This is a genomic window from Ensifer sp. Root954 (assembly GCF_001429005.1).
Classification (GTDB): Bacteria; Pseudomonadota; Alphaproteobacteria; order Rhizobiales; family Rhizobiaceae; genus Ensifer; species Ensifer adhaerens.
Genome location: NZ_LMJM01000048.1, coordinates 1 through 55931 on the forward strand (window position 1 = coordinate 1; position 55931 = coordinate 55931).

A 55931-nucleotide genomic window follows, 5' to 3' on the forward strand; every position below is an offset into this window, starting at 1 on the left:
CTCGCCGGCGAAGAAGTCGAAGATCTGGCCGGCGCGCACCGTCTCGCCGATGCCTTCGGCCAATGTCTTGCCTTCCTCACGCGACAAGAGCTTCCCGAGTTCGTCCTTGCGCGCAAGGATCTCGTCGGCGGTCTTCCTCAGGATCGCGTGGCGCTCGAGGATACCGGAGCGCGACCAGGCCGGAAACGCCGCCTTGGCGGCAGCGATCGCTGCGCGCGCATCGTCCGCCGACGCACGGGCATATTCGCCGACCACGTCGTTGGTGTTGGACGGGTTGATGTTGGCAACGCCGTCACCGCCGACCCATTCGCCGGCTATCAGGTTCTGGTGCAAAGTCATGGTCGGTTCCATTCAGATCAACTGACGCGCCGCAAGATTGCGCATCAAGTGCGATGCACCAAAAGTCCAGGGACTGCACTCGGTCAACAATCGCACCGTGTTGACCAGTGATCCCAGCTGGGCATTTGAGATTGTCACGACATCACCGAGCTTGTGAGTAAAGCCCTGGCCCGGGACGTCCCGATCTTCGACGGGAGCAAACAGCGTGCCCATGAACAACATGAAGCCATCGGGGTATTGGTGATGGGCGCCGATGGTCTGACGTACCAGATCGAGTGGATCGCGACTGATCTCTTTCATCGAGCTCCTGCCCATCAGCACATAGCCATCCTCGCCTTCTATCCGCAGATCGAGGTCGGCATTGCGCACATCGTCGATCGAATAGCTCTCATCAAACAGCCGAATGAACGGCCCGAGCGCGCAGGAGGCATTATTGTCCTTGGCTTTACCAAGCAAAAGCGCCGAACGTCCTTCAACGTCGCGCAAGTTCACATCGTTGCCGAGCGTCGCTCCCTTTACCCAGCCCTTGCTATCCACGGCGAGGACGACCTCAGGTTCCGGGTTGTTCCACCTCGATATCGGGTGTAGCCCTACCTCATCACCATACCCAACTGCCGACATAATCTGCCCTTTGGTGAAGACTTCGGCGTCAGGACCGATTCCGACTTCGAGGTACTGCGACCAGACGCCCTCCTCGATCAAGGCTTCCTTGACCTTGGCCGCTTCCGGCGAACCAGCCTTGAGGTTGCGCAGACTGTCCCCGACAAGCACCGTCACGCGTTCGCGGATTTTGGAGGCGAGGTCGGGGTTTCCTGCGGCCCGCTCCTCGATCATCCGTTCGAGCATCGAGCGGGCGAATGTCACGCCGCAGGCTTTGATTGCCTGAAGATCGCATGGCGCGAGTAGCCGGGGCGCCTCGGAGACCCTCGGAGCTGCCCCGAGAACCTCGGCCAGCTCGCAGATCGCCCTTCCCTCTCGTGCCCGGGCGAACCCGACAGGATCATCCATCTCCAAGAGATCACGCATCGTTGGCGCTTCTTTTGTCGTGATGTCGAACACCACGCCGGCCCTGACTGTCACCAGGACCGGCCCCTTCTCCTCCGACAACCACACACGACCGACGAAGGCGCCGCTCCTATCGAGTTCCATTTGTCTCTTCCCATTCCAAATTCATTGAACCAGTCAGCTCCTGGCCGTCTTCAAGTATCTTCAGGCCTGGCCGGCCCCCGAGGTTATGTGCGTCTACTGGGTGGGAAACCGGCTCAAAACAAAAGAAGTCCGCCTTGGCGTCCGGCGAATAGATCAGCGCATAAGCAAGATTGTCGGAGGCCGAGATCCTAACGGAGACCGCTCCCTCTCCTTGCATGATGACCGCCTCTCCAGCCCACCCGCCGAAGGCATTGTTGATCCACTGGTCAGGTAACACCCGCCCTTGGTCGAAATTCCAATCTGGGGCTTCGCAAAGCTTTCGCCGACCTGTCGGCAAGTGTTCCCTGTCTTCCAGCCATACCTCCGTGGCGCGAAATTGCAGCCGAGTGCCCGCATTTCGCGGAAACCAGGGATGGAACCCGATGCCGAAGGGTAGTGGTTGGCCTGACAAGTTTTGAACCGTGAGCTTTATTTCCAGCTTTTCGGGCCCAAGAGTGAAGACTTGCCTTGCCCGATAGCGAAATGGACCGATCTCCCCATCGCATTCGAGTTCGACGGTTTCGCAGCTGCGAGCAAGCAATCGCCAGCGCCGCTGGAAGCCGTCCCCGTGGATGGGGAATGGCTCGCCGACAAGGTTGGCTGGAATGGGATGAAACACACCTTCATATTCGAAACCGCCTCTTGAGATGCGGTTCGAGAATGGAACAAGCACATTACACCCTAGTTCGAACGGACCATCTTCCATTCGGCCATTCCACGGCCTGAACACAGGAAGCCATGCGCCGGACGGATGCCGTACATCAAGATGTGCGATACCACCGCCAAGCGTCGGGATTAGCTGCAAGTGCGCCTTGCTGTTTTCGACATTGATCCGCTCGACAATCATCTACCAACCGCCGTCGATGGCGAAGTTCTGTCCGGTAATCATGTCCGAAGCCGGTGAGACAAGGAAATAGACGAGCTCCGCGACGTCCTCAGGCTTAACACGTGTTTTGAGGCATTGCCGCTCGAGGACCCAGTCGTTGTATTCCTGAAGCCGGTTGGCAAATACCCGGTTCTCTGCTTCAGAAACCACCGCTCCCGGTGAAATCGCGTTGACGTTGATCCCGAACGGTCCAAGTTCGCGGGCCAACGATTTCGTCAGCCCGATCATTGCGCCCTTCGATGCGACATAGGGCACATAGCCGTCCCATTGGCCATTGAGCGTAATGGAAGCAAAGTTGAGGATCTTGCCGCGGCCTTTGCGTTTCATTAGGTCGGCACAGGCTCGAACCGCTGCAAACGCAGCCGACGAGTTGACGCGGATCTGGTCCTCGTACTCCGCCAAGCTGAACTCCTGGAACGGCTTATTGATTATGAGGGCGGCATTGTTGATCAGAATGTCGATGCCGCCTGAGGCTTCGGCCTCCAACCGGATGAGATCCTCGGTTTTCGCGAGGTCGTTCAGATCGCATCCGAGAAAGCGCGCGTTTTCGCCGAGATTTTCCGTGAGATCTACCTGGAGGCCAGGACGGTCGAGCACGATGACAGTGGCGCCTTCCGCTGTGAGCTTGCGGACCTGCGCTCGACCGAGTGTGCCAAGGCCGCCCGTGACAAGCGCCACTTTTCCCTGAAGTGGTTTCATCTGCGTTCCCCTCAAAGTACGGACTGGACTTCGTCGATCGACGTCTCGCTGACACGCTTGTCGAGCACAATCTGCCCACGCGCCATGGCGACCACCCGGTCACAGGATTCGAAGACGTGATGCATGTTATGACTGATGAAGATGCCGGTAACATTCTGTTCCTTCAACGAACGAACGAAACCGATGACCTTGTTCGTTTCCTTGACCGACAAGTGGTTCGTCGGTTCGTCGAGGATCATCACCTTCGACTTGAAATGCATGGCACGGGCGATCGCGACCCCCTGTCGTTGCCCGCCTGAGAGTTCGCCGACCAAGGCGTCAGGTGAGCGCAGATGAAGATCGACGTCTGCGATGGCCTGGACGCTTTCCTCGCGCATCTTGCGCAAATCCAGAACCCCGAGGCCGAAGAGCGAATATTTCACCGGCTCGCGACCAATAAACAGGTTGCGCGCGATAGACATGGTCGGGACCATGGAGTTGTACTGATAGATGGTCTCGATCCCGAGCCGCATGGAGTCGCGCGGGCTCGATATCGCAGCCTCTTTTCCCTCGACGAAGATACTGCCCTCGTCCTGTTTCTGGACGCCGGAAAGGATGTTGATGAGTGTGGACTTGCCGGCGCCGTTGTCGCCGATCAGTCCAACGGCCTCATTGCGTGCGAATTCGACTGAGACGCCTCTCAGAGCATGAACGCCTGAGTACCATTTGTGCAGGTTCCGGACGGATACGATAGGACCGTTCATGGCTCAGACCTCCACCTTGATCGATTTTGCCCGCTTGCGAAGCCAGGAGTTGGCGACGACCGCGAAGATCGTCAGCGAGCCGATCGCAAATTTGAACCAATTGGCGTCGACCTGACTGAGGATGAGACCGTTGTCGATCACGCGAATGAGAATGACGCCAATGATGCCGCCGAAGACGGCCCCAACACCACCATTGAGCGCGGTACCACCAATGACAGCCGCGGCAACCGCTTGGAGTTCCATGCCCTCGCCGATCGAAGGCAGTGGCGACCCGAGGCGAAGCACCTGAATGAGCCCGGCAAAGCCGCTCAGCACCGAGCAAAGAATGAAGCAAGCTATTTTGACGCGCGCAGTCGGGATCCCAAGGGCATCGGCTGCCGGTAGGAAACCGCCGGTCGCTCTGATCCAGTTGCCGAAATTTGTCCGGCTAAGGAGCAGCGACACCAGAACGGCAATGACCAGGAACCAGATGAACGACATACGAAACAATTGGCCCGGCCCAACAAAACTGGTGAAGAGCCACGTGGGAAGATCGGCCGGCAAGAGCGGCGGAAAGCCCCCCGAGATGACGACCGTAAGCGATCTGGCCACAAACATCATGCCAAGCGTGGTAATAAAGCTTGGGATCGCAAAACGGATGGTCAAATAGCCGTTGAGCAGTCCTATCGCTACACAAACGAGAAGGCCCGCGACTAGTGCCATCGGGAACGAGATCCCACTGGCCATCAAGACAGCCATCGTCATCGGCATCAGCGCGAAAACGGCGCCGACAGAAAGATCGAATTCTCCGCAGATCATCAAAATAGTGACACCGATGGCAACCAGCGCCATCTCCGGGAGGATCCCAAAGAAGCCTCGCAGGTTTTCAAAGCTCAAGAAGACGCCTCCAGACCGGATCTGGAAGAGAACTACGAGCAGAAAGAGGAGAAGGAGCGCCGCGAGTTCCGGCTTCTCCATGTAGATTTTCAGCATTCTTTTCATCGCATGCTCCCGTGCGGCAGGGCAGCGCATCTCGCGGGCCTGCCGGCCAAATTCATTGCTTTGCGCGCCGTGTTCGACGCGCAAAGCACATGCTTCCATCAACAGGCTCTTTCTGCGAAAACCCTCCGATTTTCGCAGAAACGCGTCTACCGCAGGCCCTGTGCTGAAAGGTCCATGATGTTGTCGGCATCAGCCGGGCGGACGATCCCTTGCCCCGTATCGATGTCAGCCGGGGCGAGGCCAAAATTCTTGGCGAGATAGACCTGCATTACAGGCATGAAGCCTTGCATGTATGGCTGCTGATCGACCTGGACCTGAACATAGCCCGTCTGCATTTGCTGGACGACTTCGGGCACCAGATCGAAGCCACCCAGAAGCACCTGACCCGGCGCGACCCCACGATCCTTCAGAACTCTTGCCACTGCGGCATGCCAGAATCCGGTATCGAAATAGGCGGTGGTGTCGGGGTGCGCATTGAGATAGGCGCCGACACGATCTGATGTCACGGCAAGGTCCGTGCCACTGTCGATCCGTTCCCAGGACACTTCTCGACCGGGGTTCGCGGCCTTGAGTTCCGTAAGGAAATCCATGACGCCCTGCCCGCGGGCCTCCGACCAGTTCTGGCCGGGCGCGGAAATTCCGACCAACACTTTGATCGGTCCCTCCTTCGGAAAATTCTCGGACATGGCCTTCCCAAGGGAGTATCCGGCGCGCCGGAAACCCTGTCCGACGAAAGCAACCCGCGCGTTTCCTTTCGCCCCCTCGCTGTCGTCGACGTTGACGCCGATGACCTCCACGCCGTCCTTGGCGGCCCGAGCGATGACGTCGTCAAACGCCTTGTCATCGACGATGGAGGTCAGAAGGGCGTCAGGCTTGCTCGCCAACGCAGCTTCCATATTGGAGAGTTGCTGCTCAACCGAACCCTCGGTCTGGGTAAACACCATCTGGCAATTTGCGCCGATCTTCTCGCATGCGTCATCGTAACCTTTTTTGACCGCTTGCCAGAATGTGTTTGAAGCCGACGAGTGATGCGTGAAGACGATCTTCAACGGTTCTGCCGACGCGCCGAGCGCGGTCGAACCAAAAAGCGCCAACCCCAATGCACTCCCAATCAATACTGTTCGCATGCTTGCTCCTCCTTAAGCTGCAAAATTGCGAAAGAACCCGGTCTTAGCCCCCGCTCGAAGTTCGACGGGACACCGTAAATGCCTTTTCGAGCTCGGGATTAAGCTCCATGCCGAGACCGGCCCCTGGCGGAACCGTGATCATCCCGTTTCGAACTTCCGGAAGCGCCGTAACGAGGTCGCGATACCAAGTCTTGTAGAAGGCCCGCACGCTCTCCTGGACCAACGCGTTGGGTGCGTTGAGCGACAGATGCGTCGATGCGCAAAGAACGACCGGCCCGGTGCAGTCATGCGGTGCCACGGGGAGATGCCACGCTTCCGCCATCGCCGCGATCTTGCGCGCCTCCGACAAGCCGCCACACCAGCTGATATCCAGCATGACCACGCCAGCAGCGTCGGTCTCCAGGAGGTCTCGGAAAGCCCACCTCGAACCCAATGTTTCCGATGCAGAGATCGGCGCAGGCGAGACGGCTGCATAACGCTTGAGGCTGGAGAGGCTGTCCATCTTGATGGGATCCTCGTGCCAGAACGTCTGGTACGGTGCGAGCGCCTTGGCAATCTGCATTGCCGGCAAGAGCTGCCACATCGAGTGGAACTCCACCATGATGTCCATGCGATCGCCAACGGCGTCGCGGATCTTCTGGAACGGCACCAGCGCCGATTTCAGGTCGGGCATCGAAATATACTGACCACGCGACTTTTCCGCCGCGATATCAAACGGCCAAATCTTCATCGCCGTAATGCCCTCTTCCAAGAGGGACAGTGCCAGTTCGTCGGCGCGATGCAGGAAGCCGTTGAGGTCGTCGTAGTTGCGGGCGCCGGCGGACGACAGATCGTAGTTTGCGGTCGTCTGACCGGTTGCCTTCTTGATGTACTCCGTGCCCGCACAGGTGTTGTAGGTGCGGATTTCATTGCGGCTGAAGCCGCCGAGCAACTGTGCTATCGGCTGGCCCGTCGCCTTTCCGAAGATATCCCAGAGCGCAATGTCGAATGCCGAATTTCCACGCACCTCGGCGCCGGAAGAGCGAAACCCGAGATAACCGACCAGATCAGATGCGAGAAGATCGATCTGCAGCGGGTTTCGCCCGATGACACGAGGGGCGACGTACTCGTGGATGTAGGTCTCGACGGTTTCTGCGCCGAAGAAGGTTTCTCCGAGCCCCGTCAACCCCTCGTCGGTATGGACCAGCAGCCAAAGCAGGTTCGGCCGTTCCGCGATGCGGACCGTCTCAAGTCTCGTAATTTTCATCAGGTTTTCCCCTATGCGATTCCAGCCGCGAGCAGTGCTTTTGCGCTTTCGTCGAAATGGCGGGCCATGAGCTGGCTGGCGGCTTGGGGGTCGCCAGCCAGAATTGCTCCGGCCAAGTCGATATGTATCTGGTTCATGGCGTGCCGGTCGGCGTCGGACGCGCGGCTGCGCCACCCGATCGGCCAGGTCTGGCGGGAGACCCCCTGGAATGCGCCGACAATGATCGAGAAGATCGGGTTCTTGGAGGCGCGAGCAATCTCCAGGTGAAAGGCGAGATCACTCTCCATAACCTTGTCCGCATCCGCGAAATTTGTCTCCATCGCTCTTGCATGGGCAAGGATGGTGTGGGCTTCCGCGTCGCTTCGACGAAGCGCAGCCAGCGTCGATGTCCGCATTTCTATGGTTCGGCGTACATCATAGACCTGGTTGATGTTGATCTGGGCCGTATGCACGCCATGCTCGATCATCAAGGACATTGCGCCGTGGTCGAGTTGAGCCACCGTGGCACGCTTCCCGACATTGAGATCAATCAGCCGCATGGTCGCAAGCGACCTGAAAGCCTCACGCACCACCGAGCGGGACACGCTGAGTTCCTTAGACAGGGTGGCCTCGCTCGGCAGTCGATCGCCCGGACCAAGTTCGTTCTCCCGAATGTGCTGGGTGATAGCGCCGATCGCGGTGCTGACGAGATTGCCTCCTGCAAACTGTTCTTCGTCGACTGGAGTTAAACTCATTTTCGTCTCCCAGTTTTATAAAACCTGTCGGACAGGTTGAGTTGAACCGAGTCATAGTTTATGGACAAGCTGTGTGTCAAGAACCAATTTGAGAACAGCTCGGAGGGCTTATGAAAATCGAGCGAAGGCGCGTGGCAAGCTCCCGGGAAACCCGGGCTTGCGAGAACGGCCACCGGATGCCATCAAATCAGTCTCAAAAGCACGCGCAAAGCGTTATCTCGACGAGCTCATTGCATCCGCGCAAACTTGGCTGTCGATGGTGCGGCAACTGCGGCCTCACCACAGTTGGGACAACGTCGTGCGGGTGCTTAATCGCCGCGGTCACGACTGGACCGTCGAGCGCGCTTGGTGCGCGACAAGCTCGCGGAAAAAGACCTCCTGGCCCGGTCCCCTCGCCGTGCGCCCGAAGACCATCTGATGAAGCTGGTAGCGGCGATCGCCATTGCCGATACCAATCTGTCGCTCCGCGACATTGCCGCCAATTTGGATCGGATGGGAGAACGGCCTGTGCGCGGCGGCAAGAAATGGCAGCCTTCCTCCGCGACCTGCTGGACGAAGCCCACCGATATGGCCTCATCCGCCATTGAAGGCGCGGCTCATCAGGCGACCGATCGCGTGCTTCCTCTGCCGACAGGGTCTTCCAAGCTATTGACGATCTGCGCCGCCGGCCGACGGTAATTGCCGCCGTCTCGCAGTTTCAGCCAAGCGCCTGCATCCTCATCCGCCGCGGTGGGTTCTTTTGGCACCGGCTCCCCCCCCTCCATGCCGATCCGGCCACGGTGTTTAAGAAGGTTGGCACTTTGGTGCCAGAATTTTTGATTGGCCGCCGTATCACCTTCGGCGCCGGAAACGCCGCTTGGACCATAGAAACAATGACCAACCCCCAGCGGTCGAAATACTCGAAAGCTTCACCGGCTTTTCAGACGACGATGGGCATTTGGACGATGCTGCCCTGATTGCCGAGCATGTGCTGGACAATCGTTGTCCCGGCTCGTGGGTGGTCACCGGCGGCGACGCCGGGATCAAGGTGAGCAGAACCGTGGCGAAACTGAATGAGGCGTTCCAGGTTGTCGGCATCGGCGTAGCGGCGATTCGCGCAAAACCAACAGCGAGGTGCTGACCCTAACACCGGGTTAGCGCTGACGGTCACTCTATGCGCTGGGCGCAAATCAGCGTTGCCGGGGGGTCGAGAAAGTTGCCGGCCGACAATTTTCCAGTTTTATTATTTTTTTTCAATTACGTAGATAACGTCGGCACGACGACAGCGGGGCCATCTTGCTCATCAGGCGCTAAAGCGAGCTTCCACGATGGTTACCGTCTGGGGGCCTTTTTCTTTTGAGCGTTCAGTCTTCCTTCCCGTCATTCGCCGCCAGGAATTCGGAATAGAGCCGATCCAGGTTTTCAGCGAGATACTGCCCGAAGCGACCGGCGTTCTTCGATTTCATTGAAAGTTCGAAGGCCTTGCCGGAGTTCGAATACTGAGCCGAGACTGCCTTGTCGCTTGTCTGCCAGCTTTCCTTGGATTTCAGTGACATCTTTTTGACGGGTCGCCCCGACGTATCCAGTGCCTTGAATAGCGTGTTGAACCGCTCGTCGCTTGAAAGCGATTGGAAGCTCGGATCGCCGGCGATGTCGTTCACCTTTTCCGCATTGGCGGCCTTGCCTACCAGAAGCGAAAGCTCGAGCCAGCGGTCGCGCCCAGTCGAGGGCGCCGCACCGATTTGCTCGATGACTACCAACGGCACCCGTTCAGTCACGCTCATCATCTTCGAAACCGCCGTCTTGTCCGCAGCAAGAGCTGATGCGATCACTCCACGGTCGTAACCAAGCGCCTCCAAGCGTGAAGCAAAGCTGGCACGTTCGATGAACGAGAGGTTGGCGCGGGCTGAGTTTTCCTGGCCCTGAGCGATAACGTGTGTCCGGTCATCGATTGCTTTGACAACTGCCTTGACCTTACGGCCGAGTTCGCGCGCTACACGCACACGGCGATGTCCAAAGACGATCTGATAGCGTCCGGATGCAGACGGGTGAGGGCGCACGAGGATCGGCGTGTCCTGGCCGCGTTCGGCAATTGCCGCCTTCAATTCTTCAAACTGCTCGCTATCGTCCGTCAAACGATCAAGCACAAAGGACCCATCCACCGTATCCGGATCGAGCTCGACGACGGCTTCACCTTCGAGGAACTTGTCGGCCTGCTTAGAGAGTTCGTCGAGAGAACGCACCATGCTCTTTGACGCACCACGCATGGGATAGGCTGGCGCGGTATCCGCCTGCGGGATCTCCGCTGCGTCTACCAGTCCCGCCAGCAGATTTTTTCTCGCCATGTGCCTGCTCCGTTCTACCTAACCGACTGAGTGTGAAGGTTGATGTGATCAGCGTGCAGCCTTACGTCCCCAGGACGCATGCACGAGTTCAGCGATTTCGGCATTGACCGCATTCAAGGATCCAATCGCTCGTTCATAGGTCGAGCGCGTCATCTGGGCCTTGTCGACCTCATAAAGTGTCTGCTTTGTAATTCCAGCGTCAGAGATCGCTGTCGACTTCAGCATCTGGTTCTTCAAAACGAACTGGTGAAACAGCGTCTGCATGAACCCTACCATCTGCGCCTGTGGCCCGTCCGTTGGCTCGTAGCGCGTGATGACGTAGCGGTACCATTCGAGATTGACGGCGGCACCAGCTTCGCGGATCGGCTTCAAGATGCCGCCCAGCATTAGCAAGAACTGTCCCATCGACATGACATCAAGCATCTGGGGGTGGATAGTGACAAGTACGCTTGTCGCCGCGGTCAGGGCGGTGATCGTCAGGTAGCCGAGTTGAGGTGGGCAGTCGATGACAACCACGTCGTAGCGATCTTCGACCTCGACAAGCGCGCGCGAAATGCGCGTGAAGAAGGTCTTGCCATCGTTCGAGCTCTTGTTCGTCATCGCGAGGGGCGTATCGTACTCGAATTCCTGCAGCTCAAGGTTGGCGGGTACGATGTCGAGGCCGGGGAAGGTGGTCGGCAGGATGATATCCGTGATCGATCGCCGTTGCTCGTCGTAGCGGATCGCTTCGTAAAGGGAAGGCGTCATGTCGAGCTCGGGCTGGAAGCCGTGAAGCGAAGACAGCGAGGCCTGCGGGTCGAGGTCGACGGCGAGCACTCTGTGACCTGTCAGTGCCATGTACTGCGCCAGGTGAGCGGCAGTGGTAGTCTTGCCCGATCCACCCTTGAAGTTGACGACCGCAATGATCTGGAGCTTCTCGCCAGCGCGCCGGCGTGGCACGTACTTGCGCGCTTCGGAGCGACCATGCTGGTCGAGGTACTGGCGGAGTTCCTCCATCTGCTCGGCGCTGTAGGAACGGCGGCCCGACGAAGACGTCTGGGGGAGGGGGCCTTTGCTCTCAAGGTGGAGCTTCTTCAACGTGCTTTGGGACACCCCGAGGAAATCAGCGACCTCCGAGAGCGAGAATTGGCGCAGCAGTTTCTTGGCATTCGGCGGGAACTGCTGCATGCTCAACAGGTGCAGCTTCTTTGAAATCAAATCGCCCTGTTCGAGGATCAAATCCTCAAAGTGCATCGGCTGTGCGGGAGCCATCGACAGCGAATTAGCGTTCATTGCAAGGAAGCTCTCAAATAACGGTTTTTCATGCAGGAACTCATCCTAACCGTTATTATGTGCGGTTCCTTTCGTCTGACAAGGAATATAGAGTTAACAAAGGGTTAACTCAGAGCGGATCGACAGCAGCACATGAAGTCAATAGAGCGCATTTTCCCACTGTTTTTCAATAGCTTACCTGCATACTCTCCGCATTAGGGCCGCCGCAGGTTTTGCACCGGAGAACCTCTTATGCCCTTCCGGCTTTCGGGGCTCGACATGTGCACAGGCACTATTTCGTCTCCGACTCACACCGCCCGACCGAATCGCCGCCCTTAGACGCCGCTATGTTCGATTCTGCGCTGACCGTTAACCGTCCAGCACTACCACTGAGAAGGGCCGTCAAACTTGTTCGTAAAATCATTGCACAATGCCACCCATGGCATACGAAAATTTGCAGAAACTTGTTCCGTTCTTTTGCCGCCGTTCGTTGAGTGAAAAGTGATCTATGCCACCTTTAGGCGCAACAACCGCTCTTGATGGAGGCAAGGATGCTCACGGATTTCGTGGCCGGAACCGATCAGACTGTCCGAAGGAACACTGCCGCGCTTATTCAGTCGTCCGATGAGTGTTTCCGGGCGGCACAGGCGGCCGGCCTGATCGGGGTCTCCGCATACCCAAATCGGGGGCGGGGCGTTGAACTCCAATCAGCAAACGATGCAGGCCGTAACATCGTGGATTTTGTTCGATGCTCGTATCTCGGGCTGGACAACCACCCGCGGATAGTCGCCGGAGCAATCGAAGCGCTCGAACAATATGGAAACCTGCACTGGTCATGCGCGAGAACACGCCTCAATTTCAAGATCGCATTCGATCTTGAAGACGCTCTGTCAAAGCTATTTTCCGCTCGGGTTATCGTTTATACGACTGTCCTCGCTGCAAACATGGGCGCCTTGCCGCTTCTTGCCTCCGGCCATCTGACCAACGGAGAGAAACCCGTTGTCGTGTTCGACAAATTCGCGCACGCGACTCTGGCGTTTCATAAGGCGACGGTCGCTCTTGAGACAGAAGTCCTGACGATAGCGCACAACGACATCGAAGCACTCGAGCGCGTGTGTCGAACGGGCAAAAAGGTCGCCTATGTCTGCGATGGCGTCTATTCCATGGGCGGCGCAGCGCCAATCCGAAACCTCCAAGAGCTGCAGAGCCGATATGGCATGTTCCTCTACATCGATGACGCGCATGGCATTTCGATCTTTGGCGATAAAGGACAAGGCTTTGCCCGCTCCCAGCTTGAGGGCCCGCTTGGGGACAGCACAATTATCGCGGCTTCGCTCGGAAAGGGGTTCGGCGCATCCGGCGGTTTGCTGATGCTCGGAACGGAGCGGCAAGAGGAGCTTTTTCGCAGATACGCGATCGCTCACGCGTTCTCCGCCTCTCCCAACGTTGCCGCTCTTGGAGCAGCGATCGCCTCCGTAGCGATTCATGAGAGCCCCGAACTGGCGATCAGGCAACGGGACCTGGGTGAGAAACTCGCTTTGTTCGACCTCCTGACGCCAACCGAACATCGTGGCACCACGTTACCTATAAGGACTTTAACGATCGGCGACCACGTCGAAGCCATCGCGACTGCGCGCTCCCTGCTGGACATGGGATTTTACACCTCGGTGATCTTTTTCCCGACCGTAGCGCGAGGGAAGGCCGGGATCCGTGTGTGCCCAACCGCCGGCCATACCATAGATGAGGTCAACGGCCTCGCAAACGCTGTCGCCAAGTTAATGCGCTGAGCAACCAAGGGCTCTCAGATGTCGTATCGAGGGGCAAGAGAGGCGTGCCTGGAAACGTCGCGCCTTTACATGCGTCCCACCACGAACGCCGATGGTGACGGCCTCTATCATGTCCACCGGGATGTCGCCGTGTCGCTGCTTCTGGCCAATGTGGATCAAATGAGCAGGAGTTGCTCGGATCATCTGCTTCAAGGATATGTTCAACACTGGCGATCCTTCGGCTGCGGGTTTTATCTCGTCTTTGATAGAAAAGAGGCAGCGAGCCCTCCAATTGGCAGATGTGGTCTTCGGATCACCCCCGACAAAGAAGCCGAGCTCGGCTACTGTTTCTTAGCCGCAGCCACCGGCCGTGGTGTGGCGACAGAGGCGGCGGCGGCCGTCGTTGACCGCGCGTTCCAGACAATGTCGATCAATCAGATCGTCGCCTTCGTTCGGCCGGAAAACCATCAGTCCATGCGCGTTCTCACAAAACTCGGGTTTCAAGACCTGGGCTTCGTAGAGCAGGGAAGAGCCCACAACCGGTTCATACTCAATCGATCCGTTCGGCATGGCTTGAACCAGCGATCGGCCCCCGTACCATGGTCGTGACCGGGGAGGAGGCCTGCGCGTGCTCTGGCCAAAAGCGGGCGCGTTTGTAGTTGAAGACACCCTTTTCATAGTAGCCGACGCCCGGGCTACGCACGAGCAGAGGTTCTCCGTAGTCAGCAAAATTGAGCTTGAAATGGTAGCCGGACTTCACAACGATAAAGTCCTTGCTGCTTAGCCCGACACCTTGGCTGGTAAAGACAGCCGGGTCATGGCTGAAGGCTGGATGAGTGGTCAGCAACACCGAAAGTCGCCCGTCAATTTCGAGCACAGCCGTATCGCCCATCGTGCACGCCTGTCCCCCTTGAAACGGGCCGGCAAGAACGCAGTGTCCGTCGCCAAGATGTCTGACGACGGCCTTCACAGGATACGGTAGAAAACCCGGGGTCACGCGCCCGCCGATCAGAATTTCGAGTGACGCTCCTTGTCCGGCGGTGTGCGCTGCGATCACTGCTTGGGGATCGGTCAGTGACATAGCACCCCGCAGGCCGGGATACCTTTCCATAGCGGCCTGCAGGATGGCTGTACTGTCGCCGGGCGCCCCTGCAAGAATGCGGTCACCCATGTCCGCGAAGATGTAGCGCTCGCCGTGGCTAGCGGCACACTTCGTCAGCGCCTCGTCGATGGACAAAAGGTCATCGATAAACTCGTCTCTCCGGATCCAGAACGCCTCAGCAAGATTCCTTGCTATGGTTATCGGGTCGGCTTTGCCATTTGTGGTAACCACAACTGCTTGTCCGATATCGTGATCATCCGAGTAACGAAACACGTTGAACAGCGATATGTCCCATATACCCGGATCAGAACTGACGTAATCGCGCGCCATCTCGTGCAGGTCATAAAGGGGGCCCGTCGCAGTCTCTCCAGCTCCAGGCAGGATCATTGGAACCTTTGCCATTGTCGTGACAGGTTTCAATCGACCATCCAGCATCGCCAGTATGCAGTCGGCAACCTTGTGGCCACATTCGACGACATCGGAATGAGGGTTCTCCTTGCAAGCGATGCAGATGTCGACCGCTTCGATCATATCCACAGTGACGTTGGCGTGGAGGTCGAGGCCGATGGCGATTGGTACGTCAGGACCGACGAGCGTTCTGAGTCCCGTAAGGAGCTCCCCTTCGGCATCGGGGCATCTGGTCGTCGCCATGGCCCCATGCAGTTCCAACGCGATGGCATCCGGCCGATGAGCCGCAACATCACCGAGCAATTGGTCCCGCAGTTCCACATAGAACTCATGCTCGACAAGTCCGCTCGGAGGGGCGGAGGCAGACAAACTTCCGACGATTTCGACATCGGCTTCGGTTAGCCGGCAAATGATACCGCCGATCGTCGAACCACTCTTCCGAGCTTTCTCGAGGAAATCCTTGCCTGCCATGATCTCGAAGGCGTCCCGCCCGGTGACCCGAGGATTAAAACCGTTCGACTCGTGCCAGATTCGAGCGACAAGGACGGTTTTTCTTGGTGAGTTGAAGTCAGTGCTCATCTTGATCCTTACCTGATCCACGCATTCCAGCGTTCGAGCAGCCGCGGGGCGTTCGCGTTGATCCACTCGGCATCGGGCACGATGATGTGCTCTTCAATGTCGACAGGCGAGGGCATGCTGGCCCGCACTTCAGCCGACATCATTTCGATCGCAAGGTTGCTAGGCGGTGTGCATGAAAGCAGCTCACAGGCTCGCGCCTGGGCCTTCGGATTGTTGAGCCAATAGGCCATGAGCTTGAGAGCGTTTTCTCGATTGGGAGCATCCTTGAGCAGGGCGACGCGGTCTCCGACAAGAAAGGCGGCCTTGTAGGACCAGCCGATCGGGTGGCCCTCGGCTTTCAGCGCCGTTGCTCTGGTCAACCAGATTTGACCGAGACCGTAGTCCTTGTTTCTGAAACCCTGCACGCTTTGGTCGCCCGTCTTCCACCACACCGATACGGACGGGCGGATTTCATCAAGCTTCGCAAACGCCCGATCAACGTCGAGAGGAAAGAGCTTGTCGCGCGGCACCCCATCGGCAAGCAGTGCCGCTGCCATCACGCGCCAGGGGTCATCAAAGTTGGGAAAGGCTCTGCCGCCGGGGAACCGCTTCGTGTCCCACATGTCCGCCCACGTCTCGGGAACCGGCGCGGACGCGTTGCTGCGGTCATAGACGAGCAGCGTTGCGGTGGACTGGAGCCGGATTCCGCCCGGTCTGCAGGCGTCCGCAACCAGGTCTTCACGCCCGTCGAGGTTTCTGCAGAAGTCACTGATATCCGCAGCAGTCTCGAGGTGTTGCGGGGACATCGCCTGTATTTCGCCCTGCATGAAGAGATCCCAGGACACGTTGCCGGTCTTGACCATCGCAGTGGCCTTGGCCCGCATTTCCGCATTGGTTGCCGCGACGGTTTTCACGGTGATGCCCGTTTCCTTTGTGAAAGGGTCGAACCACGCTTCGCGCAAGGCCTTGTCGTAGGCCCCGCCGGTTGAGGCAATGATGACCTCTTCGTTGGCGCTTGCATGGCCGCTCGCGCCCAACACAAGTGCGAAAGCTGCAACGATGAAGGTGCACGGCCGCTGTATGAGATACTTGGCTGCTGTCATTGGATTTTCCTCCCGGGAATAAAAATGTTGGCGTTTGTTTCAGCGTTTCTTTGCGAAGGTCTGGACGGATGCCATCAGCAAAAGCGAAACACCGACGAGCAGCGTTGATGCGGCTGCGATGACGGGCGTGAGATTGAAATCGATGTCCTCGAACATCTTGCGGCTGATCGTCTTGCCGCCCGTGTCGGAGATGAAGAACGCCACCGTTGCCTCGTCGAAAGAAGCAAGGAACGCGAAGACGGAAGAAGCGGCGATCGCCGGGGCAATATTCGGCAGAACGACGGAAAAGAAGGCACGCGGTCTGCTGGCCCCGCAGCTAAGTGCAGCAAGTTCGAGGACCGGATCGAGACGTTGAAGGGCCGCACTCACGGTGATGACCACATAAGGTATCGAAAGCACGGTGTGAGCGATCAGAAAGCCGAGAAAGTTGCCCGTCAACTGAAGCGGTGCAAACACGAGATAGAGCGCAACGCCGAGAACGATATGCGGAACGATCATCGGCCCGATCGAAAGCGCTTGAATAATCGGCTTCCCCGCAATCTGACCCCGCACGAGGGCGATAGAGGCCAGGGTCCCGACGACCGTTGCGGCAACTGTCGTTGAAAGGGCAATTCTCAGGCTGAAGAGCGTGGCAGAGAGCCACTCTGGATCGGCGAAGAACTCCCCATACCAGCGTAAACTCAGACCACGCGGCGGGAACTCGATGAACTCGCCGGCGCTCAACGACATCGGGATGACCACGATCGTGGGCAGCATCAGGAAAAGCAGGACGGCGGCAACAACGATCCGGGCGAGACCGCCCGTGACGGATCTCGACAGGCGTCCTGATTCTGCGAGGGTCATTTGAGTGAACTGCAATGGAGTTTGAGAAGTGGTTTGATCAGTTGACACCGTTGAACCCCTTGTTCAGCGAGATGGTTTTTCGAAAGGCCACGACAAGGATGAGGGTGATCACCAGAAGCGCGGTCGACAGTGCTGCTGCGAACGACCAATCCAAGACAACGGTGGTCTGTTGGCCAATCAGGGTTGCGATCATCATCGAACCTGGCCCACCAACCAAGGTGGGCGTGATGTAGAAGCCGATCGCGAGAATGAAGGTCATGACGCAGCCGGCGAAGACACCTGGCGTGCTCAATGGCAAGGTGACTCGCAGGAACGCTACGAGCGGTCCGGCACCAAGGTTGAGAGCTGCATGCGACAGGTCTTTCGGGATGGAGCGCAAGGTGGAAAACAACGGCAGGATCATGAACGGCATGAGCACATGCGCCATCGCCACGATCACGGCGGTCTCCGTATAGATGAGCTTCAGCGGCTCGCTGACGAGACCTGCGTCCAGCAGAGCGGAATTGATGATCCCGTTGCGCTGGAGCAGGACGATCCACGCATAGGAGCGGATCAGAACGGATGTCCACAAGGGGATCAGCACACATGCAGCAACGAGCGCCGCGGATCTGCCTTTCAGACGCGACATGGCGAATGCAACCGGGTAGCCACCGACGAGGCATAAAACCATGACACAAAACGCCACCATAAAAGTCCGCAGCAGGACCAGCAGATACAAAGGCTCGTTGAGGATGCGCCGATAGCTTTCTATTCCAAATTCGGGCGTGAAGAGGCTGATCTTGACCAGTTGCAGAAGCGGGTAGACGAACCCGATTGCCAAAAGCAGGGCCAGCGGCATCAGCAACAGGATTGTCGCGCTCCGCGACAGGATCTTTGCCGATCCGCCGCGAGCAATCGAACCTCCAGGTATTTCCAGAGAAACTTGCTCCATCTAGCGAGCCTCCGACAGAGGAAACGCCACGAGACGAGAGAGGTCGGGTATGACATCGACTTTGTCGCCGGTCGAAAAGCGCATCGTTGCACTTGTCTCGGCCTGGACGTGCAGCTGGCGGGCATCTCCGGCGGCGATATCGATCACATACATGTGGTGAGTTCCAACGAATACGCTCGCGGCCACCGTTCCGCCGATTGCATCCGGCCGGCCCTCTTCCTTCGCCATCAATCGGGCGCGTTCGGGACGGAACGCCAGCTGGACGGATTGAGCTTGTCTGGCCCCTGCCGTCCGACCTTTGACACGGAAGAGACCTCCTGGCGCGGTTCGGACTATCGTCTCGTCAGCCTCGACCCCGACAACATGGCCTGCAACGAAGTTCATCTTGCCTATGAAGTCAGCTACAAAACTGTCGCGCGGCCTCTCATAGAGATCTTGCGGCGATCCGACCTGAACAAGGTTGCCGCCGGCCATAACCGCAACCCGATCCGACATTGTCAGGGCTTCTTCCTGATCATGGGTCACATAAACCACGGTTACGCCCAGGTTCTGCTGCAATGCCTTGATCTCGAACTGCATGCTTTCCCGAAGCTTCTTGTCCAATGCTCCCAGCGGCTCGTCCATGAGAAGCACGGGTGGGCGGAACACCAATGCGCGCGCCACGGCCACGCGCTGTTGCTGCCCACCTGACAGTTCATGCGGATATCTCCCGGCAAAATCCGAAAGCTGAACCAAGTGGAGAGCGGCTGCCACATCCGCCTTGATGTCACCACTCGGCTGGCGCCGCATCTTCAGGGGAAAAGCAATGTTTTCAGCCACGGTCAGATGCGGGAACAGCGCATACTTCTGAAACACCATGCCGATCCCGCGCCGGTTCGGCACAACTCGTGTGATGTCCCTGACTCCGACTGAGATCGTTCCTTCGTCCGGGTACTCGAACCCCGCGATCATGGTAAGGAGGGTGGTCTTTCCCGAGCCGGAGGGGCCGAGGATGGACAAGAACTCCCCTGCGGCTATGTCGAGCGACAGTCGCTCCACCGCCAAGGCGCCCGCATAGCTCTTTCGAAGACCCCGTAAGGTGACTCTCTCTCCGATCAAATAAACCTCCCATTGATCAATCAATTACCGCAGGCTGCAAAGCTGCGAATAAACATGCAAGTCATGATTGCGTTACCCGTGCAGCGAATAGTGGTAGCTCTGCGAGGTCACATAAAGTTCGCGTAAACGACATATTTCACTTTTGTTGCAACATAATTGCGAACAAGTCAACCGGGAGACGTAGATTGAGCGACGCAGCGGATGGAATCGAAACCACAGATGGAAAGAATCCGCCGCGACTACGCGATGTCGCATACGACGATCTGAAGGAACGCTTGATCCGAGGGGCATTTGCGCCGGGCACCAAATTGACCGTGCGGGGCGTCGCCGACGAACTCGGAGTGAGTTCGACTCCTGCTCGTGAGGCCATCAACCGGCTGACACAGGAAGGCGCGCTTGTGTTTGCAGGCCCGAAGACGGTGATCGTTCCAAGCCTGACGCGAGAAGCACTCGACGAGGTGACCGCGATGCGATTGGCCCTGGAAGGCCTTGCGGCGTTCAAGGGGGCACCCAACGCCACACAAGAGACGATCACCCAGTTGCAGACACTGCAACAGACGATCAACGAGCGCCTCGACAAACGAGACTACGTTGGCGTTCTCGCCTCAAACCGCGAATTCCATTTCGCGCTCTACCAGCTCAGCGAAATGCCCAACCTCGTCGCAACCATTGAGACACTTTGGCTGCGCACAGGGGCGGCTTTCCATGATCTGTACCCGGAGTTCGCAGAAAACAGGTTTGGCGTGCACAACCACCTGGCAGCAATCGAGAGCCTTGTAATTGGCGATGCCGAGGGCGTGCGGGCGGCAATCGAGAGCGACATTCGGGACGGATACCGTCGCCTCCGCCGGGTCGATGCGGACAGAATTCGGCGACAGTCGACGACCTAAGAAAAGTTTTTTGTTGCGTGACTTCCCAGAGCGTCATTTTTGTTGCAACATAATTGCGACGAAAACATGAACCACTGCTCGTTGCAAAGGGAAGTTTGATGATTGACAGCATAGTGGCCGCTCGGGCTCAATCCAGAGCCCGGTCCAACGCCGCATTCAGGGAGGCGCGCCGGTACTTTCCGGATGGCACCTCAAGAGCCACGGTTGAGCGCGATGGTGGCCCGATCTACGTGACGCGGGGGGAGGGGGCCCACCTCGTCGATCTCGACGGCAGCAGATTTCTCGACCTCAACAACAACTTCACTACCCTGATACACGGCCACGCGTTCCCGCCGGTCGTCGAAGCAGTGTCTCGAACGGTAAGGGACGGAACCTGCTTCGCAAACCCAACCGAACATGAAATTGCACTCGCAGCCTTGCTCGTCGAACGCATTCCGGCGATCGAAAATATTCGCTTCGTAAACAGCGGCACGGAAGCCGTCATGTTCGCAATCAAAACGGCGCGTGCCGTCACGGGCAAGACAAATGTGGTTCGCTTCGAGGGCGCCTATCACGGTGCCAGCGACTGGGCCGAAGTCGGGCAGTCAAACAGCCCGGCAAATTGGGGACCAGTCCAGCGACCGAGCAGCGTTCCAGGTTACCACGGCGCCCCGGCCAGCGTCGCAGACGACGTGACGGTCCTGCCATTCAACGACGTTGACGCACTTGAACACGCGATCGGTTCCGTCGGCGGCCGAACCGCCTGCATTTTGATCGACGTCATGCCGAGCAGGGCCGGCTTGATCGAACCGGAGCCAGAGTTCATCCAGGCGATCATGGAACTGGCGCGCCGTCATTCCATTTTGATCGTGTCCGACGAAGTTCTCAACCTCAGGCAGGGATACCAAGGCGCATCCGAGCGGCACGGCCTTACCCCGGACCTCATCACCGCGGGCAAAATCATTGGCGGGGGGTTCCCCATCGGTGCGATCGGGGGCGCCAGCGAGGTGATGCGCGTTTTTAGCGCGGAGCATGGCCGGCCGGCGGTTCCGCAAGGCGGCACCTTCTCTGCAAATCCAGTCTCCATGGTCGCCGGCCTAGCAACTATGCAGGCCATGAATGAAGATGCATTCAGCCGTCTCGAGCATTTTGGCGATCAAGTCCGCCTCGGGCTTCGAACAGCCATCGCAAGAAGCGGCGCGCCATTCTGCGTGACCGGCACTGCGTCCTTGTTTCGGATCCACCCACGCTCAGAGCTTCCACGCACCTACCGCGAAGCCTTCATGTCGGCCGAGCAGGAGGAAACGATGCGCCGATTGACCCGCCATTGCATTTCCCACGGCATCTCCCTTCCGATAGGCGCTTCGGCATGCCTCTCCACCGCCATGACGGAGGCTGACATCGAACATGTCATCGAAGTCTTCGATGACTTTATTTCCCAGACCTACTAAACGATGAGAAGCACAATGACGATCAATACGAAAATGGTCACCGTCGCGGAACGCATGGCGCTTGCGCTTCAGCGTCATGGCGTCGAGCACATATTTGCACAAAGCCTTCCATCCGCGCTCATCCTGGCAGCCGAAGCAATTGGCATACGCCAGATCGCCTACCGGCAGGAGAACATGGGCGGTGCAATGGCAGATGGCTACGCGCGCGTTTCCGGCAAGGTTGCGGTGGTCGCCGCTCAAAACGGGCCGGCAGCAACGCTCTTGGTTCCACCCCTCGCCGAAGCCTTGAAAGCCAGCGTCCCGCTCATTGCACTTGTCCAGGACGTCGAACGCAGACAAACCGACAAGAACGCCTTCCAGGAACTGGACCATATCCAGTTGTTCCAACCTTGCGCAAAGTGGGTGCGCCGCGTCACTGAGGCGGACCGCATTGAAGACTACCTCGACCAGGCCTTCGTTGCATCCGCCTCCGGAAGACCAGGACCTGCAGTGCTTTTGCTGCCGGCGGACCTCCTTAGAGAACAAGGACCCGAGCGGCCGGCAACAAGGCGCAGCCACCTCGGACATTATCCGCTCGATCGCGGGCGCCCTTGCGATGACGTCATCGCGCTCGCAGCTAAGCTGATCGCCGAAGCGCAAGCACCGATTGCCATCGCGGGGGGAGGGGTCCACGCAAGCGATGCGTCGCAAGCACTTGCAACTCTCCAGGAAGCTGCTGGATTGCCGGTGCTTACGACGAACATGGGAAAAGGATCAGTCGACGAGCATCATCCACTCTCAGCCGGCGTTCTTGGCTCGCTCGTCGGACCGCGCTCGCTCGGCAGACATACTCTGCCGCTGGTCGAAGGCGCAGACCTGATCCTCTTGGTCGGCTCGCGTACCAATCAGAACGGGACCGACAGTTGGCGCCAGTTTCCTCCCAACGCGAAGATCATCCATATCGACGTCGATCCGCTGGAGATCGGACGCAATTACGAAGCACTCCGCTTGGTTGGCGACGTCAGGGCGACGCTTATGGCACTCACCAACGCATTGAAGGACCGAGACCTATCCAGGCGCAGGGCGGCGCGGACCAGGATAGAAAAGCAGATCGCCCAATGCTGGGCCCGGTTTGAGGTCGATCGGCAAGATGTTGCGTCCTCGAACAAGATGCCTATCCGTCCGGAGCGCGTGCTTCGTGAGCTCCAGGCACGGTTGGATGAGAACGTGATCGTAGCTGCTGACGCCAGCTACTCCTCCATGTGGGTGGTCGGCCAGTTGCGCTGCGCAAGCGCTGGCGCTCGTTTCATAACACCGCGGGGCTTGGCGGGACTGGGATGGGGCGTGCCGTTGGCGATCGGTTCCAAGTGCGCCCAACCGGCCAAGAAGGTCGTCGCAATCGTCGGAGACGGCGGCTTTGCCCACAGCTGGGCCGAACTCGAAACGATCGTCAGAAGTGACCTCCCCATAGTCATCGTCGTGCTGAACAACGGCATTCTTGGCTTCCAGAAGGATGCCGAGATCGCAAAGTTCGGCAGACATACGACGGCGATCGACTTCAGCAACGTTGACCACAGCTGGATCGCGCGCGCTTGCGGTTGCGCATCCGAGCGGGTCGAAAAGCCAGAGGATCTTGCCGGCGCGCTTGGGCGTGCCTTGAGCACCGAGACCGCGACCTTGATTGAGGTGATAGCGGATCCCGGTGCGCATCCGGCTCTTTCACTCTTTGCGCAGATGGACGAATGCGCATGATTGCCGAACACGAAAAGGTGGCCGTCGTGACGGGCGGCACATCCGGCATCGGGCTCGCGACGGCACAGCGCCTGCTGAAGGATGGCTATCGTGTCGCTGTTTTCGGACAGCGACACGATCAGGCAGTGCGCGCCAAGCAGGCGCTTACAGCGCTCGCCAGCGACGAGTGGGTGATCAGCGGGGAGGCCGATCTGACGAACCCGCCGTCGATCAGAGCTTTTTTTGCTGAAGTGGAAAAGAGCTGGAGATCCCCGGATATTCTCGTTTGCTGCGCCGGGATTTCGCCGAAAGGCGAAAATGGCCCAACAGCGCTTCCGGATCTCACCCTCGATGAATGGAACCGCGTGTTCGCGGTGAACTTAACGGGCGCTATGCTCTGCTGCCAGGCGGTCGCAGAAAAGATGATCATTCAGGGCTTCGGCCGGATAGTGCTGGTCGGATCGATCGCGGCACGAACTCGCCCGAGGATCGCAGGATTGGGCTACGTCAGTTCCAAGGCCGGGTTGTCGGGATTGATGAAGGGCCTTGTCGGTTGCCTCAGTCCGAAGGGAGTAACGGTCAACCTCGTGGCACCAGGAAGGATCATCACCAACATGACGGGCCCCGCAGAGATGCCGGTCAATGTGGAGGCGCGTCAGCGCATTCCACTCGGACGGCTCGGAACTCCGGACGACGTTGCTAGCGTAATCGCGTTCTTGGTCTCATCGGAGGCAGGCTTCGTCAACGGCGCTACGATTGACGTCAACGGCGGAGAATTCGTTCCCAATTAGGAGCTGTCAGGGTGGTACATGGCGCGCGTGCTTGTGATTACGGATGATCCGGATTTCTTCAGCCTGCTCGGGTATGTCCTCCAGGCTGAGGGCTTTCTGGTTTCTCGAGCAATTGGGCCGGGCGACATAGCGATCGATGAACACGTCGATCCCGCGGTCATCATCCTCGATACCAGCGAAAACACGCTAGAAATATGCCGATCGATAGTGTCGAGCAACAAACAGCCGGCTGCCACCATCGCTCTCATTCGATCCACCTCTTGCGAACTTGTCGCCCGATTGCTGCCAGCGGGAGTGACGATATGCGTGATCAGACCGTTCGGTCTCCCGCGCCTCCTCGATATTCTGCGACGGGCCGCCGGTTCCCTCGGCGAGCGACAACACCCACCATCTCGCCTCCGGCTTGATCGTCTCGAGCGAACGGTCACTTGGAAAGATCGGACGATCCGGCTCTCGCCAATTGAATTCGGTCTGTTTGCGGACCTGCATCGGCACTACGGTCGGGTAAGGCTGCGCACAGACCTGCTTGCCGCCGGCTGGTCTCAGCCCGGACTAACGGTCCGCTGCGTCGACGTCCATGTTTGCCGGCTGCGGCGGACGTTGGCGCCGTTCGGCGAGACCTTCATCGAAACGATCAGAAGCTCCGGGTACAAGTTGGTTGCGCCGCCAGACAATTAGACCATTACACGGTACGCGCGCCCAGCTGATGAAAGACTGCGGCCCAAAGGCGGCAATCCTCTTCGCGACCATCGAATTTGGCCTCCAAAGCGCTCCAGGCAGCGACCAGACGTGCATCGTCGCCAAAAACCTTGGTGACGGCGTTTCTGAGATGCCTTTCATTCTCATTCGCTCGCAAAGCGGCTTGCGAAGTAATCATAGAAGCGGTCGTTTGCGTCGACATAACAGGCTCCACTGAGCCGGCGTGGATTGACTTGCGTTGCGCCGGCCTATTGGACCTGATCACAGGTAGTGCGAAATTCGCACTGAGCCCTTGGCGTATGCAAGACAGTCGAAATACAAATTACTGCCTTATGTTACCTCATTTTTCATTTAAGTGTTAAAGAATATTGAATTTTATTCTGATAGAAGACTTGCATAATCGCCTATTCGTTACCGTATTGCAATCGAAAAGCGAGAATAATCCTTCCTATCGCAATCTTTTTGTGACATCAAAATGACGATGCCGAAAGGATGACTGGATGGTGCCTCGAATACTCATCAATTCAACCGATGCGGAACTTTACCTTTGGCTGGAATACATCCTTGCCACAGAGGGGTTTCAGGTGGAACTGAATGACGGGATCGATCGCCAGATCGATAGCGAGGTCCTGGCTGTCGTAATTGACTGCCGCCTCACGGGCGACCCATCTGAACAGTGCTGCGCCTCTATGGACCAACTTGCAGCTCTGTCCGTTCCTCTTATCGCCCTTGTCGAGGGCGATGATCGCAAACTCCATCTCGATCTGATCAAGGCGGGCGCCGAACGGTTCCATCGACCAATCTCGCCGCGGCGGCTGGTAGACTACTTGCTGCGCCTTTCGCCGACACAGACAATGAACCCGGAGCAAAGGTCTCCAGGGCCGAAATCGCTACGCTTCGCTGAAATCCAGATCGATCTCGCGTCGCATCGTGTCATCTGCGCTGACGAGGAGATCTATCTTCCGCCTCTCGAGTTCAAACTTCTGGTTCTTCTGTTGAGCAAGCAGGGACAGGTCTGTTCACGTGACGAACTGATCGAGGCAGCATGGCCAGCGACTGTGTTCGTCGAACCACGAACCGTAGACGTCCACGTCGGGCGATTGCGGCGCACATTGCGCAGGTCTTTACGACGCGACCCAATCAGGACAGTGCGATCGATAGGATACGCGCTCAATCAGAACTGATTGCACTCACAAACCTTCACAAAACCATTGTGAATTCTTCACCCAGGCTTCGTTGCACCCTTTTTGCGAGCATTGCACGCTTGGCAATCGCAACCGGAGATGATGCCAGATGAATTCGGCGCTGGACCAACTGATTGACGCAAGCAATGTTGCAATGAATGAAGAAGACATTCGCGAGGCACTTTGCGCGTTCACGAAGCGATGCGCATTCGACTGGTTTGCCTATGTCGATATGACCTTCCCTTTCGGTGCAGCGTTCACGAACTTCCCCGAGGCGTGGCAGGACGAGTATTCCGCCTGCGGCTACTTACAGATCGACCCCGTCATGGCCCAGGCCCAGCGCTTGATGCGCCCGTTCGCCTGGCTAAACGCACCCACGCCGGGTGCCGACCGCAACGTCAGACTATTCTGGGAGGGCGCCGGCCGCCACGGCATTGGGGGAGGGGTATCCATCCCTATCCGTTGCCCCTTCGGCAACTTCGCGGCACTGACCTTCGCCGCGAGAGACTGGCCGCATACCAAATCGCCGCTCGACGAATTCAAGGCGATCACCGCGGTCGCCTTCGTCCATGCACGCATCGTTGCGTGCCGGCCCACCACGCTCAAGGCGCCCGATGTCAATCTTTCGGCGCGCGAAGTCGAATGCCTCGCCTGGGCATCGCTCGGGAAATCGATGGCAATGACAGCGGAACTGGTCGGCATGCGGCCAGGCACCGTGAAGTTCCACCTCGACCGGGCGCGAATGAAGCTTGGAGCTTACAACCTCACCAACGCCGTTTATCAGGCAACCCGTCAACGATTGATTTAGTGCCAGGTGTGAACGTTCGCAGTCGGCGACGCCGATCCTCCTCGAACGATACCGCCAACCTCGGAGCTAAGGGCGGTCCATGATGGGATGCGAGACAATAGCGAACTTGTGGCTCTTTTCGAACAGCTCGAACTCGCCGCTCGATAACAGGACTGTCCCTATGACCTTGCAAGCGAGGTCTCTCCGTTGGCGGCGGCGGTATGGTCTCAGCTCGCCGCCGACGCGGGCAATCTAGCGCTCGTGCAGCGTGGCGAGGAGGTTGCTCCAAGAGGCGATGCGTCGCGCCCAGATAGCCCCATGTAGCAGGAGGACGGATCGAAGCTGTGGAGGAAGGTCCTCGTCACAGGGCTAGCGCCCGCTGCAGATCGTCGTGCTCAAACGCGCTGGCCATGCGGTTGATCTCGGCCGACCGCGCACCGACCACCTTTGCGGTCTCCCGCCAAGTCGCGGTGGCGGTCGCCACTTCTTTGAGGATAGTGCGAGCTTGGGCGAGCGTGAGGGCGAAGAACCCGGCGGCTTCTTCCAGCAGATCGAGCGAGCAGGTACCCTCATCGAGATCGATATTGGTCGTCAGCACCCGTGCCTTGACGTCGGTCGGCACCGGATTAAGGTCATAGGCAGGGGACAACGACCACCCGACCTTACCGAGCCAGAGAAAGCCGTGATTTCGCAGGTGATCGTCGACGTTGGAAATCAGCACATTGAAGGCCACGCGGCGATAAAGGGCGTGGGCATCGGTTCTTCCTTGCGCTCCGTGTTCAGCCAACGCGTCCACGATCTCTGGGTAGCTACCGCGCTCACCGTCCCTGGCGCCCATCATCGCCATTGCCGACAGGAAGGGAATTCGGACGGTACCATCGCGGTCGAAGCGACGGGACAACATGACCTTCTTACCGGCCACGTCTATGAGTTCGTGGAGGGGCGTCGCAATGCCGGCCTGATCAGCCAGTCGCAGAGCAATCTCCTCCCATGTCTCCATGCTATATTCGTCGGTCTCCTTGGGAAACTTGGCAATCGAGAGGTGGCCATGTTGATCGATGACGGAGGCCTTCGGCCGAGCCCCACCAAGCGACGAGCCAGGCGCAAAGATAAGTTGGAGGTCTTCGTCGGTTTCCTCATCGCGCAGGATGCGCTCGGTGATCCGCAGCAGGCGACCGAGCTCGATAAAGGCGGGGACCAGATAGTCACTTTCAGCTAGCGTGCGCACGGCACGGCCGTCCCGCTCCGCAATCCGTCGTTCCGAGCGTTGCATGAGGCGGCGGCCCCAGGTGTCAGGTGCCGAATCGCCGATGGAGCCGAAGGTCGTGAGGCCGGCGGGCGGCGCGAAAGCTCCTCGAGTGAGGGCCAGAGCCGGCTCCAGCGAGAAGCGGTCGGGGTCCTCTAGCCAGGCGCGGTCATACTCGAACATGATAGTCTCAGCGCCACGGACGCGATTGCTCCGCGCCAGGCCGATCGGGCGCGTGCGGCCGTGAAGGTCGATGTGAACTTCGAAATCAGCCATCTCGCGATGATCCCGGCAATCGCCTCGGGTGAGCGTGCTTAGGTAGTTGGGCGCTGGCCAGCGACTGACCGACACTGTCGTTACTGATGTCGGCGATCTGGCTCAGCCCATCCAAGAGGCCAAGCGCGTGCAGGACGCCGGCATAAATGCCGATACTGACGTTGGTGTCGCCTGCCTCGATCTTCTGAAGTGTCGAGCGCGACGTGAAGGCACGTTCGGCCACCACAGCCATCGGCAGCCGCCGGCGCCGACGTGCGTCATGTATGTCTGCGCCCAGTTTGCGCAGCGCGCGCCGCACCGCGGCCGGAGGATTATGAGGTGTCGGCATTTGCTACCTTCGCACTACAATTTGGCCGAATATGTAGCACCAAGATTACAGTTTTTCCAGAGGCGATAGTCAAACAAGAAGTCCAACGGGTTCAACTCCGGGAAACGGTACGATGAGAAGTCTGACGCGCCGGTCCGCCACTCTATATAGGCTCTCAGCGCTCCTGCGCTCGACTTAAGGCCGACAATGGTGATGTCACCAAACATGATCGTGCCAAGCGCCATCGACTTCGCCCCACGGGCTCATCGGATACTCACGCTCGGCTCTGGATTGACGCGCCGGAGTCGTTTTTGCTTCTTCGACTCCTTGAGACATGAGGCGAATACAGCAACGCGTCTGGTTCTATCCGATCTTCTGCCGGACCGAATTTGCAACGGATACGTTTTGCCTGACGGTCTTGCCGGGAAACGGCTCACCCAACATATCCTCTCCACCTAGCCTTCGAGTTTCGTAGCCAGAGCTTCGAGCGCATTGAGATGGTCTTCGCAGACTTTCTTGACCAACGCGTGGAGGACTTGCGTGCGCTCGACAAGGAAAGCGAGCGCCTCGTCGGTTATCTGGTAGTGCTTCGAGTACCGCGCCTTCACATAGGCTTCGTTTATCGTGTTGAACCAGGCAACATAGCGCTGGCGGTCCTGGGGCCAGGCATCCGCCAGACTACGGTCAAGTTCTTCCGCAAAGCCGCGCAGGGAACGCAGATTGTGCGTCGGCGGACCATAGTTCTTCAGGACAAGCAGCACGGTCGAATAGGCGTGTTCTATGGATTGATGGAGCTGAAACGCTGCAAGTGCGGCATCACCCTCAGATATGCAAAACCGTGCAACCTTGAGGAATCCAAGGGCGTGCGGCAACCGGCCCTGATAATGCTCGCGCGCGACATCAAGTTGCTGCTGCGGGCTTAGCGGTCGCGGCTCAGCGAGCGGCTCACTGTCAAGTTCATAGAGCACAATCCCTTGTTGACGGATATCGCAGAAGAAGTCGTTTCCCTTTTTGAGCTCTTCATTCACCTCCCGCCGCGAATGCACGATAAACGGCACTTGGTCGCCTTTCAGCATTTTGTCGGTCAGCAAGCGATCAGCGGCGCTGTTCCAGTAGGTGACAAAATCCGTCAGCTTGCGATTGTTGACGATGACCAACAGGTCGTAGTCGGAACGATATCCTTTGCCAGTGTGCGCCTCGTCCACCCAATCGCCGCGGGCATAGGAGCCGAACAGGATGACCTTGAGTATGCGCCCCTTCTTCTTGAACTCCGCAGCGCCCTCGGCCAGCGCATCGTCGAACTCCTCGCGCAGGATCTCCAATGCTCGAGCGAGCTGGCGCCGCTTGGCTTCGGGAAGGTGATCCAGGCTGGATTTCATCATGGTCGGAGGGGGCTCTAGCTTCGCGGTTCAATAGGCAGTCGATCGAAACAATATTAAACACTCTCCGACTCGCCGCAACCCAAGCGTTAGATGCTGCTGCTGCCGAGGCTTTGCCCGACGGGCCAATCCTCCCGGCGAGGGGCGACTAACACTTCTGCGAGTAGATTGATCCGCGCGACGCTGCAAATCTCCCCGACGAAACGAACAGGAGATTTGCTTGATGCCTGTCATCCCAATGACTCGTTGCGAAACCAGTCCGATCGCGTGCCGTGACATCCCCGGCCCAGAGGCAACTACCGGGGCGCGGAGCTTCGACGCCGAAGTTGCCGCTGCTGGCCTTTGGCTTACTTCTGATCAGCCGCTCGTCTCGATTGCATCTCTCCAGCAGAAAGTTGCATGAGCCATGATGACACCCCTCAATCGCTCACTTCCTCGCCTCATCAGCAAACTTCAGAACGCTCTCGGCGATCATCTTTGCGTCGCTCTCGATGATCCAAGCGTAGTCGAAATCATGCTGAATCCCGACGGAAAACTGTTCATCGAACGCCTGGGGCACGGCATCACAACGGCCGGCGAGCTGTCTCGATCTGCGGCCGAAACCGTAATCGGCACCGTCGCTCATGTACTGAACTGCGAGGTGGACGACGAACGCCCGATCGTTACGGGCGAGCTTCCAATTGGCGGCCACCGCTTCGAGGGTCTTCTTCCGCCGGTTGTGTCGGGACCATCCTTCACGATCCGGCGCCGTGCCGCACGCCTCATCCCCCTGGACGAGTTTGTCGCCAGCAAAGTCATGACGACCACACAGGGCGAAGTCATTCGGAGTGCGGTGGCCGCCAAGCTGAATATCGTCATCTCCGGCGGCACGGGATCAGGCAAGACGACGCTTGCCAACGCGATCGTTGCCGAAATCGTCGCCCAGGCACCAGAGGATCGCCTGATCATTCTTGAAGACACGGCCGAAATCCAATGTGCAGCGGAAAATGCCGTTTGCCTCCACACGAGCGATGCCATTGACATGTCCCGTCTCCTCAAAAGCACGATGCGACTTCGGCCCGACCGCATCATTGTCGGTGAAGTCCGCGACGGAGCAGCCCTAACGCTGCTGAAGGCCTGGAACACCGGCCATCCAGGTGGTGTTGCGACGATACACTCGAACACGGCGCGCTCTGCACTTCGGCGTTTCGAGCAGCTTACGGCCGAGGTCAGCCAGCAACCGATGCAGGCGGTGATTGGGGACGCTGTCGATCTGATCATCTCGATCGAGCGGACACCGAAGGGACGTCGCGTCCTGGAAATCCTTCACGTCGAGCGATTTGCCGGCGGCCAGTACCAGATCGAGCCCTACGCCGAGGAAGCACGCAATGCAGCCTAACCGCAGATTTCTTCGATTCAGCATTGTTGCACTATCTGCAATCGCTGTTGCTGGCCCCGCGGTCGCGGGCTCGGGCGGAGGACTTCCATGGGAAGGGCCGCTTGAGCAGATTCAGGAGTCAATCACTGGTCCAGTCGCCGGCTATATCGCGCTCGCGGCAGTCGCCATCGCCGGCGGCATGCTGATCTTTGGTGGCGAGCTAAACGACTTCGCACGACGGCTGGTGTATGTGGTCCTGGTCGCCGGAGTCCTGCTCGGTGCCACACAGATCGTCGCCCTTTTCGGCGCCACCGGAGCCACCATCGCACTGTCGGAGTCGCAGGCCGAATCGGTGTGTTCGGATGGAAGTTGGGAGGCGGCGCGTGGCTGAAACCGGTCTTCAACGCAACCGTATACATCGGGCTCTCTCCCGACCAAACCTTCTGCTTGGTGCAGATCGCGAACTGGTGCTGATTACAGGCCTTGCCGCCGTCGTCCTTATCTTCGTGGTGTTAACGATCTATTCGGCGCTCTTCGGGATCGCTGTATGGATCATGGTCGTTGGCGCGCTACGCATCATGGCCAAGTCGGATCCGCTGATGCGGAAGGTCTACCTCCGCCACATTTCCTATAGACCCTCTTACAGACCAACCGCCTCGCCGTGGCGTAAGTATTGAGGAGGCGAGCATGGTCGCGCTCAAGCAATTCAGGGCCAAAGGCCCTTCGTTTTCTGACCTCGTACCCTATGCCGGTATGGTGGATAACGGCGTCCTTCTCTTGAAAGACGGAAGCCTCATGTCCGCCTGGTACTTTGCCGGGCCAGACCTGGAAAGCGCGACAGATCAGGAGAGGAACGAGCTCTCTCGCCAGATCAACGCCGTCCTGTCGCGGCTGGGCAGCGGTTGGATGATCCAGGTCGAAGCAATCCGGATTCCAACCGTCGACTACCCGTCGCAAGAACGTTGCCATTTTCCGGACCCAGTTACGCGGGCAATCGATGCGGAACGCCGCATGCATTTCGCGCGCGACAACGGGCATTTCGAGAGCAAGCACGCCCTGGTGCTGACGTATCGGCCGCCCGAGTCCAGGAAAGCGGTGCTGAGCAAATATATCTACTCCGACGAAGAGAGCCGCAAGAAGTCCTACGCCGACACGGTTCTCATCGCGTTCAAGAACGCTGTCCGCGAGGTCGAGCAATACTTCGCAAACACCCTATCCATGCACAGAATGCGAACCCGCGCCGTCGCCGATCGAGGCGGCGCACGAACAGCCCACTATGACGAACTCCTTCAGTTCGCCCGGTTTTGCATTACCGGCGAAAACCATCCAATCCGCCTCCCAGACGTCCCGATGTATTTGGACTGGATCGCGACGGCCGAGCTTCAGCACGGGCTGACACCGATGGTCGAAAGCCGCTTCCTCGGCGTCGTCGCGATTGATGGCTTTCCTGCTGAGAGCTGGCCGGGAATCCTGAACAGTCTTGACCTGATGCCGCTGGCCTATCGTTGGTCGTCGCGTTTCGTGTTCCTCGATGCGGAGGAAGCTCGACAGAAACTCGAGCGGACGAGGAAGAAATGGCAGCAGAAGGTGCGGCCGTTCTTCGATCAGCTCTTCCAGACGCAGAGCCGATCAGTCGATCAGGATGCTCTCACCATGGTGGCGGAGACTGAGGACGCCATCGCCCAGGCATCGTCGCAACTGGTCGCCTACGGTTACTACACGACTGTCGTCGTGTTGTTCGATGGCAACAAAGAAGCCTTACAAGAAAAGGCGGAGGCGGTGCGCCGGCTGGTTCAGGCCGAGGGTTTCGGCGCCAGGATCGAAACACTAAACGCGACGGACGCCTACCTCGGAAGCCTCCCGGGCAACTGGTACTGCAACATCCGTGAGCCTCTGATCAACACCAACAATCTCGCTGACCTCATCCCGTTGAACTCGGTCTGGTCGGGTGATCCGGTAGCCCCGAGCCCGTTTTATCCGCAAAACTCGCCGCCTCTCATGCAGGTCGCCAGCGGTTCGACACCCTTTCGGTTGAACCTGCATGTCGATGACGTCGGTCATACTTTGATTTTCGGCCCCACTGGCTCCGGCAAGTCGACCTTGCTGGCGCTGATCGCTGCCCAGTTCCGACGCTATGAACATGCCCAGATCTTTGCCTTCGACAAAGGAAACTCACTTCTGCCGCTGACGCTTGCCGCAGGCGGCGACCATTATGAGATCGGCAGCGACGAGAAGGGGAGGGCACTGGCGTTCTGCCCGCTTTCGGAGCTCTCCACCGACGAAGATCGCGCTTGGGCGACCGAATGGATCGAGATGCTTGTGGCGCTTCAAGGCGTCACGATCACCCCGGACCTTCGCAACGCGATCGCCAGGCAAATCAGGCTCATGGCCAGTGCGCCCGGACGTTCGCTGTCTGACTTTGTCTCAGGCGTTCAGCTTCGTGAGATCAAGGATGCTCTGCATCATTACACGGTTGACGGTCCGATGGGCCAGCTGCTCGACGCGGAGCATGACGGGCTCAGTTTAAGATCGCTCCAATGCTTCGAGATCGAACAGCTCATGAACATGGGAGAGCGCAACCTCGTTCCAGTGCTCACCTACCTGTTTCGAAGGATCGAAAAGCGTCTCGACGGATCCCCAAGCTTGATACTGCTCGACGAAGCCTGGCTGATGCTTGGCCACCCGGTTTTCCGCGACAAGATCCGTGAGTGGCTCAAGGTTTTGCGGAAGGCAAACTGCGCCGTTGTGCTCGCGACCCAGTCGATCTCGGATGCTGAGCGCTCTGGCATCATCGACGTGTTGAAAGAATCCTGCCTAACCAAGATTTGCCTTCCAAACGGTGCTGCGCGGGAACCCGGCACTCGAGCGTTCTACGAGCGGATTGGCTTCAACGGGCGGCAGATCGAGATTGTTTCGATGGCCACTCCAAAGCGCGAATACTACGTGGTGACGCCCGAGGGCCGCCGGCTTTTCGATATGGCGCTGGGTCCTTTTGCGCTCAGCTTCGTTGGCGCGTCCGGCAAGGAGGACCTCAAACGCATTCGCGCGCTCAGATCGGAACATGGCCGGGACTGGCCGACCCAATGGCTGAAAACGAGAGGAGTTCAGGATGCTGCGTCACTGCTCAATATCGAATAGGGTGGTTCCGGTATTAGCCGCCATTGCCATGGCATCCTTGTCCCCGCTGCCGGCACGCTCCGGCTCGGCAACGGGCGTTGCCACCGAATGGACGCAGCTTGCCAACAACGCTCAGCTCGTCGATCTCCTCAAGAGCAGTGGCCTGCAGGTCGACAACCAACTGACCCAGATCAGCCAGTTGGCGGAGCAAATCCAGAACCAGCTGAAGATTTACGACAACATGCTCCAGAACACGGCGCGATTACCTGATCATATCTGGGGCGAGGTCGAGCGCGACCTGAGCCAGTTGCGCGGCATCGTGGAGAATGGGCAAAGCATCGCCTTCTCGATGGGTAACGCGGACGACGTTCTTCAGCAGCGCTTCAAGAGCTACGCAGACTTGAAGAAGAACCGGCCTAGCGGTGAGAGTTTCTCGTCGACCTACCGGGCCTGGTCAGAGACAAACCGCGACACAATCGCCGGCACTCTGAGGGCAGCAAGCCTCACCGCCGACCAGTTCGATACGGAGGAGGGCACCATGGACGAGATCCGGTCGATGTCACAGTCCGCGGACGGACAGATGAAGGCGCTGCAAGTCGGTCATCAGATCGCTGCACAACAGGTAAGCCAGATGCAGAAACTGCGCGGTCTCGTCTCGCAGCAGATGACGATGATGGGCACGTGGCTTCAGTCGGAACAGACCGACAAGGATCTGGCACAGGCGCGACGGGAAAGGTTCTTCGACGCACCTGTGAAGGAGATTCCTGAAGGTCAAGAGATGGAGCCCCGCTGGTGAACCGCACAATTGCAATTGTGGGGCTAGTCGTCGCCGCTGTGGTCCTATCAGCCGTTACAGCCGTCGTCTTCAACACGTTCGCCTCTGGTCAGCGCGTCATGTCCGAGGAACAGAGAGAGGCGCGCGAGAGTTTTTTCGGCTCCAGCACAGAGTTGCCTCCGATCAAAAAGGGGCAGGAGATGAAACCGAGATGGTGACACGCTCATCGGACCGGACACTCATCCTAGGGTGCGTGATTGCCCTTGTGGCCGCGGCGCCTGTCTATGCCCAAGCGGGCCAGGTGCTGACGGAGCTTGAAAACCAGGTCGTCGTCGCCGCCAAAGGGTGGGAGACCACCATCATAGACGCGGCGCGATCCCTGTTCTGGATCCTCGCGGCTATCGAGATCGGGATATGCGCCGTTTGGCTGGCCCTTCAGGCGGCATCGCTCGACGGTTGGTTCGCCGAACTCGCGCGGCGGATTATGTTCGTCGGCTTTTTCGCCTTCGTTCTTGATCAGGGACCGACCTTCGCCAGAGCAGTGGTCGATAGTCTTTTTCAGATTGGGGCAGGCGGGGGATCGGCGTCGCCGGCCGAAGTCTTCGATGCAGGCATTCGCGTTGCCTCTCAGATGTCGCAGCAGGCCAAATTCGGCGTTTTCGAGGATAACGCACTGGCGGTCGCCGCGGTTCTCGCCATGGGGGTCGTGGTTATTTGCTTCTCGCTCGTTGCCGCGATCTTCGTCGCAGTGATGGTCGAGATGTATGTCGGTCTGCTCGCCGGCATGATCATGCTCGGTCTTGGTGGCTCGTCCTTCACCAAGGATTTCGCGGTACGCTACCTCGTTTATGCCTTCGGCGTCGGCATGAAACTAATGTCCCTCGTGATGATCGCAAATATCGGATCAAACGTGCTGCTCGGACTGGCGCGAGCGCCAACCGCAACGTCCGACCAATTCATCACGACACTTGCCATAGCCGGCATCTCCGTCGTCGTCTTCATCATCGCCATGTATGTGCCCAACATCTTACAAGGGCTGGTCCAGGGGGCCTCTGTGACTGGTGGAATGGAGACAATTCGTCATGGTGGCCAAGCTGCCTCTTTCGCCGCCGGTGCGGCGTCACTGGCAGCCGGTGCGGTCGGCGCCGGCACCGCAGCGGCCCAGTCCGCTCGCGCAGGCGGCTCAACGACCGCCGCCTCAGCGCTTCGCGGGATGGGAGCCGCTCTCGGCTCCGGTGGAAAGGCAATGGGGTCTGCCGCCAAAGAGAAAGCGATCGGATCGCCTGGTGCCTATGCCGGGTCACTGCTCGGACTTGCCAACGCGAAACTCGACAAGGCACGCGGGCGCGCCGGCCGGAGCAAGGCGATGCCTGAGCGAAACGATGAATAGTGTCACGAAGGAATTTATCTATGGCCGCAAACCACGGCTCCGAAAACCCGTACCTTGCTGCGCGTCAGGAATGGTCCGAGCGATACGGCTCCTATGTCAAGGCGGCCGCCGCGTGGCGCATCGTTGGCATTCTCGGGCTTGCCATGGCTGTTATCGGATTCAGCTACGCAATGTATTTGAGCACCCAGGTCAGGCTGGTGCCCTACATCGTCGAGGTCGACAAGCTAGGCACACCGATCACCGCGGGTTTCCCGGAGCAGATAGAGTATGCCGATGCGCGCGTGGTGCGTGCGACGCTTGCAAATTTTGTGGCGAGCTTCCGGAGCATCTCCCCGGATGCAGTGGTCCAGAAGCAGTACATAGACCGCACTTACGCCCTCCTTCGCACATCGGATCCATCTACCCAAAAGATCAACTCATGGTTTCGCGGCAACTCGCCGTTTGAGAAGGCCAAGTCGTCGACCGTGGCCATCGAGGTCAACAACGTTGTCGCGCTTTCGAACCAGACCTACCAAATCGACTGGACGGAATACGAGCGCGACCGCAAGGGCAAGGAATCCGGCACGCGCCGGTTCCGCGGGATCGCAACTGTCACGCTGACGACGCCGCAGGACGAGGCGATCATCCGCATCAATCCCATTGGCCTCTACGTCCAGGACTTCGACTGGACCGCGCAGCTTTAAGGGCAGGGACATTCAAATGCACAAATCAGTATTGATGGCGGCGGCAGGCTGCATGGCCGGGCTCGCGTTTGTCGGCGGCACGTTCGCGCAAGATATGACGACGAGCGAGGCAAAGGGCACGAGTTTATCCGCCAAATGGCGTGGCGCGCCGGGGCTCGTTACAAAGGGGCCCGACGGCAAGGTCATCTTCCTCTTTGGGCAAATCCAGCCCTCGGTGGTTTGCTCGCCGCTCCAAGTCTGCGATATCGAACTGCAAGGCGGCGAGATCGTTCGCGACGTGCTTGTTGGCGATACGGTCCGATGGAAGGTCGAGCCGGCGACATCAGGTGCTGCCGGCGGGCAGGCAATCCATCTCATCGTCAAGCCATCCGAACCTGGCATCGTGACCTCAATGGTCGTCACGACGTCGCGGCGAACCTATCACATCCAGCTGAAGTCTCATCCGAACCAATATATGGCCAGGGTGGGGTTTGAGTATCCGGAGGATGTCGCGCACAAGCTCGCCGATATCAACTCACGACTGGAGGCCGGAAGCTTCGGGTCGGCGGCGCCCGAGGTGCTGACTTTTTCATATACGGTAAGCGGACGCGCGCCTTGGAAGCCGAAGCGCGTCTATTCCGATGGCCGCAAGACCTACATTCACTTTCCACGTTCCATCGCCGGGCAGGATGCACCGGTTCTCTTTGTCGTCAGCGGCGGCCAGAACCGCGTGGTCAATTACCGCATGAAGAACGACATGATGATCGTCGACTACACCATCGATCGGGCAATCCTTGTCTCTGGTGTTGGCTGGCGTCAGCAGAAAATCACGATCAGGCGAGGAGGTTGAACCGTGCCAAGATTTTTCGCCGCTCTCGTTGCGGCACCCCTTCTTGCAAGCTGCCAGACCGCCGATCCACAGCACTCGGTGATAGGAGCGCCGATCGCCATCACCGGGCCGGCTGCAAGCGCGATAGCAGGCGACATGGCGAGCAGGTTTGCCGAGCAAATCAGGTCCGCCGGCGCGGCCACCATCAAGTTGCAGGGAGAGCCGTCCGAATATGCGGCGGCGCTCGAGGCCGCCTTGAAGGGGTGGGGGCACACGATCGTTGCCGATGGAAAAGCTGCCAAGGATCAGAACCCGATCGAACTCGCCTATTCAGTCGATAGCATCGACGGCCAGGTTTTCGCGCGGCTGACCACGTCCTCGATCTCGCTTGGCCGCGCCTACACGCCCACTGCGACAGGCGCGACGCCGACGAGCCCGCTTTCGATCATGCAGCGCGGATGACAGGAGGTGACTTTGGTTCAATCGCTACAGCTCGGTGCATCCCCTAATGGCGACGATCAGCATGGGATGCGCCGCCTCAACCGGCTGCCAATCATCGTCACAGTCATGATCGTTGCGCTGTTCCTCGGCGTTGTCGTGATTGGACTTTCATGGCGCGGACTATCGTTCAATCGAGCCAATGAGCTTGAAAGCGCGGCAAACGGCAGCGCTACGAATTTCGGAGACCAGTTGAAGCGCGGTGTGCCGGACGGGATTATCGGGGAGCCTGAAGGCAAAGAAAGCGTCCAGCCGACGCCAGCCGTTGTCGAGAAAGAGCAGGCGAGGGAGCCGGACATCGAGCGGCAAGCAGAGGTCCGCGATAGCAAGCGGCAACGGCTGGAGTCCGAGGAAGACTGGAAAGCTCGACTGAAGCGCGAGCAGGACGAACAATATATCCGGGAAGCCCAGCGCCAACGAATGGCCCGCCTGCAGGCGCGTGCTACCGCAATGGATTCACCTCTGACTGTTGACGTCTCCAACGCTCGGACGTCTACGGCTGATCGTGTCAGCGGCAGCCAGAGCTCAAGTCGCGCCCCCAATAGCGCTTCTGACCTCTATGCAGCCGCGATGAAGTCCAGTGCGATGGGCCAGAATGCCGATCCAAATGGACAAACATCGAAGGAAGACTTTTTCAATCAGGACATCAAGGATCTCGGGTACCTTCCCAACCAGGTCGTGCCGGCGCTTTCTCCCTATGAGCTGAAACGCGGCTCAGTCATTCCTGCGATCTTGCTTACGGGCTTGAACTCCGACCTACCTGGAAGGATCACAGCGCAGGTCAGCCAAAACGTCTATGACAGCGCAACCGGGCACCGCCTGTTGATCCCGCAAGGTGCAAGACTGTTCGGGCGCTACGATTCAAAGGTGTCGTTCGGCCAGCAGCGCGTGCTCGTTGTGTGGACCGATCTCATTCTTCCGAATGGCTCAACACTACAGATCGGCGGCATGGCCGGCACAGATGCCGAGGGCTATGGCGGCTTTAGAGACCGGGTCGACCGGCACCTCTTGCGAACATTCGGATCGGCGGCGCTTATTGCGCTCATCGGCACCGGGATCGATGCTTCAATGCCGGAAAGCTCGACCCTTGCGACACAGGATAGCGCCTCGGACGCAGCGCGCAGGAATTTCGCAGAAACCTTCGGACGCGTCGCCGAGCAGACGATCTCCAAGAATCTCAACGTGCAGCCGACAATCCGGATCAGGCCGGGCTACAGGTTCAACGTTCTCGTTGACCAGGACATTATCTTCCCATCCCATTACAAGGGCTAGCTGAGCACGGCCATTAGACGAACCTCGTCGGTTGTTGATCGATTTCCGCAGGTTGAGCGACGGCGCACGGTTAGCGGCTCGCTATTTCCGTGCATTGTTGCGCTTTTATTTGGCGCCTTCGACAAACACTAATATCAAGTATCTGAATCGCACTAATTTTATGCTTTGGACTCAAACGCCACAGTGCGCCAACGGTCTTGGTGTTTGGACGAAGGGTTATGCCTTTTTTGTGGAAAGGTATAACGTTGATTTTTTCGACAAACATCAGTCCTATCCTTGACCCTCGATTCCGATCCAGTTATACCTTTTTTGATAAACGGTATAACGTCGAGGAATGCGACACGGGCAGCTGAGTCCGGTGAAAAATAAGCCGAGATCCTCCCGAAGAGAGAGCCAGTGGCGGTCTATCCGCTCGGCGACAAGCGGCTTGCCTATCCTGCTACGCAATCGAGATGCAGAAATCCGAGGAAAAAAGCCCGCCAATGAAGCAAATCGACCTCATGTACCAGACCATGCTGGCCGAACTCGGCCAACGCTCGCTCGACGCCGCATGGACGGCCGACTTCCCCCCTGAGGGCAGGTTCACGCCGGTCACAGTGAAAGATCGCCGCTACTGGTACTTCGATATCCCTGACGGAACTGGGGGCAGGACACGCCGCTACGTTGGTCCTGCGGACGATCCGGACATCGCAAAGCGCGTCGAAACCCACAAGCGAGAGAAAGACGACCTTCGCGCCCGCAGGCGCATGGTGGCGTCGCTGACCCGCGAAGGAGGCATGATCGCTCCGGATTCAATGACGGGCGATATCGTCGAGGCGCTGTCAGCTGCAGGCCTATTTCGGCTGCGGGGCGTTCTCATCGGCACGGTAGCTTTTCAGACTTACGCCGGAATCCTCGGTGTTCGCCTGCCGATGGCCGCGCTCCTCACAGGCGATGCGGACATCGCACAGGACTACGCCATCTCTCGTGAGGTTGAAGACACCCTGCCGCCGATGCTCGAACTGCTGCAGTCAGTGGATCCCACCTTCATCCCAGTGCCCCATCGATCGGGCGCCGCGTCCTCGTCCGCTTTCCGAACCGCCAACGGCTACAGAGTCGAGTTTCTGACATCGAACCGCGGCTCAGACGATTACCTCGACCAGCCCGCTAAGATGCCAGCTCTGGGTGGAGCTCGTGCCGATCCGCTGCGTTTTCTCGATTTCCTGATCCGCGATCCGGTGCGGACAATGCTGCTTCACAAGTCCGGTGTCCCTGTGACTGTCCCAGCCCCCGAGCGGTATGCCGTCCATAAGCTCATCGTCGCCAGCCGCCGACACAACGACGTGCAGGGGGCTGCGAAGCGGGACAAGGATATCCGACAGGCCGAACTTCTGTTCGAGGCCCTGCAGCAGACGAGGAGGGCATCGGACCTAGCCCTCGTATACAACGAGGCGTGGGAACGCGGTCCACAATGGCAGGAAGCCATTCGCGCCGGAGCTGGCATGATGAGGGAAGAGGGATTGGACCGCCTTAGGGACTGTCTCACGCACGGCGCCCTCCAGATCGGCGAAGATATCACAATGCCATTCTGACGACACAGGGAACGGGATGAATGTCAATTTCCGCCGATGCGGGACAGGTCAATGCGAATTCCAGCGCGTCCAAGATCCTCATTCGTCCCGTTCGCGGGTATAGTCATTGCTGCTTCCTCATCATCGATAGAATGCACTTTGCTTTGCTTCGCCATTTCGATTGAACCTCCCGGGTCCTCCGCCTCGAACACGCTTACGCCTTCGAACTCTCCCGTCTTCCAGGCATAGACCGCATCCTCGAAAATCTGCGGAAAGACGTCATCGCTCCTCGGATTGCCGTACCATTTGGCAACGATCCGCAGGATCTTCGCAAACATCAGCGTGCCCATTCGCAGGTTCGCACATGGTTCGACGAGGTCGGATTTCAGTTCGTACGCCTCTTTCAAGACTACTCCTGCCGGAAACTGCGTTAGGCCCACGCGAACGACTGCGCGCCCTACATTCTGCCGAATGATCTCCATTGCGCTGTCCGCTGTTGTCGCCTTCGGCACGAGGATCAATCGCCCGCCCGAATTCACGGTAATGGTAAGCGGATCGGGCGAGCCGGCTGCCTCAACGAACTTCTCTACGATCGCCGGCCTGAGTGAGGGGTCGGCACATTCTTTGATCAACGCAATGTCCATCATGCAATCTCCCGGTTCAGGTATTGAAGGAAATGACGAGAGGTTTGTCGAAGAGCCGTGCCCAGGCCTGAGCGCTGGCGCGTTGAATGTCGACGATTGAGGTTCCAGCCGTCCACCACCCATTGCCGACGGCGACGATGGCGTCGGGATCACGGAGCATCGATTGCAGGACCGGCCAGGCGACAAGCAATTCGTAGCAAATCAGGGGAGCGATGCGGGTATTGCCAACGAAGGCGGCGGAATCGCCAAAGAAATGTGCTTTGGCGCCACCGTCTCCCCCTGTCCAGGCCCGCCACGGCTGCCACATGGAACCGGGAACCGGCATTCGCTCACGATAAGCGACTTCACCACCCTTTTCGGAAATCGACACCAAGACGTTGTCGTATCCATCGTCATTCAAGACCGCTGCGCCAGCGAGCACGATGAGACCGGTTCCATTCAGCTCATGGTTCCAGAGGCGTTCGACCGTCGGCGTCCAGAAACCGAGCGCGCTCTCGGGAAGAACGACAACCGAACCTTGGCCTTGGTTTGCTGCCCGGACCGTTGCTGCAAGAGCACGGTGGCGCTCAAGATTGCTCACGCGACCGAGGGAGGCGCCGAAATCAAGATCGACACCATGCCAACCCGAAAGTAAACTCTGCGTCGTCCACTCAGCGGCGGACCAGAGCCAGAAGCTCATCAAGGCTATGGCTGCAGCCGGCCGAAGCCAAGTCGTCATGACGGCGAGGCCGGCTGCCATCAGCGCCAGTCCCGACCAACCCCATCCCGGGAACACGACGCCTGCGGCGGTGATCGGGTGCGCCCAGCCAAGAATTCCAAATGGTGGGACCGCCATGAGGACGGATGCGCCGAGATAGAAAATCCCGCGCCGCCAACCACTTCTTCCGGTCCAACAGGACGTATGGACGACGACGAAGGCGCTCGAGGCGATCAACCACAGTATCAATCCGGGCCAGAGGTCGGACGCGTAAAACGTTGCGACGCCTTGCGGCAAGCCACGCGACGCCGACAGAAAGTAAGCGGTGGAAACCAGCGCGGCCTGCGCTCTGTTTTCCGCCGTGGACCAGAGTGCGGGAAATAATGCCGAGACCGGCAGCAGCAGCACTTCACCGCTCCAGCCAACCCATCCGACGGCCGCAGCACTGATGACCTGCAGGAGAGGTCGGAACCAATTATGGGGCATAAGTGATAACCTCCTCTGCCAAACCGAGGATGCCCGACGCCGGCACCGGGCCGAAGTAGCGAGAATCGAAGGAGCCCCGGAAACCAGAGTGCAGGAACACGGTGCCCGACGGCACGCTGCCGCCACTGAAAGCTGTCAATCGTCGGCCTCCCCCGTCCTTCGATGAAAGCGTGGAGCTCAACACGGGAATACCGTCGATGGTGACGTTGTGACCGATCTGAACGTATTGGCCTGGCAAGGCCACGATCGTCTTGATAAGCGGAGCGTAACCGCCTGGGCAAAGTCCCGCCCTCAGATAACCACGCTGGCGCGCGATCTCCATAGACCTCGCCTGCGGAGGGCAGATGAAGACGAGATCGCCGCGGGCTGCCGGCCGCTCGAGCGGCCTGATACGCCAGACGCCCAAGGGCTCGCTTGGTGTCAGGTTCACACGATAACCGAGGAGCCCGCCCAAGCCGACAATGATCGGAATTGCCAGGGTGACGACCAGAAAACTCCTCGACCGGACGCTTGCGCGTGATGGCCGACCCGAATGTCCAAATAGAGCAAGGATCATTTCAGTGAGAGCCCCTGGCTCTTCGTTTGACGAGATGTCTCTGACTGTTTCAAGGCAGTCATGGTGTGCTCATGCGCGGCGAGCTGCTGAGCGGTCCGCATGGCGTTCCAAGCAGATTGGACCTCGCCCTTCTGCGATGGGTTCATATCCGACGTCAGCCTCTGGAACGTCTCGCCGTTCGGCTCTTTCGCAGCCAGTGTGAGGAAGGTCCGTTCGCCAAACCGCTCGGACACCGCCCTGGTAAAACCATCGAGTTCCGCCTTCACTTGTCCCTCGGCAAGCGCAAACTCCAGACCCGCCGGAAGATCATTTCGATCGATCGCATCTCGAACCCGTTCGAGTGTCTGCTTGGCGGACGGCGAGAGGGCGGGAATGTCGATCGAGAACTTTGCGCGGATCGACCGTTCCTCCGTCTCGTGCTTGCGCTCGGCCACCGCGCGGTGGCGCAGGTAGCGTTCCAGATTGCGCGCGAGAGCGGGGGCATTCAGAGTCGCCTTTTCTCGATCTTGCTTGTGGGCGCTGCTCACGAACATGCCTGTCTTGCCCTTGAGCGCACCAAAACTTTCCGGTTCCGTGTTGATCTTCGCGATCGCGGACTTCGCGGCAGCTTCGTCCGAAAGGATGGCGTCGACATTGATCGCTTTGAATGCGGCTTCCGGCTCCGCGTAGACAACGTGGAAGCGAGATGAGACTTCCTCCCACTGCTTCTTCAGACCGGGATCGGCTGCAAGCCTATCCTCTACCGTCTGCTCAAGCGATTTTGGAAATACCTTAATTCCTGACACCATGGGCTTTGCCTCGTTGATGGCGCTCGCTGTTTCGGATGATTTCTTGATTGGGGACAGGCCCAAAGCTTTGCCGAGGGCAGACAGTTGAGCGCCGAGCTCAACGAGCCGCTGCTTCTGCCGGACAACCCAAACGAGCCGGTCTCGCGCTAAAGTGCGCGCGACTTTGACGAGATGGAATCCCCGAGCTTCGGCAAAAAGGAGGGCCTGGCGGTAGAAGCTGCCGTTCACATAGTCGAGCGTGGTTTCCTTCGAATTCTTGCGAGACAGGATCGCGATCAGGCCGCCGGCCTTCGCAAAAGAACGACGGCCGTAATAGACGCCGAGATCCTCGCGATGGCGCGTCATCGCCACATAGGTCAGATGACGATCCAGCGAGAGGGAAGCGAGTACTTTCACCCGGTCGACCGTGGCACCCTGGCTCTTGTGAATGGTGGTCGCGTAGCCGTGATCGACATTGCTGTAGAAGCGCTGATCCACCGAGATCTGGCGGCGATGCTTGCCGTCGCCAATCTCCGCAACGATGCGACCGGGAGCCGCATCGGCGACTTTGGCCAGCATGCCATTCTTGACGCCCAGCGATCCCTCGTTCTTCAGGAAGACGATCTGGTCGCCCGCTGCGAAACTGCGATCGCCGTCTGCTGTCTTGAATGTCGCACCCGACCCAATGATGCCGCGCTGTATGAGCTTGGCCCGCGCCAATTCGTTCAACATCCGGACGTCGCGCCGTAGATGAGCGAGGATCAGGGAAGACTTCGCAGGATCGAAGTCGCGGTTCCAGTCGGCAATGAGAGCTGCGACTGCCTCCGACTTCAGTTCTGCGCCGATCATCCTGCCGTTGGCGCGATAGGCTTCGACCGCCTTGCCGACATTGCTACGCGCCAGATCGAGCGATGCATCGCGCATCCACTGCTCGCGCTGGCGGTAGACGATTTCGAGCTCGGCATAACCGATCCGATCCGCGATGGCCCGGAAGGCGGCGCCCGCTTCGATCGGCTGCAATTGCTCCGGATCGCCGACAAGAACGAGCTTGGCACCGCAACTGGTGACGGCTTCGACAAACAGCGCCATCTGCCGCGATGAGACCATGCCCGCCTCGTCGAGAACGAAAACGCAACGGTCGTCGAGTTGCTCGCGACCCTTGCCCCAGCACATTTCCCAGGACGCAAGCGTGCGCGAGGCAATGCCCGCTTCCTTCTCCAGACCTTCGGTCGCCTTACCGGCAAGTGCGCCGCCGACGACACGATAACCGGCGGCTTCCCACGCCTCCCGCGCCGCCTTCATCATAGTCGTCTTGCCCGCACCGGCGCGGCCGATGACAAGAGCGATGCGTGCCTTACCCACGACATGCTCGATCGCCGTTTTCTGTTCGTCTGATAACCGGTCATGACGTGCAAATGTCGCGTCGAGCACTGGCCGGCGAACTTCATGCGAGGACCGCTGCGACAGCCAGATCGCGCGATTGGCCATCCCGGCTTCCAGCCGGATCAGCTCGCGGGTGGTGTATTTCGCCGGGGCGCGCAAACCCGTCGCAAAGTCGATCCTCTCGAGATTCAGCCGCAGCGTCTCCGGGCTCTCCAGAATGCGCGCCATCAGGTTCTGGAAGTGGCCGGCGTCGTCGATATAGCGATGCAAGATCTTCGCGATGTCTTGGCTGTCGAAAACGCTCTTCTCACGGGTGAGCAGGTCGAGCACGATACCAGGATTTCTCTGGATCCGACGCGCATTCTCGGCGCGACGTTCCGCCTGGAGCTCCAACCGTTCGAGCGCTGCCACCTCTCCGCAACCAGTCGCTTTCCGCTCCATGGCCTTGGCGCCGACGCCGAGATGGATTGCGGGCATGAGCGCAATACCCTGCTTCTCGAAGGAGCGGCCATCGACGCGCAAGTCGAGGCCGGCGAGCGCAAGATGCCTGTTCTGGCAGGCGAACCAGCCATCTCGAAACACAATGAAGTCGTTGAGGCTTCCTGCCCAAAGCTGGTAGACGATCTTGCCAGCATCATTACGAAGCGGTTTGCCGTCCGGACCTGTGACAGCAACCTTCTTCGAACCGAACCCATCTTCGGTCAGGGGCCGCAATGTCGTCATAAGATGGATATGCGGATTGCCGGGCGCGTCGTGGAAGACCCAGTCCGCCACCATGCCCTGACCCGTAATATGTCTTGCAACAAAATCCCGCACGAGCTCGATGTTCTGCGCGGCCGAAAGTTCGATCGGCAGGGCGATGGTCACGTCCTTGGCAAGCTGGGCGTCCGAGCGTTTCTCGAAATCCTCGACCTTGTTCCAGAAGGCTTCCGAGGTGCCGGACACCGAATGATAGGCAATCATCGATTGCAGCCATTCCGGCGCATCAGCGGGGATGACGAACTCCTCATGCAGAAGTCCCTGCTTGCGGGTGTAGTCGATCGTACGGGCCTCACGCTTGTAGTCCATCTTCGCGCAGTGCCGGTAGGCCGCCGACAGCACCGCACTTCGGCCGGAGCCGCGTGCGACGATACTGACGGAAAAATGCGGAGCGGCCATCGCTACGAAAGTTCCTGTGATCGAGCGAATTCAATACATTCGTCGTGAGCGGCGGCCCCGCTGGGCCAAAAAGCAAAGCGTCGCGTCAGCGACGTATAATTGCGCCCTTCGGATCCGCTCCTTCGGAACGGCCGGGATCATGATCAAAGGCGTTGGCTGCGCCAACTCGCACTTCTGTTAGTGGATCGGCACGCCGATCTGAAGGAACCTGATGCTGTTCAATCCAAACAACATCAGAAAGGGACAACCGTAAATGAAGAAGCCCTCCTCCAGGATCCGCGAAGAAATCGCCAAGCTTCAGGAGCAGCTGAAGCACGCCGAGACGCGTGAAGCCGAACGGATCGGTCGCATCGCACTCAAGGCCGGACTCGGTGAAATCGAGATCGAGGAGGCGGATCTTCAGAAGGCCTTCGAGGATATGGCCAAACACTTTCGCGGAGGCAAAGTCGGATCGAACGGAAAGGGGCGGGCAGGGGTTGGCGTCGCGGCCACGACGGAAAGTGCGACGGTCTCGGCTGGCGCGACTTCGGGGAGCGGTCACGAGGCTTGAGCGCATGCGCCGCACTACGACTTCAAAGGCGCGCAAAAAGGACACGCGCGACAAGATCGAACTTGGCGACCTGATCGTCAAAGCAGGTCTGCGATACGAGAAGCGCGCGCTTATCCTGGGCGCGCTCATCGAACTCGCTCGCCGCCTCAAATACGATGAAGGCGAGCGAACCAGGCTGATCGCTATCGGTGCGGAGGCCTTCAGCAATGACGGCGACTAGGACCCTGTTGGTCGTCGCACCGGTCGCACTCATGGTGACCGCCATCTTTGTCACGACCGGAATGGAGACTTGGCTTCAAGGCTTCGGAAACACGGAAGCGGCAAAGGTCGCTCTTGGTCGCGTTGGAATTTCTGCGCCGTATATTGCAGCGTCGGCGGTGGGTGTCGTCTTCCTATTCGCGTCTGCTGGTTCGGCAAGTGTCCGCTTTTCCGGCTGGGGTGTCGTTGCCGGGAGCGGTGCAACAATCCTGATCGCTGCGTTGCGTGAAGCGGTACGTCTTGCCGCGTTTGCGGGGAAGATGCCGGCAGGCAAGAACCTGGCGGCCTCTCTTGACCCCGCAACAGTGCTCGGCGCTGCGATCGCGCTGATGGCGGCGTCTTTCGCTTTGAGGGTCGTGTTGATCGGCAACGCCGCTTTTGCGCGTCCAGAACCGAAGCGTGTCAACGGAAGACGGGCACTTCATGGAGAAGCGGACTGGATGAAGCTCGCATCGGCCGCAAGGCTTTTTCCCGAATCCGGAGGAATCGTTGTCGGAGAGCTTTACCGGGTCGATAAGGATAGCACTGCAGCACAGTCGTTTCGCGCGGATAGTCCCGACACCTGGGGTGCCGGTGGCAAATCGCCGCTCCTTTGCTTCGACGGGTCATTCGGCTCCTCACACGGGATCGTATTCGCCGGATCCGGCGGCTTCAAGACGACGTCAGTGACGATCCCGACGGCACTCAAATGGGGTGGCTCGGTAGTCATCCTTGATCCGTCGAAAGAAGTAGCGCCAATGGTCTCGAAGCATAGGCGAGACGCCGACCGGGACGTCTTCGTCCTCGATCCAATGGCCCCGGAGACAGGATTCAACGCGTTGGATTGGGTCGGTCGGTTTGGTGGAACGAAGGAAGAGGATATTGCGTCGGTCGCTTCGTGGATCATGAGCGAAAGCGGTGGTGTACGTGGCGTGCGCGATGACTTCTTTCGCGCGTCAGCGCTACAGTTGTTGACGGCTCTGATCGCCGATGTGTGCCTGTCGGGACGCACTGACAAAGCGGACCAAACTTTGCGTCAGGTACGCAAGAACCTCTCCGAACCGGAGCCGAAGCTTCGCGAGCGGTTGCAAACAATCTATGACAATTCGGATTCCGACTTCGTGAAGGAGAACGTTGCGGCCTTCGTGAACATGACGCCGGAGACTTTTTCGGGCGTCTATGCAAACGCGGTTAGGGAAACGCATTGGCTGTCCTACTCAAACTACGCCGCACTTGTATCCGGCTCGACGTTCTCAACCGGAGAGATTGCCACCGGACACGCGGACGTTTTCATCAACGTGGATCTGAAAACATTGGAAGGCCACTCCGGTCTTGCCCGTGTCATCATCGGCGCGTTGCTCAACGCGATCTACAATCGCAATGGGGAGATGAACGGTCGCACCTTGTTCCTTCTCGACGAGGTGTCCCGGCTCGGTTACATGCGCGTTCTTGAAACGGCAAGGGACGCCGGTCGCAAGTACGGTATCACGCTCACGATGATCTATCAGTCGATTGGTCAGATGCGAGAAGCTTATGGCGGGCGCGACGCGGCAAGTAAGTGGTTCGAAAGTGTAAGCTGGATCAGTTTCGCTGCCATCAACGATCCTGAAACCGCCGACTACATTTCCCGGCGATGCGGAATGACGACTGTCGAGATCGATCAGGTGAGCCGCAGTTTCCAGTCACGGGGATCCTCGCGGACACGTTCGAAGCAACTCGCGGCAAGACCATTGATCCAGCCGCACGAAGTGCTGCAAATGCGAGCCGACGAGCAGATCGTATTTACTGCTGGCAATCCGCCGCTTCGCTGCGGCCGAGCGATTTGGTTTCGCCGTGCAGACATGAAAAGTTGCGTAGCGGAAAACAGATTCGAAAAAATGAAATAGGAAGCAAGCATGAATTTTCTCAAAGGCTCGTTGGCCATCGCGGGCACGCTGCTCTGTATGGCTGGGCCGGCAGTCTCGCATGCCGCGGCGCGTGACAGCCTTTCGGCACAGTTTTCGATCTGCTCCAGCGCCCCGCGCGTCAATTGCGTCGTAGATGGGGACACCTTCTGGTTTCGCGGTCAAAAAATCCGCATCGCCGACATCGACACACCGGAGCTCAGTCCGCCGCGTTGCGTGCGCGAAGCAGAGCTCGGTGAAGCCGCAAAGTACCGTCTGCTCGTGCTCCTAAATGCCGGGGAATTTTCGCTCACCAGCGGCTTGCGCGATGCAGATCGCAACGGCCGGAAGCTGCGGACAGTGCTGCGCAACGGATCATCGCTCGGCGAAATCATGATATCCGAGGGCCTGGCGCGCAGCTGGGAGGGACAGCGTCGGAGCTGGTGCAACTGACGCAGCCGAAGGCGATGAGACCTGTCGCGGCTTTCGCCCCGCCACTCTTGAGGCAATGAGCGTATCAGGCAGAGGACGCATCCTGCGTCCGGCGCCAATTCGCGCGCCGCTTGACCGGTTAAAAGGGTCGCCGCAGGAGGGTTAGCAAAAGTATCGGACGGTGGCTGATGATAAAACGCGGTCAGTATGACGCAGCCACATTTTATCATCAGAGAGAGGAGCGCATCCATGAAACATTATGTCGGTCTCGATGTCTCCATCAAGGAGACGAGTGTTTGCATTGTCGATGAGAACGGGAAACTCTGCCGAGAACGAAAGGTCGCGTCACACCCGGATGACCTCGTCGCTATTTTGAACGATCCGGCGCTAAACCTGGACAGGATCGGTTTGGAGGCCGGTCCATTATCGCAATGGTTATTCGACGGATTGGCTAAAGCAGGCTTCCCGGTCGTCTGCATCGAGACTCGCCATACCAAAGCCTTTCTTGAAGCACTCCAGCAAAACAAAAGTGACCGGAACGACGCGAGGGGCATCGCCAATATGATGCGCGTCGGCTTGTTCAAGGATGTGCATGTGAAGACGCTTGGGAGTCAAAAGCGCCGCGCGTTGCTGACAGCACGCTCTTTGCTGCAGGAAAAGGCGATCGATCTTGAGAACGAGATGCGCGGCCTTCTGCGCAATTTTGGACTGAAGGTCGGCCAGACCTCTGGCGGCACCTTCGAGCGGAGGATTCTGGAACTCGTAGAAAATGATGCTGAACTGGTAGAGATCATGCAGCCTCTGCTCGACGGCCGGCGCAAATTGCGAGAGGGTCTTGCCAAACTCGAGAAGCGGGTTCGCAGCGAGGCAAAAAATGACGACGTTTGCAGGCGCTTGATGACTGTGCCTGGGGTCGGCGCTGTCGTCTCGCTCGCCTACGTCGCGACTGTCGACATCCCGACGCGCTTCCGGCATTCACGTTCGGTGGGAGCGGTACTTGGCTTGACGCCTGTACTCAACCAATCGGGCGAGGTGAGCCGGGTTGGGCATGTCTCACTTCGCGGCGATGCCATGATGCGACGGCTTCTTTATGAAGCCGCCCAATCAATGATGACCCGCGTAGTGAAATGGTGCTGGCTGAAGGCTTGGGCCATGAATGTCGCGAAGCGACATGGCAGCAAGAAAGCGAAGGTGGCATTGGCTCGTCGTCTCGCGGTCGTCATGCATCGAATGTGGGTGGATGGTTCAGAGTTTCGCTGGACGAAAATAGAGCCCCCTACGTCGGTGGCAGCCTAGCTGAGGGACCGAGAAAATATCTTGAAGCCAATTCAGAGTTCCGCGTAGCAGCGGAAGGCGTCCTTCGCGGACGACGGTGATGCGAGTTCGTGGCGGCGTTTATTCCGATGAATTTTCATCAGGATGCAGCATAGATTGGACCGCATTATCTACGGAACCCCATCATGGGAGGACTTTGTGCCGATCCCGGAGAGAAGCGCGGGCCGCGAACGTCAAACGCTATGTGGTGTACAGGTATGACCGGCCGGCGTTTGCCGAGCAGCGATTTCGGCTGCTCTGCGCCAACAGCAGACTTCGGGCAACGCGAATCTGAGATCAGAAACCGGAGTTTCTCTCGATTGCATTCGGCTCATCAGTCGAACTCTGCTTGGGACCGTTTGACAATTTCGCCGTTGACTCTTTAACGCGGATAGAGTTAGGTTGCGTTAAGTCTAATGCGGACTTGATGAGGTGGCGTTATGTCGAATGATGAGGGGCAAGTTGACGCCGAAGGCGATCAACACCCGGCCAATAGCGGGATGCCTGATCGACGCAAAGGCGTGAGTCTGTTCGGGGTCTCGGTCGAATACGGGCTTCACACCCTGCTGTGGCTCATCTCCGAGCATCCGAAGCGCGCGAGCAGCCGAGACCTCGCAGAGATGCAGGGCGTTCCCACCGCCATGCTGGCGAAGATCATGCCGAAGCTGGAAAAGGCCGGGATCGTCTCATCGAGCGATGGGATCAGCGGCGGCTACGAACTGGCCAAGCCGCCAGCGAATATCTCTGTGCTTGAGGTCGTGGACGCCATCGAGGGCGATCGAAAACTGTTTGATTGCAAGGAGGTCCGTCGAGGCTGTGTTCTGTTTGGCGGAACGCCGCCACCATGGTCGGTGGATGGTGTCTGTCGCATTCATGCGGTCATGCTGCGCGCTGAACGGCGCATGCGTTCTGAACTCGACAAGACGAGCCTTGCCGATCTTGCGCAGGGCGGAAGACCGGAAGAATTCGAAAACCTTGTCGCGGACTGGTTCCGCGACCGGACATCGGCACGGGAGACGGCGCGCGTCACGGCGCTGAGAGAAGGACGCCGCTCTCCACGCTGACGACACCACGGAGAATTCGGAAATTCCTGCCGACGGCGCGCTGTGCCGGCGACGGGAGAACTGCAACCATGAGAAACAGGAAAGGAACCATCCATGGCCCGTCTGAACTGGTACGAAGTAGCTCCCGAGGGCGCAAAGGCGCTGTTCGGTGTCCACCACTACGTCACGAAGAACACTAATCTGCCCGAGGAGCTAATCCACCTCGTCTTCCTCCGGGTCTCCCAGATCAATGGCTGCGCCCACTGCATCGACATGCATGGTCGCGATCTTCGCAAGACCATGTCGGTCGACAAGGTCGCTCTGGTGTCGGTCTGGGACGAAGTGCCCCATCTGTTTACCGACCAGCAACGCGCAGCCTTGGCTTGGGCCGAAGAAGTGACCCGGGTCAGCGAAACGCACGCATCCGATGAAGCGTATGCCGCAGCAGCCTCGGCCTTCGAGCCGAAGGACCTGGTCGATCTGACGATCACAATCGCAGCGATGAACGCTTTCAATCGTCTGGGTGCCCCTTTCCGTCTCCCGGTGTCGGCCAAGGCGGCCTGAGCCAACCAAGGCGGGCGGGGCATCTCCACTCCGTCCGCCGAACTCGGTCCCAGCAGTCTTGCAATCATTTCAGGCGTGTCACGACCGCTTAGGGCCGACTGCGGACGATGCGTCCCGTCGGCTTGGGATCGGCGGGAATGTGCTTGACGTTACCCCGCCGATTAGAGAAGCGCCGCCGCCAGGCGGAACCCGGGACCGACTATCCCCGGCAAGCGGCTCCATTTGAAGCCACCTTTACGAAACATCACCCTCGTGAATCGATTGGCTGCGATCGATTCATATAAGTCGTTGGAGGTGCAACTGCCCGATCGGCGATGCTCGAGCCATGGGGCGTATAGGCCCGCGCGGTCAAGAGCGGGTGACGACAACGAATGAAATCGCCGACAAGATCGCAACCAACCATGGCCTCACCAAAGTGCAAAGCAAGGCGATCGTCGAAGCAGTTTTCTCTGCGATCACGACTGCCGCGGAATCGCCGAGACTTCCATTCCGGGCTTCGGCAAGTTCAAGGTGAAGGATACGCCTGAACGCGAGGCACGCAATCCGGCCACGGGAGCGACGATCAAGGTCGCGGCAGCCAAAAAGCTCACTTTCGCGCCCGCCAAGGCGTTGAAAGATGCCTTGAACCAATGAGCTTTGTTCGCGTGCGCGATCGGGCGCGTCGCGAAAACTCTCTTTGCATGCGCAGGCCGCCATGGCGGCCTTCGCATGCAAAGAGACCGAGTCCGGCGGACTCGATTCCATCTTCGATCCATAGCCGCTGGCAAGACACTGAATGGGAAATGCCGGCTTAGAAGGGCGGCTCAGGTACAGCTCTGTCTTCCTGCTGCGCCGTGATGATTGCCAATTCGGCTTGCGCCAGTTCCAGCTCAATTTTGATCTAAGCGCCGTTCCCTGTCGCTGATGGTCCCGGTCAGTTCAGCCCGCAGTTCTTCGATCTGGATTTCGAGAGAATGGGTCATCTTCGTTTCCCTGACGTTTGTGAAAGATGACCGACAGTTCCGAGAAGGGGATGGCGAAGTCAGGGATCGCAGCGACCGGCAGAGCCGGCGAGTGGGGGAGCCGATTTCCGGGGCAGCAATCAGGCTGCGGGAGGAAATTGGGGGCACCGCTCGTCCTTGAGGCCTGCATGCCCGCTTGGTACAATCGGATATTCTGAGCAGCTTTTCCGCAAGCCGTATGGCACCAGGAAAGCCGGACCGGGCTCGATGCCGGGTCCGGCTTCGTCTTCTCGACACAAGAAGAGGCCTCACCGGCGCGCGAAGCCACCCGCGCCTGTTGCTCCTACACCGACCGCGGCAAACTGAGCTCGAGCCAAAGTTCCGGCCAGGTTCGCCAAATTGATGTCGCGCGGAGTGAACATCGTCGGCGAATTCCTTCAAATTCATGGCGATACGGGCTATGTCGTCATTGAAGCTGAGGGGATTTTTCCTGATACGCGGACGACATCCTTCACGCGCTTCGCCAAATTCCTGGAAGCACGGAAATTCGGTTGCGTGGAAGAGATAGCTGGGTGGCGATGGCTATTCGTTCGATCCGGGATACAACAAATCGATGTCGATTGTAGGTCATCGAGACGCATTAAGACGTGTTTGAGACATCTGACAAACTGCGCAAGAGCAAATCCCAACATCGGGTAGGTACGGCGGTTGGCGCGCCTTTGCAGATATTCGGACTGCACAAAACCGGCCCGAGAAATTTGCAACTGATGAAATCCCGCTTCCCGTACCAAGACCGCCAAGACGGAGCCATGTTTTCCTGCATTGCTGGGGGCCCCGCCGGCGGCGGGGCCCCTGGAAACCTCAGTCCCTGCTCGGGCGGGACCAGATGAGCTGGAGTCCGTCTTCGCCTTCCACTTCAGCGAGCGTTGCGTAGATCGGGGCAGGGAAGCTCGGATCGTCAAGCTTGACCGACAGGTAGTCGCGGCCCTGCTCGGAGGTCTTCTGCCAGGCGGCGCCGAGTTCAACGCTGTGGGCGTAGACGCGGAACTGCGGGCCCTTGTCGGAAGGGTTCTCGACCCGGGCGATGCGCGCCTTGACGTTGAGCGCGAGGGTGCGAATGGAGCCGGTGAAGCCGTTTTCGGTGGAGGTGAAGGTGCCGATGGTTGCCATTGTCGTATTCCTTTTCTTGTGTATCGGGCCGCGCCCATCGCGGCCTCGATGGCTGTCGCAAAGACCGGTGACGATCGGACCGCACCCAGCCGGGGTCCCCATCGCGCCCGCGCGTTGGGGTGGCGATTAGGCCGCAATAAAATGGAGGGCGGCAAGTCGCAGATTTGTTAGTGGGAGAGGAGGAGACCGAGCTGGGGTCCTCGCTCGACTTGTCGAGTGGGGTAGGTTGGCTCGGGGGTAAGAAATCTGAGGCTGCCGTTGCGGCAAGACGATCGAGGCGAAGCCGGTCTCCGGTCAGACATGCCTCATCGAGCCCGCAGATGGGTTGCCGGAAACTCTGACGTGAAGGGATATGGCAAAGGCGTGTCGCAGCGCTCGCCGGTGCACAAACGGCACCCGTCGCCTTGACCCACCATGGCCTTTGTCAACCCGCATCAATCGGGGCATCCGCTTCCGCCTCAATGTGCCCGTTTGCCCGACATACCCGGTGGGATATCGTTGCTCTCGCTTGTCGCAGCCTGGAGGATCAATGCGTCAGCAGATCAAGCCGTTCATGTCGAACGCAAACCGTCCCGCGAACCCAAACCCGATGCCGAGAGACCAATCGATCTGGGGAAGGCTGGACGCTGA

Annotated in this window: 56 protein-coding genes and 3 pseudogenes (1 of these 59 running past the window's edge); 33 read left to right on the top strand and 26 right to left on the bottom strand. The window is 58.8% G+C overall.

Going from position 1 to position 55931, the window contains the following annotated elements; all coding sequences use genetic code 11:
- The 9 genes from ASE71_RS27350 to ASE71_RS27390 all read right to left on the bottom strand — a co-directional run.
- On the bottom strand, positions 1-339 hold a 339-nt coding region (locus ASE71_RS27350; protein WP_156411763.1), incomplete at its 3' end, for an aldehyde dehydrogenase family protein.
- Between the two features lie 12 nt (positions 340-351).
- On the bottom strand, positions 352-1488 hold the full coding sequence (locus ASE71_RS27355; protein ID WP_060520103.1) for a fumarylacetoacetate hydrolase family protein: 1137 nt from the start codon (positions 1486-1488) through the stop codon (positions 352-354).
- Positions 1475-2374: an aldose 1-epimerase gene (locus tag ASE71_RS27360; protein ID WP_060520102.1), complete on the bottom strand. Its 900-nt coding sequence runs from the start codon at positions 2372-2374 to the stop codon at positions 1475-1477. Before ASE71_RS27360 ends, ASE71_RS27355 begins: the two co-directional genes overlap by 14 nt.
- The gene (locus ASE71_RS27365) at positions 2375-3112 is read right to left on the bottom strand and encodes an SDR family oxidoreductase (protein WP_060520101.1); all 738 of its coding nucleotides are present in this window, start codon (positions 3110-3112) and stop codon (positions 2375-2377) included.
- 11 nt (positions 3113-3123) lie between these two features.
- Positions 3124-3855, bottom strand: a complete 732-nt coding sequence (locus ASE71_RS27370; protein WP_060520100.1) for an ATP-binding cassette domain-containing protein — start codon at positions 3853-3855, stop codon at positions 3124-3126.
- A 3-nt stretch (positions 3856-3858) separates the two neighbouring features.
- Complete coding sequence (locus tag ASE71_RS27375) at positions 3859-4836, bottom strand: ABC transporter permease (protein ID WP_058330200.1); 978 nt, start codon at positions 4834-4836, stop codon at positions 3859-3861.
- Between the two features lie 146 nt (positions 4837-4982).
- Entirely contained in the window at positions 4983-5963 is a 981-nt protein-coding gene (locus ASE71_RS27380; protein WP_060520099.1) for a sugar ABC transporter substrate-binding protein, read from the bottom strand.
- A gap of 43 nt (positions 5964-6006) precedes the next feature.
- The gene (locus ASE71_RS27385; RefSeq protein ID WP_058330198.1) at positions 6007-7209 is read right to left on the bottom strand and encodes a mandelate racemase/muconate lactonizing enzyme family protein; all 1203 of its coding nucleotides are present in this window, start codon (positions 7207-7209) and stop codon (positions 6007-6009) included.
- 11 nt (positions 7210-7220) lie between these two features.
- Positions 7221-7943 carry a FadR/GntR family transcriptional regulator gene (locus tag ASE71_RS27390; RefSeq protein WP_058330197.1) on the bottom strand — a complete coding sequence of 241 codons (723 nt, stop codon included), beginning with the start codon at positions 7941-7943 and terminating at the stop codon, positions 7221-7223.
- Positions 7944-8064: 121 nt separating this feature from the next.
- Between ASE71_RS27390 and ASE71_RS27395 the strand changes: the two are divergent.
- Both ASE71_RS27395 and ASE71_RS27400 read left to right on the top strand, forming a co-directional pair.
- Positions 8065-8530, top strand: a pseudogene (locus tag ASE71_RS27395) (recombinase family protein); the annotation flags it as partial.
- Positions 8531-8799: 269 nt separating this feature from the next.
- Positions 8800-9063, top strand: coding sequence for a hypothetical protein (locus ASE71_RS27400; RefSeq protein WP_029742496.1), 264 nt, complete (start codon positions 8800-8802; stop codon positions 9061-9063).
- Between the two features lie 223 nt (positions 9064-9286).
- On the opposite strand, the gene repB is transcribed toward ASE71_RS27400, so the two are convergent.
- Entirely contained in the window at positions 9287-10267 is a 981-nt protein-coding gene (repB, locus tag ASE71_RS27405) for a plasmid partitioning protein RepB (protein WP_029742495.1), read from the bottom strand.
- Between the two features lie 48 nt (positions 10268-10315).
- Positions 10316-11539, bottom strand: a complete 1224-nt coding sequence (gene repA, locus ASE71_RS27410) for a plasmid partitioning protein RepA (RefSeq protein WP_082566386.1) — start codon at positions 11537-11539, stop codon at positions 10316-10318.
- Positions 11540-12069: 530 nt separating this feature from the next.
- On the opposite strand from repA, the gene ASE71_RS27415 reads away from it, so the two are divergent.
- On the top strand, positions 12070-13305 hold the full coding sequence (locus ASE71_RS27415) for an aminotransferase class I/II-fold pyridoxal phosphate-dependent enzyme (protein WP_049810940.1): 1236 nt from the start codon (positions 12070-12072) through the stop codon (positions 13303-13305).
- A 69-nt stretch (positions 13306-13374) separates the two neighbouring features.
- Positions 13375-13893, top strand: a complete 519-nt coding sequence (locus ASE71_RS35290) for a GNAT family N-acetyltransferase (protein WP_162251856.1) — start codon at positions 13375-13377, stop codon at positions 13891-13893.
- On the opposite strand, the gene ASE71_RS27420 is transcribed toward ASE71_RS35290, so the two are convergent.
- From ASE71_RS27420 to ASE71_RS27440, 5 genes are all read right to left on the bottom strand, one after another.
- Positions 13835-15373 carry a M81 family metallopeptidase gene (locus ASE71_RS27420; protein WP_060520098.1) on the bottom strand — a complete coding sequence of 513 codons (1539 nt, stop codon included), beginning with the start codon at positions 15371-15373 and terminating at the stop codon, positions 13835-13837. The genes ASE71_RS35290 and ASE71_RS27420 overlap by 59 nt on opposite strands.
- A gap of 8 nt (positions 15374-15381) precedes the next feature.
- Positions 15382-16455 carry an ABC transporter substrate-binding protein gene (locus tag ASE71_RS27425; RefSeq protein ID WP_060520097.1) on the bottom strand — a complete coding sequence of 358 codons (1074 nt, stop codon included), beginning with the start codon at positions 16453-16455 and terminating at the stop codon, positions 15382-15384.
- Positions 16456-16494: 39 nt separating this feature from the next.
- On the bottom strand, positions 16495-17211 hold the full coding sequence (locus tag ASE71_RS27430; RefSeq protein WP_244546829.1) for an ABC transporter permease: 717 nt from the start codon (positions 17209-17211) through the stop codon (positions 16495-16497).
- 124 nt (positions 17212-17335) lie between these two features.
- On the bottom strand, positions 17336-18229 hold the full coding sequence (locus tag ASE71_RS27435; protein WP_060520096.1) for an ABC transporter permease: 894 nt from the start codon (positions 18227-18229) through the stop codon (positions 17336-17338).
- Positions 18230-19327, bottom strand: coding sequence for an ABC transporter ATP-binding protein (locus ASE71_RS27440; RefSeq protein WP_060520163.1), 1098 nt, complete (start codon positions 19325-19327; stop codon positions 18230-18232). It lies immediately after the preceding gene.
- Positions 19328-19512: 185 nt separating this feature from the next.
- Here ASE71_RS27440 and ASE71_RS27445 point away from each other — a divergent pair, with 185 nt between their 5' ends.
- The 5 genes from ASE71_RS27445 (at position 19513) to ASE71_RS27465 (ending at position 24826) form a co-directional block, all read left to right on the top strand.
- On the top strand, positions 19513-20217 hold the full coding sequence (locus ASE71_RS27445; RefSeq protein WP_060520095.1) for a GntR family transcriptional regulator: 705 nt from the start codon (positions 19513-19515) through the stop codon (positions 20215-20217).
- A 98-nt stretch (positions 20218-20315) separates the two neighbouring features.
- On the top strand, positions 20316-21647 hold the full coding sequence (locus ASE71_RS27450; RefSeq protein ID WP_060520094.1) for an aspartate aminotransferase family protein: 1332 nt from the start codon (positions 20316-20318) through the stop codon (positions 21645-21647).
- A gap of 15 nt (positions 21648-21662) precedes the next feature.
- A complete protein-coding gene (locus ASE71_RS27455; protein ID WP_060520093.1) occupies positions 21663-23378 on the top strand; it encodes an acetolactate synthase catalytic subunit in 1716 nt (571 codons plus the stop codon).
- On the top strand, positions 23375-24148 hold the full coding sequence (locus ASE71_RS27460) for an SDR family NAD(P)-dependent oxidoreductase (protein ID WP_113544632.1): 774 nt from the start codon (positions 23375-23377) through the stop codon (positions 24146-24148). The genes ASE71_RS27455 and ASE71_RS27460 overlap by 4 nt, the downstream gene beginning before the upstream one ends.
- Before the next feature lie 18 nt (positions 24149-24166).
- Positions 24167-24826 (top strand): response regulator transcription factor, encoded by a 660-nt coding sequence (locus tag ASE71_RS27465; protein ID WP_029742482.1) that lies wholly within the window; start codon positions 24167-24169, stop codon positions 24824-24826.
- A 4-nt stretch (positions 24827-24830) separates the two neighbouring features.
- Here ASE71_RS27465 and ASE71_RS27470 read toward each other — a convergent pair whose 3' ends face one another.
- Both ASE71_RS27470 and ASE71_RS37160 read right to left on the bottom strand, forming a co-directional pair.
- On the bottom strand, positions 24831-25049 hold the full coding sequence (locus ASE71_RS27470) for a hypothetical protein (protein WP_029742481.1): 219 nt from the start codon (positions 25047-25049) through the stop codon (positions 24831-24833).
- 322 nt (positions 25050-25371) lie between these two features.
- On the bottom strand, positions 25372-25641 hold the full coding sequence (locus ASE71_RS37160; protein ID WP_060539269.1) for a hypothetical protein: 270 nt from the start codon (positions 25639-25641) through the stop codon (positions 25372-25374).
- 60 nt (positions 25642-25701) lie between these two features.
- Between ASE71_RS37160 and ASE71_RS37665 the strand changes: the two genes are divergently transcribed.
- Positions 25702-26031, top strand: a complete 330-nt coding sequence (locus ASE71_RS37665; RefSeq protein WP_371814277.1) for a winged helix-turn-helix domain-containing protein — start codon at positions 25702-25704, stop codon at positions 26029-26031.
- Positions 26032-26140: 109 nt separating this feature from the next.
- Positions 26141-26839, top strand: a complete 699-nt coding sequence (locus tag ASE71_RS27480) for a helix-turn-helix transcriptional regulator (protein ID WP_060520090.1) — start codon at positions 26141-26143, stop codon at positions 26837-26839.
- A 340-nt stretch (positions 26840-27179) separates the two neighbouring features.
- Here ASE71_RS27480 and ASE71_RS27485 read toward each other — a convergent pair whose 3' ends face one another.
- From ASE71_RS27485 to ASE71_RS27500, 3 genes are all read right to left on the bottom strand, one after another.
- Entirely contained in the window at positions 27180-28340 is a 1161-nt protein-coding gene (locus tag ASE71_RS27485) for a type II toxin-antitoxin system HipA family toxin (protein WP_060520089.1), read from the bottom strand.
- On the bottom strand, positions 28333-28668 hold the full coding sequence (locus ASE71_RS27490; protein WP_029742477.1) for a helix-turn-helix domain-containing protein: 336 nt from the start codon (positions 28666-28668) through the stop codon (positions 28333-28335). The genes ASE71_RS27485 and ASE71_RS27490 overlap by 8 nt, the downstream gene beginning before the upstream one ends.
- 434 nt (positions 28669-29102) lie before the next feature.
- Entirely contained in the window at positions 29103-30029 is a 927-nt protein-coding gene (locus ASE71_RS27500) for a nucleotidyltransferase and HEPN domain-containing protein (protein WP_244496881.1), read from the bottom strand.
- 406 nt (positions 30030-30435) lie between these two features.
- On the opposite strand from ASE71_RS27500, the gene trbB reads away from it, so the two are divergent.
- The 12 genes from trbB to ASE71_RS27560 all read left to right on the top strand — a co-directional run bounded on the left by trbB (position 30436) and on the right by ASE71_RS27560 (position 41497).
- Positions 30436-31404: a P-type conjugative transfer ATPase TrbB gene (trbB, locus tag ASE71_RS27505; RefSeq protein ID WP_029742475.1), complete on the top strand. Its 969-nt coding sequence runs from the start codon at positions 30436-30438 to the stop codon at positions 31402-31404.
- Positions 31394-31774 carry a TrbC/VirB2 family protein gene (locus tag ASE71_RS27510; protein ID WP_029742474.1) on the top strand — a complete coding sequence of 127 codons (381 nt, stop codon included), beginning with the start codon at positions 31394-31396 and terminating at the stop codon, positions 31772-31774. The genes trbB and ASE71_RS27510 overlap by 11 nt, the downstream gene beginning before the upstream one ends.
- A complete protein-coding gene (locus ASE71_RS27515; protein WP_060520087.1) occupies positions 31746-32060 on the top strand; it encodes a conjugal transfer protein TrbD in 315 nt (104 codons plus the stop codon). The genes ASE71_RS27510 and ASE71_RS27515 overlap by 29 nt, the downstream gene beginning before the upstream one ends.
- Positions 32061-32070: 10 nt before the next feature.
- Complete coding sequence (locus ASE71_RS27520) at positions 32071-34521, top strand: conjugal transfer protein TrbE (protein WP_060520086.1); 2451 nt, start codon at positions 32071-32073, stop codon at positions 34519-34521.
- Positions 34493-35296, top strand: a complete 804-nt coding sequence (trbJ, locus tag ASE71_RS27525; RefSeq protein WP_060520085.1) for a P-type conjugative transfer protein TrbJ — start codon at positions 34493-34495, stop codon at positions 35294-35296. Before ASE71_RS27520 ends, trbJ begins: the two co-directional genes overlap by 29 nt.
- A gap of 38 nt (positions 35297-35334) precedes the next feature.
- The gene (gene trbK / locus ASE71_RS27530; RefSeq protein ID WP_318267773.1) at positions 35335-35493 is read left to right on the top strand and encodes an entry exclusion protein TrbK; all 159 of its coding nucleotides are present in this window, start codon (positions 35335-35337) and stop codon (positions 35491-35493) included.
- The gene (gene trbL / locus ASE71_RS27535; protein WP_029742468.1) at positions 35487-36665 is read left to right on the top strand and encodes a P-type conjugative transfer protein TrbL; all 1179 of its coding nucleotides are present in this window, start codon (positions 35487-35489) and stop codon (positions 36663-36665) included. Before trbK ends, trbL begins: the two co-directional genes overlap by 7 nt.
- Before the next feature lie 20 nt (positions 36666-36685).
- Positions 36686-37348 carry a conjugal transfer protein TrbF gene (locus ASE71_RS27540; RefSeq protein WP_060520084.1) on the top strand — a complete coding sequence of 221 codons (663 nt, stop codon included), beginning with the start codon at positions 36686-36688 and terminating at the stop codon, positions 37346-37348.
- A 16-nt stretch (positions 37349-37364) separates the two neighbouring features.
- Entirely contained in the window at positions 37365-38177 is an 813-nt protein-coding gene (trbG, locus tag ASE71_RS27545) for a P-type conjugative transfer protein TrbG (protein ID WP_029742466.1), read from the top strand.
- A gap of 3 nt (positions 38178-38180) precedes the next feature.
- Complete coding sequence (trbH, locus tag ASE71_RS27550) at positions 38181-38618, top strand: conjugal transfer protein TrbH (RefSeq protein WP_029742465.1); 438 nt, start codon at positions 38181-38183, stop codon at positions 38616-38618.
- 12 nt (positions 38619-38630) lie between these two features.
- Positions 38631-39926: an IncP-type conjugal transfer protein TrbI gene (trbI, locus tag ASE71_RS27555; RefSeq protein WP_060520083.1), complete on the top strand. Its 1296-nt coding sequence runs from the start codon at positions 38631-38633 to the stop codon at positions 39924-39926.
- Positions 39927-40408: 482 nt separating this feature from the next.
- Positions 40409-41497 carry a GSU2403 family nucleotidyltransferase fold protein gene (locus ASE71_RS27560; RefSeq protein WP_060520082.1) on the top strand — a complete coding sequence of 363 codons (1089 nt, stop codon included), beginning with the start codon at positions 40409-40411 and terminating at the stop codon, positions 41495-41497.
- Between the two features lie 23 nt (positions 41498-41520).
- Here ASE71_RS27560 and ASE71_RS27565 read toward each other — a convergent pair whose 3' ends face one another.
- From ASE71_RS27565 to traA, 4 genes are read right to left on the bottom strand one after another with little or no spacing between them, the layout of a single operon-like run.
- Positions 41521-42123, bottom strand: a complete 603-nt coding sequence (locus tag ASE71_RS27565) for a TraH family protein (RefSeq protein ID WP_060520081.1) — start codon at positions 42121-42123, stop codon at positions 41521-41523.
- 13 nt (positions 42124-42136) lie between these two features.
- Positions 42137-43303, bottom strand: coding sequence for a conjugal transfer protein TraB (locus ASE71_RS27570; RefSeq protein ID WP_060520080.1), 1167 nt, complete (start codon positions 43301-43303; stop codon positions 42137-42139).
- The gene (traF, locus tag ASE71_RS27575; RefSeq protein ID WP_082566384.1) at positions 43293-43859 is read right to left on the bottom strand and encodes a conjugative transfer signal peptidase TraF; all 567 of its coding nucleotides are present in this window, start codon (positions 43857-43859) and stop codon (positions 43293-43295) included. The genes ASE71_RS27570 and traF overlap by 11 nt, the downstream gene beginning before the upstream one ends.
- Positions 43856-47167 (bottom strand): Ti-type conjugative transfer relaxase TraA, encoded by a 3312-nt coding sequence (gene traA, locus ASE71_RS27580; protein WP_060520079.1) that lies wholly within the window; start codon positions 47165-47167, stop codon positions 43856-43858. The genes traF and traA overlap by 4 nt, the downstream gene beginning before the upstream one ends.
- A 253-nt stretch (positions 47168-47420) precedes the next feature.
- Here traA and traC point away from each other — a divergent pair, with 253 nt between their 5' ends.
- The 9 genes and pseudogenes from traC to ASE71_RS37670 all read left to right on the top strand — a co-directional run.
- Positions 47421-47717 carry a conjugal transfer protein TraC gene (traC, locus tag ASE71_RS27585; protein WP_060520078.1) on the top strand — a complete coding sequence of 99 codons (297 nt, stop codon included), beginning with the start codon at positions 47421-47423 and terminating at the stop codon, positions 47715-47717.
- 4 nt (positions 47718-47721) lie between these two features.
- A complete protein-coding gene (traD, locus tag ASE71_RS27590; RefSeq protein ID WP_058328780.1) occupies positions 47722-47937 on the top strand; it encodes a type IV conjugative transfer system coupling protein TraD in 216 nt (71 codons plus the stop codon).
- Positions 47924-49840 carry a Ti-type conjugative transfer system protein TraG gene (gene traG / locus ASE71_RS27595; RefSeq protein WP_029742455.1) on the top strand — a complete coding sequence of 639 codons (1917 nt, stop codon included), beginning with the start codon at positions 47924-47926 and terminating at the stop codon, positions 49838-49840. Before traD ends, traG begins: the two co-directional genes overlap by 14 nt.
- 9 nt (positions 49841-49849) lie before the next feature.
- The gene (locus tag ASE71_RS27600) at positions 49850-50290 is read left to right on the top strand and encodes a thermonuclease family protein (RefSeq protein ID WP_049810932.1); all 441 of its coding nucleotides are present in this window, start codon (positions 49850-49852) and stop codon (positions 50288-50290) included.
- 228 nt (positions 50291-50518) lie between these two features.
- Complete coding sequence (locus ASE71_RS27605; protein WP_018858522.1) at positions 50519-51565, top strand: IS110 family transposase; 1047 nt, start codon at positions 50519-50521, stop codon at positions 51563-51565.
- Between the two features lie 458 nt (positions 51566-52023).
- Entirely contained in the window at positions 52024-52647 is a 624-nt protein-coding gene (locus ASE71_RS27610) for an RrF2 family transcriptional regulator (RefSeq protein WP_018858523.1), read from the top strand.
- A 93-nt stretch (positions 52648-52740) separates the two neighbouring features.
- Entirely contained in the window at positions 52741-53190 is a 450-nt protein-coding gene (locus ASE71_RS27615; protein ID WP_018858524.1) for a carboxymuconolactone decarboxylase family protein, read from the top strand.
- Positions 53191-53548: 358 nt separating this feature from the next.
- Positions 53549-53823, top strand: a pseudogene (locus ASE71_RS27620) (HU family DNA-binding protein).
- A 713-nt stretch (positions 53824-54536) separates the two neighbouring features.
- Positions 54537-54685 (top strand): annotated as a pseudogene (locus ASE71_RS37670) (phosphoglycerate dehydrogenase); the annotation flags it as partial.
- Between the two features lie 307 nt (positions 54686-54992).
- Here the strand turns inward: ASE71_RS37670 and ASE71_RS27625 are convergent.
- On the bottom strand, positions 54993-55301 hold the full coding sequence (locus ASE71_RS27625; protein ID WP_060520077.1) for a DUF736 domain-containing protein: 309 nt from the start codon (positions 55299-55301) through the stop codon (positions 54993-54995).
- A 529-nt stretch (positions 55302-55830) separates the two neighbouring features.
- Between ASE71_RS27625 and ASE71_RS27630 the strand changes: the two genes are divergently transcribed.
- Positions 55831-55931 carry the 5' portion of a hypothetical protein gene (locus ASE71_RS27630; RefSeq protein WP_244496880.1) on the top strand. Its footprint extends 82 nt past the window's final position, so 101 of the gene's 183 nt are visible here — the first part of the coding sequence; its start codon is at positions 55831-55833; its stop codon lies beyond the right edge, outside the window.

Excerpts from the sequence above, each read along its gene's own strand:
- ASE71_RS27355 (WP_060520103.1), bottom strand. The coding sequence starts at position 1,488 with ATGGAACTCGATAGGAGCGGCGCCTTCGTCGGTCGTGTGTGGTTGTCG.
- ASE71_RS27360 (WP_060520102.1), bottom strand. The coding sequence starts at position 2,374 with ATGATTGTCGAGCGGATCAATGTCGAAAACAGCAAGGCGCACTTGCAG.
- ASE71_RS27365 (WP_060520101.1), bottom strand. The coding sequence starts at position 3,112 with ATGAAACCACTTCAGGGAAAAGTGGCGCTTGTCACGGGCGGCCTTGGC.
- ASE71_RS27370 (WP_060520100.1), bottom strand. The coding sequence starts at position 3,855 with ATGAACGGTCCTATCGTATCCGTCCGGAACCTGCACAAATGGTACTCA.
- ASE71_RS27375 (WP_058330200.1), bottom strand. The coding sequence starts at position 4,836 with ATGAAAAGAATGCTGAAAATCTACATGGAGAAGCCGGAACTCGCGGCG.
- ASE71_RS27380 (WP_060520099.1), bottom strand. The coding sequence starts at position 5,963 with ATGCGAACAGTATTGATTGGGAGTGCATTGGGGTTGGCGCTTTTTGGT.
- ASE71_RS27385 (WP_058330198.1), bottom strand. The coding sequence starts at position 7,209 with ATGAAAATTACGAGACTTGAGACGGTCCGCATCGCGGAACGGCCGAAC.
- ASE71_RS27390 (WP_058330197.1), bottom strand. The coding sequence starts at position 7,943 with ATGAGTTTAACTCCAGTCGACGAAGAACAGTTTGCAGGAGGCAATCTC.
- repB (WP_029742495.1), bottom strand. The coding sequence starts at position 10,267 with ATGGCGAGAAAAAATCTGCTGGCGGGACTGGTAGACGCAGCGGAGATC.
- repA (WP_082566386.1), bottom strand. The coding sequence starts at position 11,539 with ATGAACGCTAATTCGCTGTCGATGGCTCCCGCACAGCCGATGCACTTT.
- ASE71_RS27415 (WP_049810940.1), top strand. The coding sequence starts at position 12,070 with ATGCTCACGGATTTCGTGGCCGGAACCGATCAGACTGTCCGAAGGAAC.
- ASE71_RS35290 (WP_162251856.1), top strand. The coding sequence starts at position 13,375 with ATGCGTCCCACCACGAACGCCGATGGTGACGGCCTCTATCATGTCCAC.
- ASE71_RS27420 (WP_060520098.1), bottom strand. The coding sequence starts at position 15,373 with ATGAGCACTGACTTCAACTCACCAAGAAAAACCGTCCTTGTCGCTCGA.
- ASE71_RS27425 (WP_060520097.1), bottom strand. The coding sequence starts at position 16,455 with ATGACAGCAGCCAAGTATCTCATACAGCGGCCGTGCACCTTCATCGTT.
- ASE71_RS27430 (WP_244546829.1), bottom strand. The coding sequence starts at position 17,211 with ATGCTGCCCACGATCGTGGTCATCCCGATGTCGTTGAGCGCCGGCGAG.
- ASE71_RS27435 (WP_060520096.1), bottom strand. The coding sequence starts at position 18,229 with ATGGAGCAAGTTTCTCTGGAAATACCTGGAGGTTCGATTGCTCGCGGC.
- ASE71_RS27450 (WP_060520094.1), top strand. The coding sequence starts at position 20,316 with ATGATTGACAGCATAGTGGCCGCTCGGGCTCAATCCAGAGCCCGGTCC.
- ASE71_RS27455 (WP_060520093.1), top strand. The coding sequence starts at position 21,663 with ATGACGATCAATACGAAAATGGTCACCGTCGCGGAACGCATGGCGCTT.
- ASE71_RS27460 (WP_113544632.1), top strand. The coding sequence starts at position 23,375 with ATGATTGCCGAACACGAAAAGGTGGCCGTCGTGACGGGCGGCACATCC.
- ASE71_RS27465 (WP_029742482.1), top strand. The coding sequence starts at position 24,167 with ATGGCGCGCGTGCTTGTGATTACGGATGATCCGGATTTCTTCAGCCTG.
- ASE71_RS27470 (WP_029742481.1), bottom strand. The coding sequence starts at position 25,049 with ATGTCGACGCAAACGACCGCTTCTATGATTACTTCGCAAGCCGCTTTG.
- ASE71_RS37160 (WP_060539269.1), bottom strand. The coding sequence starts at position 25,641 with ATGGAACCGTTCGGCGCCCGCCTTGATCAGATCGAGATGGAGTTTGCG.
- ASE71_RS37665 (WP_371814277.1), top strand. The coding sequence starts at position 25,702 with ATGAACCCGGAGCAAAGGTCTCCAGGGCCGAAATCGCTACGCTTCGCT.
- ASE71_RS27480 (WP_060520090.1), top strand. The coding sequence starts at position 26,141 with ATGAATTCGGCGCTGGACCAACTGATTGACGCAAGCAATGTTGCAATG.
- ASE71_RS27485 (WP_060520089.1), bottom strand. The coding sequence starts at position 28,340 with ATGGCTGATTTCGAAGTTCACATCGACCTTCACGGCCGCACGCGCCCG.
- ASE71_RS27490 (WP_029742477.1), bottom strand. The coding sequence starts at position 28,668 with ATGCCGACACCTCATAATCCTCCGGCCGCGGTGCGGCGCGCGCTGCGC.
- ASE71_RS27500 (WP_244496881.1), bottom strand. The coding sequence starts at position 30,029 with ATGATGAAATCCAGCCTGGATCACCTTCCCGAAGCCAAGCGGCGCCAG.
- trbB (WP_029742475.1), top strand. The coding sequence starts at position 30,436 with ATGACACCCCTCAATCGCTCACTTCCTCGCCTCATCAGCAAACTTCAG.
- ASE71_RS27510 (WP_029742474.1), top strand. The coding sequence starts at position 31,394 with ATGCAGCCTAACCGCAGATTTCTTCGATTCAGCATTGTTGCACTATCT.
- ASE71_RS27515 (WP_060520087.1), top strand. The coding sequence starts at position 31,746 with ATGGAAGTTGGGAGGCGGCGCGTGGCTGAAACCGGTCTTCAACGCAAC.
- ASE71_RS27520 (WP_060520086.1), top strand. The coding sequence starts at position 32,071 with ATGGTCGCGCTCAAGCAATTCAGGGCCAAAGGCCCTTCGTTTTCTGAC.
- trbJ (WP_060520085.1), top strand. The coding sequence starts at position 34,493 with ATGCTGCGTCACTGCTCAATATCGAATAGGGTGGTTCCGGTATTAGCC.
- trbL (WP_029742468.1), top strand. The coding sequence starts at position 35,487 with ATGGTGACACGCTCATCGGACCGGACACTCATCCTAGGGTGCGTGATT.
- ASE71_RS27540 (WP_060520084.1), top strand. The coding sequence starts at position 36,686 with ATGGCCGCAAACCACGGCTCCGAAAACCCGTACCTTGCTGCGCGTCAG.
- trbG (WP_029742466.1), top strand. The coding sequence starts at position 37,365 with ATGCACAAATCAGTATTGATGGCGGCGGCAGGCTGCATGGCCGGGCTC.
- ASE71_RS27560 (WP_060520082.1), top strand. The coding sequence starts at position 40,409 with ATGAAGCAAATCGACCTCATGTACCAGACCATGCTGGCCGAACTCGGC.
- ASE71_RS27565 (WP_060520081.1), bottom strand. The coding sequence starts at position 42,123 with ATGATGGACATTGCGTTGATCAAAGAATGTGCCGACCCCTCACTCAGG.
- ASE71_RS27570 (WP_060520080.1), bottom strand. The coding sequence starts at position 43,303 with ATGCCCCATAATTGGTTCCGACCTCTCCTGCAGGTCATCAGTGCTGCG.
- traF (WP_082566384.1), bottom strand. The coding sequence starts at position 43,859 with ATGATCCTTGCTCTATTTGGACATTCGGGTCGGCCATCACGCGCAAGC.
- traA (WP_060520079.1), bottom strand. The coding sequence starts at position 47,167 with ATGGCCGCTCCGCATTTTTCCGTCAGTATCGTCGCACGCGGCTCCGGC.
- traC (WP_060520078.1), top strand. The coding sequence starts at position 47,421 with ATGAAGAAGCCCTCCTCCAGGATCCGCGAAGAAATCGCCAAGCTTCAG.
- traD (WP_058328780.1), top strand. The coding sequence starts at position 47,722 with ATGCGCCGCACTACGACTTCAAAGGCGCGCAAAAAGGACACGCGCGAC.
- traG (WP_029742455.1), top strand. The coding sequence starts at position 47,924 with ATGACGGCGACTAGGACCCTGTTGGTCGTCGCACCGGTCGCACTCATG.
- ASE71_RS27600 (WP_049810932.1), top strand. The coding sequence starts at position 49,850 with ATGAATTTTCTCAAAGGCTCGTTGGCCATCGCGGGCACGCTGCTCTGT.
- ASE71_RS27605 (WP_018858522.1), top strand. The coding sequence starts at position 50,519 with ATGAAACATTATGTCGGTCTCGATGTCTCCATCAAGGAGACGAGTGTT.
- ASE71_RS27610 (WP_018858523.1), top strand. The coding sequence starts at position 52,024 with ATGTCGAATGATGAGGGGCAAGTTGACGCCGAAGGCGATCAACACCCG.
- ASE71_RS27615 (WP_018858524.1), top strand. The coding sequence starts at position 52,741 with ATGGCCCGTCTGAACTGGTACGAAGTAGCTCCCGAGGGCGCAAAGGCG.
- ASE71_RS27625 (WP_060520077.1), bottom strand. The coding sequence starts at position 55,301 with ATGGCAACCATCGGCACCTTCACCTCCACCGAAAACGGCTTCACCGGC.